Source organism: Pauljensenia sp. 27098_8_83, from assembly GCF_041432695.1.
Classification (GTDB): Bacteria; Actinomycetota; Actinomycetes; order Actinomycetales; family Actinomycetaceae; genus Pauljensenia.
Map to the genome: position 1 here is coordinate 1 of NZ_JAPWAD010000024.1, position 42,926 is coordinate 42,926.

The following is a 42,926-nucleotide window of genomic DNA, read 5'->3' on the forward strand; positions in this document are numbered from 1 at the left end:
CGACGGCAGGGCCTGGCCGAGCTAGTCCAAGCGACACAAGCGCCGCCGGTCTGGAGGGCACCGGAGGGACCGGAAGGCCGGGCTGCGGTGCCGGTGGCCGACGGCAGGGCCTGGCCGAGCTAGTCCAAGCGACACAAGCGCCGCCGGTCTGGAGGGCACCGGAGGGACCGGAAGGCCGGGCTGCGGTGCCGGTGGGCGGCGGCGGGGCCTGGCCGGACAACGAGTCGACGCGCCGAGCGAAGCTCGCAGCGCGGACGGCGGGCGGGCCGCCGCCCACGGGCACACCAAGCAGCCCGGCTCCACACGAGCACACCAAGCAGCCCGGCCCCACAACCGGGTCCTCCACCGCCCGGAACACCAGCGGCGCCATCAACACCGCCGGAACACCAGCGGCGCAACACACCACCGAGGCATAGCAAAGCCGCCCGGCCCCGCAGGGGCCGGGCGGCTCAGCCAGTATCAGAGGATCATCGAAGAACCACGACAATGTCGGGATTACCGAGACCGCTTTCCTGGCGCACGTTCGAGATGCCGAGCTTCGATGCGATGTCCTTGGCGGTACCTTCCATGCGGGGATCCTCATAGAAGACGGTGGAGGCCTGAGTGGTCCAGCCGTCGGCGTTCGCGGCGCTGGTCCCCGCGTATCCGGCTTGGTTCAGGATCTGGGCCTGCTGGCTGGCGTACCCCTGAGTGCCGGTGCCGTTGAGGACCTGAATGACGGCACCGTGGTCAGGCTCTGAGGTAGCCGCCGGGGAGGACGAGCTCGGGGAAGGCGTGGGCTCGTCAGAAGGGGTGGCCTCGACTGTGGGCGCGGCGCTGGGGCTCGCGGACGCGCTGGGCGTCGTCGCGGCAACGGTCGGCGTGGTCGTGGCCGGCGTCGTGGTCTGTTGGCGCGACAGGGCAGTCGCCGCTGCCCATCCGAGGGCGGGAACGATCACGAGGATGGCCAGGAAGGGCCACACGTTCTTCCACTTGGACGGCTTGGGGCGGTGCATGCCGACGGGCATATCTTCGCCGGCGCGGTCAAATTCATCCCTGGGGTACTGAGAACTCACGCGTTCAGACTATCGGATAAGAGGGAGTGCGGCGCAAGTGGCGCGCGGGGAATGTGGCGTGGCTTGTGCGGCATTAGGCTGGAGCTATGAGTGAACACAATCCCCGTCCGCTGGCTGAATTGATCGATCCCGGCTGGGCTCGGGCGCTCGCCCCGGTGGAGGGGCGCGTCCACGAGTTGGGCGCGATGCTGGCGACCGAGGTCGAGGAGGGGCGCGGCTACCTGCCTGCCGGCACGGATGTGCTGCGCGCGTTTACGTACCCGTTCGACAAGGTGAAGGTTCTGATTGTCGGGCAGGACCCGTATCCGACGCCGGGCCATGCGATGGGTTTGTCGTTTTCGGTGCGCCCGGGGGTGGCGCTGCCCAAGTCGCTGATCAACATTTTCCGCGAGCTGAGCGAGGACATGGGCGTTCCCGCTCCGACGTCGGGGGATTTGACGCCGTGGTGCGAGCAGGGCGTGTGTCTGCTCAACCGCGTGTTGACGGTGCGTCCGGGCGCGCCGGCGTCACACCGAGGCCGGGGCTGGGAGGAGGTCACGCAGTGCGCGATCGACGCGCTGGTGGCCCGCAGGAACGCGGATGGTTCGCGCACTCCCCTCGTGGCGATCCTGTGGGGTAAGGATGCGCAGTCGCTCACGCCACGCCTCGGGGAGACGCCGATTATCGCGTCGGCGCACCCGTCGCCGCTCTCGGCGTATCGCGGGTTTTTCGGCTCGCGGCCATTTTCGCGGGCGAATGAGCTGCTGGAAGCACAGGGGACGTCCGGCGTGGACTGGTCGCTGGGCACCTCTCATTGACGAGGCCGGGGCACCTCGCCCGATCGGGCGACGGTGAGGTGCGGCTGCGGTGCCGCGGTGAGGGACTCCGTGGAGCCGGCTATCGGACTCGAACCGATGACCTGCTGTTTACAAGACAGCTGCTCTACCAACTGAGCTAAGCCGGCGGCGGACACTAGTGTGCCACAGGTGGGGGCTTCGGCGCGCGCGGGCGACGGTGCGTGGCCGGTCGCACGGATGCGACGCAGCGATGACTGTGGGGGTGGGGCCGCGCAGCGGCCCCACCCCCACAGTGCCGACAGGCTCAGTTGGAGCTGTTGGTTGTCTCGGAGCTCTGGGTGTCGTCGGCCCCGCTCTGGGAGGGTTCGGTGGCCTCGGGGGCCGTGGTCGAATCGGTGCCCTGGGTGGCGGAGTCGGTGATGCCGAATTCCTGCGCGATGGTTTGGCGCAGCGCGGGCAGCTGGCTGCCGAGCGGGATCACCGTGGAGTGATCCTTGACGAGTTCGGGGGTGCCGAGGCTTCCGTTGCGGCCGCTGTATCCGGCGTTCTGCCAGGCGGTGGTGGAGGCCTTGAGGTAGTCGTCCACCGCGTTCACGGGGAAGGTGTCGATGACGTTGGAGGGGACGCCCACCTCGGTGGCGATGACCTTGACCTGCTTCCAGGAGGCGTCGAGGTTCTGGACGACGGTGCCGTTGGAGGCCTGGAACTGGCTGCGGAAGTAGGCGAGCAGGGCGTGGTGGAAGTCCACCCACTTGTCGGGTGCCTTCTGCGCGACGACCAGGGAGGCGCTGGCGGCGGGCTTCAGGTAGTCCATGTCGACGGTGATGACCGGCTGGAGCTCGATGTTGTAGTGTCCCTCGGCCGCCCACGTGGTGAGGTCGGCACCCATGTACGCGTCGAGGTCGGCGCACGCGTGGCAGGAGTAGTCGAAGTATTCGGTGAGGGTGGGCAGGTTCGGGTCCGCCTCGGCGACCACGCCGTTCGCGTTGACGATGATTGGGCGGCCGTCGGCGTAGGGGCCGAGGACCTGGGATGCGTCGACGTTGTGTGCGGCGTTGACCTGCGCCTGCTGCTTCCAGATGACGCCGCCGACGGCTGCGACAACCGCGAGGACGATGACCGCGACGGCGGAGATGACGATGATGCGGGTGCGGCGGTCGGCGCGCTCCTGCGCTTGGCGCATCTGCGCGGCTTTGGCGCGCACGGGGTCGACGGTCGGCTTCTTCTTCTGAGCCATGAACTCACCCTCCAAAGTAGTTGAATGTTGCAATAGTATCGGGCGCGGTCTTCCCGCGCTTAGTGCGCCAGCCCACCCGTGATGATCAGCCACGCACCTGCAAGGAACCCTCCACAGCCTACCGCGAGGAGCGCGCGCCCCCATGCTGGACGCACGATGACGCGCAGCGATGTCGCCATCCCGACGCGCAGATCCGCGGCAAACGGCATGAGCCACGCCGCCAGGAGAGTGACGCTCGCGAGCGCCCATACGATAATCGTGCCACGCGGGTCGCCAAGCCAGTAATCGTCGCGGTCAAGGCTGGTGGCGGTGGCGATGTCGACCGGCCACGACCACAGGACGCGTTCCTCATGCGCGTAGGACACGAAGGCCCAGATCGCGTAGGGAACGAGCCCTCCTACGACGAGGCCGAGGGCGGTGGTGAGGACCGAGCGCACGAGCAGGATCGGGGACATGGCGATGAGCGCCGCACCGTCCGACGCCTTGGGGCCGCGCAGGATGCGGCGCCTCTCGAGCCACCGACTCATGGCGCCGACCAGGCCGAAGGCGGTCAGGGCGATGCCGACGATGAGGGTGCCGCTCATGCCGAGCAGGAAGGGCAGCGCAGCCAGGAGCGCGAGGAGTGCGGCGCTGGAGATCCAGGCGGTCTTCTTCGCCGGGGACGAGGCCGACTCCCCCTGCGCGCCGACCGCGGTCTGGCCGGGGTCCCACTGCTGTCCCACACCCATCGGCGAGGCCGCGACGCCCGGCTGAGGCGAGGGTTGCTGGCCGTATCCGGGCACTGCGCCGGGATCGGCGCCACCACCCCGCGGATCCACATAGCCGCCCTGGAACCCCTGGTAGTCAGGCTGAGGATAGGGGGCCATCACCTCGGTGGGATCCGCGTCGTCGACGACCTGCCATGTGTCGGTCGCATCGTCGTGCCACGCGACCTCCTCGGCGTCGTCTCCCCAGTCGCCGTAGCCCTCGGCGACGGATGCGGTGTCCACGACGTCGGTGTGGTCGTTCGCCGCGGTGAATTCGGAGGCGTCGCGGCGCGGGTGCTGGGGATAAGAGACGGCCCGCGCGCCCGAGGCACCCGGCCGCTGTCCCGCGTCCTCCCACTCGGGAGGCGCGGCGATCTCCTGCGGGTCGGAGCTGACCATCTGCGTGCGCATGCCGGTGTCGAGGAGCTGCGCCCAGTTGACGGTCACGTAGTCGAGCTCTCCGGGCGCCCACCCGACGGCGCTCATGAGGTCGGCGACGATCAGGGAGGGCGACAGGCGCTCATCCGGATCGGGTGAAAGCCCGCCCGCGAGCGCGTCTGCGACCATGGGGTGCAATCCGGCGAGGTCAGGGTCCCCCTCGAGAACGCGCAGCATCGTCGCGGAGACGTCCCCCTTGCCGAACGGCGGGCGGCCGGTCGCGCAGGACAGCAACGTCGCACACCAGGCCCACCAGTCCGATTCCTTCGTGGCACCGTGTCCCTGGAGCAGTTCGGGCGCAGTGTATCCGGCAGTGCCGGACACGAGGCCCGTGCTGGTCAGGTGCTGATCCGACGTCGCCATCGCAATGCCGAAATCGATGAGAACGGGGCCGCGCGGCGAACAGATGATGTTGGAGGGCTTGATATCGCGGTGAATGATGTTGGCGTGATGGACCGCCGCAATCGTGGAGGCCAGGTGGTAGGACAGGGCCGCAACGCCGCGCAGCGGGACCGGTCCCGAGACGAGGATTTCCGCGAGCGTGGGCCCCTCGACGTATTCGGAGACCACAAAGGGCTGCGTCGCCTCGGTCTCCGCATCGACGATGTGCGCGACGAAGGGGGAGCGCACGGAGTTCACGGTGCGCGTCTCGCGCTCAAGACGCTGGCGCGATGCCTCCGAAGCCGCCATCGCGGGATGCATGGCTTTGAGGGCGACACGCATGCCGCCCCCATCTTCGGCCAGCCACACCGTACCCGCGCCGCCCGTTCCGAGCCTGCGGATCAGCCTGTAGCCGCCCAGTTCCTCGCCTTCTTCCACGCCCTCAGACTACCTGGCCCCTCCCCCATCTGCGGCCATCCGCGCGGGGCGGCCCCGGCCTCGTCCCCGTCATCAGCGGGGACAAGATCACCGAGAATCCACGATCTGAGCCGAACTGTACACCCGCGCGCGAGCGTGCTAACTTCGCTATTAGTCGCGCGCGCGGAATGATCCGCGTTCGCACTCCGTGGGCGAAGACGCCCCACGGTCGCCCCACAACGGATCGTCCGGCACGTACCTGCCGGTGGGAAGGAAAACTCCATGGCAACCGTCACTTTCGACAAGGCCACCCGCATCTACCCGGGTTCCGACAAGCCCGCCGTCGACCAGCTCGACCTCGAAATCAAGGACGGCGAGTTCCTCGTCCTCGTCGGCCCTTCCGGCTGCGGTAAGTCCACCTCGCTGCGTATGCTCGCGGGCCTGGAGGACGTCAACTCCGGTCGCATCCTCATCGGCGACAAGGACGTCACGGACGTTCCGCCGAAGAACCGCGACATCGCGATGGTCTTCCAGAACTACGCCCTCTACCCCCACATGTCGGTGCGCGAGAACATGGGCTTCGCCCTGAAGATCGCCGGCACCCCCAAGGAAGAGATCAACAAGCGCGTCGAAGAGGCCGCTAAGATCCTCGACCTGGAGCCCTACCTGGACCGCAAGCCCAAGGCCCTGTCCGGTGGCCAGCGTCAGCGCGTTGCCATGGGCCGTGCGATCGTCCGCAAGCCCCAGGTGTTCCTCATGGACGAGCCCCTGTCGAACCTGGACGCGAAGCTGCGTGTCCAGACCCGTACGCAGATCGCCTCCCTGCAGCGTGAGCTCGGCGTCACCACCGTGTACGTCACCCACGACCAGACCGAGGCCCTGACCATGGGCGACCGCATCGCGGTTCTCGCCGGCGGCCTCCTCCAGCAGTGCGGCACCCCGCAGGAGATGTACGAGCGTCCCGCCAACGAGTTCGTCGCTGGCTTCATCGGCTCCCCCGCCATGAACCTGGGCACCTTCACGGTCGAGGGCGAGTGGGCCAAGCTCGGTCCCGCACGCGTGCCTGTTTCCGAGGCCGCACGCGCCGCGATGACCGCTGAGGACGGCGGAAAGATCAAAATCGGCTTCCGTCCCGAGGGCCTGGAAGTCGTTTCCGGCGACACCGAGGGCACCATCCCGGTCGAGGTCGACTTCGTTGAGGAGCTCGGCTCGGACGCCTACGTGTACGGCCACCTGGCCGGCGCGGCCGAGGGCGAGGCCCTGGGTTCGGGTGCCGAAGGCACCGGCAAGCAGCTGATCGTGCGTGTCCCCCCGCGCACCGCGCCCGCGCGCGGCGGCGTCCTGCACGTGCGCATCCGCGAGGGCCAGCAGCACAACTTCTCCGCTGCAACGGGCGCTCGCCTGCCCGAGTGACGCTGAAGGCTCACACGCAGCGATAATCGGCCCCGGCCTCGTCCTCTCGTACCTCCTGGATGAGGCCGGGGTTTCGCTGTGCCCGCGTGTGTTCTTGGCCGCGACTAGGTGCAATACCGAGTCAGGGCTATACGTGAGGCGTTCAAGATGCGACAATAGGCCCCATGGCTTTGGACATTACGGCGGCCGCAGTCGACCCCGCCCTTCTGGACCTCCCCTGGGATGTTCCCCTGGAGGAGTGGCCGTCCAGCCTACTCGCGGCACTGCCCCGCGGCATTTCCCGCCACATTGTGCGCTTCGTAAACCTGTCCGGCCGCGTGCTCGCGGTCAAGGAGATCGGGCCGACGGTGGCGCACCACGAGTACGATCAACTGCGAGATCTCTCGCGCCTGGACGCCCCGTCCGTTCAGCCGGTCGCCGTCATCACCGGGCGCAAAACCCCCGAGGGCGAGGAACTCAACGCGGTCCTCATCACCGAACACCTGCAGTTCTCCCTCCCCTATCGCGCGCTCTTCTCCCTGTCGATGCGCGAGGACACGGCGACGCGCCTCATCGACGCACTCGCCCTGCTGCTCGTACGCCTCCATCTTCTGGGCTTCTACTGGGGCGACGTCTCCTTGTCGAACACGCTGTTTCGCCGTGACGCGGGCGAGTTCGCCGCCTACCTGGTCGACGCGGAAACCGGCGAGCTACACCCGGAGCTGACCCCCGGCCAGCGCGAGTACGACGTCGACCTGGCCCGCACGAACATCATCGGCGAGCTCATGGACCTCCAGGCGGGCGGATTCTTCCCCGAGGACTCCGACCCCATCGACGTCGGCGACCGCATCCGCACCCAGTACGACCTGCTGTGGAACGAGGTCACCGCCGAGGAGTCGATCCCCAACGACCAGCGCCAGTACCTCGTCAACGATCGTATTCGCCGTCTCAACGACCTCGGTTTCGACGTCGCCGAGCTGCACATGTCCACTGATGCCTCCGGCGAGCGCCTCGTCATTCAACCCAAGGTGGTCGACGCCGGTCATCACAACCGCAAGTTCATGCGCCTGACCGGCATGGACGTCGGCGAGCACCAGGCCGCGCGACTCCTGGCCGACCTGGACACGTGGCGTGCCACCAACGGCCTCGAAGGCATCCCCCTGGAGGAGGCCGCCCACGAGTGGATCACCAACGTGTTCACGCCCATCGTGCGCGCCATTCCGCGCGAACTGGCAGGCAAACTCGAGCCCGCTCAGCTGTACCACGAGTACTTGGAGCACCGCTGGTATATGGCTCAGCAGGCGGGCCACGATGTCACGCGTGACGAGGCCCTGGCCTCGTACATCGAGACGATCCTGCCGTCCAAGCGCGACGAAGCCGTCCTCATCGAACCCGGTCCGGGACGCTCGTCCATATTCAGCGCGGAGTCGAACCCCGACCTATGGTGATGGGGTACCGTTTTTCGCCTCGCTCCTACTAGGAGGATCCATGTCCGAATTCCCCCGTATCATCGCCCACAGGGGCGCATCCTCGCTCGCGCCGGAAAACACGATCGCCGCGTTCTCTAAGGCCATGGAGGTCGGTGCCCGCTGGTTCGAGTTCGACGTGGACATCACGGGTGACGGCTCCCTCATCGTCATCCACGACGATACCCTCGACCGCACGACGACGGGATCCGGCTCGTACTACCAGCTCGGGTTCTCCGACATCCGCCGCCTCGACGCCGGCCGCTGGTTCTCGGACACCTACCGCTTCGAGCGCATCCCCGAGGCCGCGGACGTCCTGGCCTTCGCCCACGCGCAGCAGATGGGCGCGAACCTGGAGATCAAACCCTGCGCGGGCGGGGATCGCCTGCGCGAGCGCCTCATCGAGGCCCTGGCTGTCACGCTCGCAGGAGACAAGGTTCCGTCGCGTCTCATCGTCTCCTCTTTCGACCACGACCTGCTCGCCGCCTTCCACGAGGCCCGCCCGTCCGTGGCGCTCGGCTGGCTCATCGAGCGCGCCTCCGACGAGTGGTGCGAGGGCGCGGCCGCCCTGGGTGCGACAGCGATTCATCCGGGTGTTGAGGGCCTCACCGAGTCCGACGTGCGGGCGATGCGCGACGCCGGTTTCGACGTCAACGTGTGGACCGTCAACGACGTGGAGCATGCCCGCGAGCTGGCCTCCTGGGGCGTCACCGGCATCTTCACCGATCGCCCGCAGGATTTCCCCGCCGAGGCCCTGAAGGCCTGAGGGGAGTCGGCGCGGTTCATGGCCGCGCTGCCACTCTCACGAGACGGAGGGGGCCGGGAACGCTCACGCGCCCCGGCCCCCTTTCACGTCTGCTTCTGGCGGCTCTTTACGCCTCGCCCGCGCGGCGCGCGAAGCGCTTGGAGACGTGCTTAGCCAGGGACAGCTCGGCGATCGAGTCGACCACCATGAGGCCGCCGACGATACCGGCGAAGCGCATCCAACCGGACCGCGGGGCGGAGGCACGCACGGCGGCAACCAACATGCTGGTGCCGACGATGGCCTCGGCGGCGACGGCGGCGTGGATGATCCACGGGCGCTCGACGGCCACGGACTCGTAGGAGTTCCACAGGGGCTTCACGACCGACTGCGGCTGACCCATCATGATGTCGACACTGCGGCCGATCGCGTTCGAGATGCCGCGCGCCAGGTGCACGGACACGCCCTCGACGTCCTCAATGTCGGTGGTGCCCAGCAGGAAGCCCGCGACGGAGCCGGGCAGGCCGAGGGCGCGCACGACCTTCCACACGGATTCCTCGCCGGTCGTGGCCACGGAAGCCCACAGTGCTTCGGCGTCGGAGCCGGGGACGGCCTCGGCGATCTCCGCCAGATCGAGACGGTCACCCACCAGGTCGATGACCTCGCCGGGCAGCTCGGCAGTGCGGTCGTGTCCACCGGGAACGATCGCGGCGTCCATGCCCCAGTTGTGGGACACGATGTGCTCCAGGTGATCGTCGGTGACCAGGAAGACCTGGAACTCGCCATCCGTCACGGACAGAGTCACGAGCGGCAGGTCGCCGAAGTTCCAGCCCTCCTTCTCGGCGGGCAGCTCGGCGAGGAGCGCGCGGTGTCCCTCAGCAAGCTCGAGGTCGCCCAGGTCCACGCCCTCCAGCGCAGCCAGGAGCGGCACGGACGACGCGGGGGTGCGGCCAATCTCAACGATACGGGTGGGAGTCGGCTCCACGGCCGAGGCGTTCTCCTCGTCAGAGGGCCACACCTTGCCCAGCGGCGAGTCACCCTCGGGCAGGTGGTCGGCGGTCGCATTCCCGATGCGCACCTCAGCATCGAAGAGGATGGCGAGCTCATCTGCCAGTTCGGCGGGCGTCGGGCCGGGGACTACCTCGGTCGACCCGGCGGGCACGGTAGCAACGCGCTCCTCATCAACGGCGACGTTGAGACCCAGCAGCTGCGGCGATGAGGGGAACCACTCGAGCTGCGCGAGGATCGAACGCTCCTTCAGCTCTCCGGCAACCACGCTGGGGTCCAGATCGTGGCCGATAATCATGCCTTCAACACGAGTCCAGTCCTGGGCCATGTCACTACCTTCCTGTCCGTGGTGACGTCGTCTCACCACTCTATGGTTCCATTGTGTCGCGCGGGTCGCTATTTCGCTCGCCCGCGCGGTCAGTTACGAGATTTTGTGTTGCTCGCCCCCGCCCCACTCGACCGCCGTCAAGCCGGTACGCGCCCGAGGCGGCGCGACGGTCTGCGGTTGAACAACGGTGTCAGCATCCGCCTCGCGAATCGTCATGAAAACCCTGATGAACGTGTCCGGCGTGACGCTCGCCCCGGCCTCGTCCGTCAGCGTTCCATCGGGCGCGGCCGTCACGTTCCACGAGGCCTGGGTCCATCGCACATCATTCTTTCAGCATCCAACGCCCGTCATTGGGTGGTCTACGCTGCGGCTCATTCCGCAGTTGCCTCATCATACGGCGCGCAAACAGCCGGTTTCAAGAGGCGTTGCGCTCTGATCGGCCGTGACGGGAGGGGCACGCGGCGTCTCACATCGACTGGTTTGAGTCCTTCGTCATACGCTGCTATCCTGACCCGTTACGCGGCTCCACGGGTAAAAGGGGCCGCATCCCTCACGTGAAAGCAGCTATCATGTCTCTCCTCAGCATCGCAGCGATCGCCGTCGCTGCATTCGTCCTCATCGTCCTCTTCCTGTGGGCAAGCTTCGTCTCCGCCTCGCCGGGCGAAATTAAGGTGATCTCCGGCCCCCGAGGCCAGCGTGTCCTCCACGGTAAAACGGGCTGGAAGGTTCCCCTGCTCGAGCGCGTGGACACCATGACCGCCTCGATGATCTCCGTCGACGCCCAGACCACGGATTTCGTCCCCACGAACGACTACATCAACGTGCGCGTCGACGCGGCCGTCAAGGTCCGTATCGCGACCGAAGACCAGACGCTGTTCCGCGCGGCGACTCGTAACTTCCTCTACAAGACGACCTCCGAAATCTCCGAGGAGGTGCGCGACACCCTGGAGGGCCACCTGCGCGCCATCATCGGCCAGATGCGCCTCACCGACATCATCACCGACCGTGCGGCGTTCTCTGAGCGCGTCCAGGAGAACGCGAAGCAGGACCTCGAGGAGATGGGCCTCGAGATCGTCGCCTTCAACATCCAGAACGTCACCGACCAGAACGGCGTCATCGACAACCTCGGTATCGACAACACCGAGCAGATCCGCAAGACCGCGGCCATCGCGAAGGCGAACGCCCAGAAGGAGGTCGCGCAGGCGACCGCCGTCGCCCAGAAGGAAGCGAACGACGCGCAGGTCGCCTCCCAGCTTGAGATCGCCCAGAAGCAGACGGACCTCGCCAAGCGCCAGGCCGCCCTGAAGGTCGAGGCCGACACCGAGAAGGCGAAGGCAGACGCCGCCTACGAGATCCAGTCGCAGATTCAGCGCCGCGACATCGAGCGTGAGACCGCGCAGGCCGACATCGTCAAGCAGGAGCAGCAGGCGGTCATCAAGGAGAAGGAAGTCGTCGTCACCAAGCAGGCCCTGCAGGCCGAGGTGAACGCGAAGGCCGACGCCGACCGCTACGCCGCCGAGAAGAAGGCCGACGCGGCCCTGTACGCGCGTCAGCGCCAGGCCGAGGCCGAGGCCTTCGAGCGCACCAAGAAGGCCGACGCCGACAAGCAGGCCATGCTCGCCGAGGCGCAGGGTATCGAGGCTCGAGGCCGCGCCGAGGCTTCCGCGATCGGCGCGAAGCTGACGGCCGAGGCCGAGGGTCTCGAGAAGAAGGCCGAGGCCATGACCAAGATGAACCAGGCGGCCGTGCTGGAAATGTACTTCCGTGCCCTGCCCGAGGTGGCGCGCGCCGTGGCCGAGCCGCTGTCCAAGGTCGACACCATCACGATGTACGGCGAGGGCAACAACGCGCAGATGGTCGGCGACATCACGAAGTCGATCAGCCAGATCAACGCCGGCCTGGGCGATTCACTGGGCCTGGACCTGCAGCAGCTGTTCTCGGCTCTCGTGGGTGCCAAGCTCGTGTCCCCCACGATCTCCGAAGCGGTCGAGGAGGGCGTGCGCGACGCCTCCTCCCCGAAGCCTGCGCAGGAGTGAGGCTCATTCTCACGGCGCGTCACGACGCGTGATGCGGGCGCGACGCCACCTCCCCAAAGCCTGCGCAGGAGTCAGGCGCGTCCCCAACGCGGGTAGCCACCTGTGATGCGTGCGCGCGAAGCGCGCCCGAGCGTGAGGTGCGGACACACGCGAGGCGAGCAGCTATTGATAGTGGTCGCTCGCGATACATAGCGCGTGGAAGGCGGGGCGGGATCCTAAGGGGTCCCGCCCCGCTGCTATACCCGGCTTTTCCGCCGCCGTTGCCCACCCCGCCGCTAGGCCTTTTCCTGACTCTCGGTGCCCCATTCCATCATCGGCGCCTCACCACTATTACAACGACGTCCCGCCTCCCCAACAAAAGTCGCACGTAATTTAATCCGGTCACTTTTTGAGATAGCTAGAAAACGTTGCAATTCCAACGACGCTATTTCACATATTTAAGTAGCCTCGGGGGAATTACGTGCGACGTTGGTGGGAAACCATCATGTGTCGCGACCTGGCTTCCCGGCGTTACAAGCACCATGAGAATCTAGCAGAACCTAGCTAGAACATAGAGCAAAAAAGCCACCGAAACCCTCCACACGACGTAGCCACCGCCGTATACTGAAGCATGGAACGCATAGCGAAAGGCTCCCTCCTCGTGAGGGTTGGCACCGCGCTGAGCAGCCTCGTTCTTCTCGGCGTGTCAGGACTCGCCTACCTGTTGGTCGCCGACGTTTATGACACGTATCCGCACCTCGGTTACCGCGCTGTTTTTACTGTCCTCGGCGTGCTCATCCCACTCCCACTCGCATTCTTCTTCGGGTTTGTCGCACTTCGCATCCGCACTCTGTCGCTACAGCAGCTGATGACATGCGCAGCAAGATGCATGTGGAGCTTCTTCGGTCTCTTCCTGCTGACCTGGTTGCTTGAGGGACTCCTCATCGTAGAGGCGCCCGGCCCCTTTATGTACGTGTGCATCGGCACGCTCATACTGTCGGCAACAACCGCACGCCTCCTCACGCTCGGCGCACGCGCCGCGAATCACGCATAGGACCAGGCCGGGCTACACACAAACGACAAGCCCCGACCGATTGGAGGCCGCCGCAGGGCCTGCGGGGCCAGGCCGCCGCCCACCGGCACACACCGCGGCCCGGCCCAACAAAACAGGCCACGCGGCGGCCGGAAATCTGTCGGGGCAGCAAGCAACGCCAGACAATGAATCCGCCAAAGTGCAGACCCATTCAGCCAAAACCGTCGTTTTTGGGCACCTTTCACCCAATGGGTCTGCACTTTGGCAACAACAACGCTCCAGGCCGAGGCCCCGACGCCACCTAGCGGGGGAATTGCACTACACGAGCGTCTTTTCGGCCTGTCGGACCTGTCCTGGCCACCAATCGGGGGGGAATTGCACTACAAGAGGCTCCGACACGCCGGCGACACGCCGCCAACAGGCTTCGTGTAGTGCAAAACCCCCACGGCCAACTAATTGAAGACCACTGCAACGCCCACAACACGAGACCCGGCCAGAACCAACTTCCGTAAAACACAGGGAGTTCACTAACAAGCGCCTACACAGAAGAACTCTCCCGATACGGATAGGTTGCGACGATGCGGATAGGTTATCGCCACGCGGATAGGTTAATAAGCTATCCGCATGCTCATAACCTATCCATATCGCAATAACCTATCCGCGTACGCAGCCGGTTTGGTCGGCCTGGAGGTCAGGGAAGGTTAGGACGGCCCCGCCGCGGGGCCTGGAGGGACTGGCAGCGGTGCCGGTGGGCGGCAAGACCAGCCCTAGGCAAAAGTCGCATGCAATTCGATTGGGTGAAGTTTCAACAACGTCTGGAAACGTTGCAATTCCAACGTTGTGGATTCAAGGTTTGAAACAGTCGTGGGGGAATTGCATGCGAAATTGGGTGTCGGTGCAGGAATGGTATGCGTGATGGCTGGGTGTGGGGCCTGGTCGCGGTGCCGGTGGGCGGTGGCTGGGCCTGGCCGGGCTTCGAGATCGACCACTCCGAGCCGCCAGGCTCGCGTGTGGCGATCTCGCGGGCGGGCCGCCGCCCACCGGCACATACAGCGGCCCGGCCCAACAAAACAGGCCACGCGGCGGCCGGAAATCTGTCAGGGCAACAAGCAACGCCAGACATCAGACGGGGCCGCGACAACACGAAGCCGCCCGGCCCCACAGGGGCCGGGCGGCTCACGCATCAGGCCGCTAGGCGGCCATCAGCGAAGGGTTCAGCGCATCTGGGTGCCGTCGGAGCCCAGGCGCTGGCAGGCCTCGACGACGCGGGCGGCCATGCCGGCCTCGGCCGACTTGCCCCACGTGCGCGGGTCGTACTGCTTCTTCACGCCGACCTCGCCGTCGATCTTGAGGACGCCGTCGTAGTTGCGCATCATGTGGTCCACGACGGGGCGGGTGAACGCGTACTGCGTGTCGGTGTCGACGTTCATCTTGATGACGCCGTTGGCGACAGCGGTGGCGATTTCCTCGGCGGTGGAGCCGGAGCCGCCGTGCATGACCAGGTCGAAGGGACGGTGGTCGAGGCCGAAGTGCTCAGCGACCTCCTTCTGGATGGTGCCGAGCAGCTCGGGACGCAGCTTCACGTGGCCGGGCTTGTAGGCGCCGTGCACGTTGCCGAAGGTCAGAGCGGTGATGTAGCGGCCCTTCTCGCCGAGGCCCAGGGCCTCAACGGTCTTGATGCCGTCTGCGGTGGAGGTGTAGAGCTTCTCGTTGATCTCGCCAACGACGCCGTCTTCCTCGCCACCAACAGCGCCGACCTCGATCTCGAGGATGGTGTTGGCCTTGACGGACATGGCGAGCAGTTCCTTGGCGATCTCGAGGTTCTCGTCGAGCGGAATCGCGGAACCGTCCCACATGTGGGACTGGAAGGTGGGCAGCTTGCCGTCGGCAACCTGGCCGGCCTCGATCTCGAGGAGGGGGCGGACCCAGGAGTCGATGTTCTGCTTGGCGCAGTGGTCGGTGTGCAGGGCCACGGTGATGCCGTAGTTCTTGGCAACCTCGTAGGCGTAGGCCGCGAGGGCCAGCGAGCCGGTGACGCGGTTCTTGATGGTGGAGCCGGAGCCGTACTCGGCGCCGCCGACGGAGATCTGGATGATGCCGTCGGACTCGGCCTCGGCGAAGCCCTGGAGGGCGGCGGTGATGGTCTGGGACGAGGTCACGTTAATCGCGGGGTAGGCGAACTTGCCATCCCGTGCGCGATTCAGCATCTCTGCATAGACCTCAGGGGTTGCGATAGGCACTTGGAGCCTCCTAATCGAGTGACAGTTTTGTCGTGTTCGATTCTCTCACATTTTGCACGAGCGGGGAGGGGATGGAAGTCCCGTTCGGACAGGGACTGTTCATCGCGCCGGGCTGTGTGGTAGGCGTGTCGTGAGGCCGGGGTTGCGCGCGTGCGTGGATGGTGACGAGCTCGTTTGACGAGGCGGGGGTTGGGTCGCCAGGGTCGGAACGATCGGCGGGTGGCGGGTTCAGGAGTCGGCGTTGTCGGCGAGGCGCGACGCGTGCGCCCACATAACGATCGCAGCGGCGTGTCCAACGTTCATGGACCGCGTCGACCCCCGCTGGGTGATGGCGACGACGACCTCGCAGGCGGCGAGCATCTCCATGCTCAGGCCCGAGGCCTCGGAACCGAAGACCAGGCACGCGCGCCTGGGCAGCGCCGCCCCCTCCAGGGCGATGGACCCCTCGACGTTGTCGACGCCGACGAGGAAGAGCCCCTCGCGCGCACAGTGCTCAACGAGCTCGCTGACCTGGGCGCGATGATCCACCGGCAGGTAGCGGTCGGTGACCATCGCGCCGCGGCGATTCCATCGCTTGCGCCCCACCACGTGCACGCGGCGCGCACCCATCGCATTCGCCGTGCGCACGATCGACCCGATGTTGAAGTCGTGATCGAGGTTCTCCACGGCCACCTCGAAAGGCAGCGAGCGGGCGGCGATGTCCGCTCGGATCGCGTCCATCGTCCAGTAGCGGTAGCGGTCCTCGACGTTGCGGCGATCCCCCATCCGCAGGAGTTCCGGGTCGTAGTGCTCCCCGACCGGCCAGGCCCCCTCCCCTCCCGGCCACGGACCGACGCCGACCTGCGCACACGCCTGCGCCCCAGCCTCGTCGTTCCCGCACGCGCCATCACGCGCGATGTCACACCCGTTTTCGAACTCGTTCACGGATCCCACCCTAGCGGCACCGTAGAATGGAGGCATGACTGCCCTGACGCACAAACCCACTCCCCTGACCGATCTGCCACCCGTGAGCGCGTGGCTCTCCGACATGGATGGGGTCCTGGTGAAGGAGAATCGAGCGCTTCCGGGCGCGAACGAGTTCCTCGCCGCTCTTCGCGAGAAGAACATCCCCTTCCTGGTCCTCACCAACAACTCCGTGTTCACGAACCGTGACCTGTCCGCGCGCCTGGCGAACTCGGGCCTCGACATCCCGGAAGAGAACATCTGGACGTCCGCGAACGCCACGGCCGCGTTCCTGCACCAGCAATCCCCCGGCTCGACCGCGTACGTCATCGGCGAGGCCGGCCTGACCACCGCGATCCACTCCGCGGGCTACGTCATGACGGAGATCGATCCTGAGTTCGTGGTGCTCGGCGAGGTGCGCTCCTACGATTTCCATGCGCTGACCCACGCGATTCGCCTCATCGAGGGCGGCGCGAAGTTCATCGCCACCAACCCCGACGTGTCGGGCCCCTCCGACGAGGGCACACTGCCCGCGTGCGGCGCCATCGCGGCGATGATCACGGCGGCGACCGGGAAGAAGCCCTACTTCGTCGGCAAGCCGAACCCCGTCATGATCCGCGCAGGTCTGAACAAGATTGGCGCGCACTCCGAGAGCGCCGCGATGGTCGGCGACCGCATGGACACGGACGTGCGCGCGGGCGTCGAGGCCGGTCTGCGTACCCACCTCGTCCTGTCGGGCTCTACCACCCGCGAGGACGTCAGCACATACCCGTTCCGCCCCTTCGGCATCCACGAGGGCATCGGCGATCTCATTGAGCTCGTCGAGGCGGCGCACTGACCCACACCGATCCGGAAGGAACACCCATGACCAACGATTCCCACAAGGCGCGCCTGGCTGCCCTCGTCCAGGAGCTGTCCGTCATCCACGAGAAGGTCATCCTGGCCTCGGGCCGCGAGTCCGACTTCTACGTCGACATGCGCCGTTCGACCCTGCACCACGAGGCGGCTCCCCTCATCGGCCACGTCATGCTGGATCTCCTGGAGGAGTCCGGTTTCTCGGTGGGCGAGGAGTACGTGGCCGTCGGCGGCCTGACGATGGGCGCGGATCCCGTCGCGACCGCGATGATGCACGCCGCCGCGTCGCGCGGCCTGGACCTGGACGCTTTCGTCGTGCGTAAGGCCGCGAAGGACCACGGCATGAAGCGCCGCATCGAGGGCCCGGACGTCGTGGGTAAGAACGTCGTCGTCCTTGAGGACACGTCCACGACCGGTGGTTCCCCGCTGGAGGCTGCTCTCGCTCTGCGCGAGGCCGGCGCGAACGTCGTCGCCGTCGCCGTGATCGTCGACCGTGCGACGGGCGCGAAGGAACGCATCGAGGCCGAGGGCTTCCCGTACTTCTACGCGCTGGGCCTGGAGGATATCGGCCTGGCCTGATTCTCCGCTTGCACTAACGAGGCCGGGGCTGGGTTCTGTGCGAACCTGGCCCCGGCCTCGTTGTCGTCTGCGCGTCCTCACATGTGGGGAACGGAACGCATGGCGCGCGCGGTCACCCAGCGCGGGGCGAGCTTCATGGCACCCATGGCGACCTTGTAGGGGATCGTCGGGGTGACGTGGACGCGTCCCGCGCGCACGGCGTCGAGGGCCTCCGTGACGACCTGTTCGGGGCTGGCCATCAGCCAGGAGGGGGTCGCGCGCATGTCGACGCCCGCACGCTCGAAGAAGGGGGTGTCGACGGGGCCGGGGCACACGACGGTCGCCGTGATGCCGGAACCCTTAAGCTCGGCGGCGAGGCCCTCGGTGAAGGCGACGACCCAGGCCTTGTGGGCGGAGTAGGTGCCCGCGCCCGTGCGCGAGGCGACGGAGCCGACGTTGAGGATCGCGCCGCGTCCGCGCGAACGCATGGAGATGCCGGCGTGGTGGGTGAGCGTCATGACGGCGCGAACCATGACGTTCAGGCCGTTGATCTCGTTCTCGAGGCTGTTGTCCAGGAAGTCGGTTCCCAGGCCGAATCCGGCGTTGTTGACGAGGAGGTCGACGGGTGCCAGGTCCGGCTTGTCGCGGTCGTCGGGGCCTCCCACGTCCAAGCGCGCGGCGACGCGCGCGCAGCCCTCGTCGGTCGCCAGGTCAGCCGCGATTACCTCGGCGCGCACGCCCGCGACGTTGGCGAGCGAGTCCGCGAGCGCGCGCAGCGCATCCTCACGGCGCGCGATCAGCACCAGGTCGTGGCCCGCGGCGGCCAGCTGCCAACAGAATTCTTCACCAATGCCGGAGGTTGCTCCGGTGACTAGCGCTGTTCCCATGGGGGAAGTCTAGCGCCGCATCGTTTCGGCAGCACGAAGCCGGGGCGGGAACGCTCTCGCGTCCCGCCCCGGCTGGGTGCGTCATCGGGTGCGGATCAGGTATCCGGCACCGCCGCCGGCGAGGGCTGCCGGGATGACGAGGAGGACGAGCCAGTAGGGGCTCCATCCGCCCGAGCGACCGGAGTCCGCAGCCGCGGCGACCGGCAGGGATGCGGCCGCGTTGGCCGTCCCATTGTCGGGCGCGTGTGCGCCACCGCTCTGCGCGGTATCTCCACTCTGCGCGCCGCTCTGGGGTGCGGCTGACGGGCTTGCGGACGGGCTTGCGGACGGCGCGGGCACCGCCTTCGGTGCGCTCACGGGCGCCGAGCTGGTCGCGCCGGTTGTCCCACTTGCCGCTCCGTTACTGCGAGCAGCGGGAGCGCCAGTCGCGCTGCCACCCGTGGCTGCGGGGCCCGACGTGCGAGTCGCGCCGGACGAGGCCGGGGTCCCAGCATTGTTTGACGGCGCGGGCACTGCGGGCACCCGTAGCGGACCACCGGAGGGGGCTGGTGCCGGGAAGGGCGTCGGCATGGGTGCCGGTGCGGGAGCCGGATCGGCACTCGGTGCGGGTGCAGGTGCCGGGTCTGCGGTCGGTTCGGGCGCCGGTGCGGGCGCGGGAGCCGGTGCAGGCGCAGGGTCGACGCTCGGCACCGGAGCGGGATCCACAGTCAGCGCGGGTGTGGGATCAACGCTGGGAGACGGCGCCGGGGTCGGCTCCGGCGTGGGCGCAGGTCCGGGTGACGGCGTCGGGACGGGCTCCTCGTCCACCGGCGCGGGCCGCTCGCCGCGATGGCCGGAGCGCACGATCACGGTGAAGGACTGGGGCTCGACGAGGCTGCGCTCGCCGCTGCGCGCGCCGACCTCGATGCGGTAGGTGCCCGGCGCACTGAAAACCCAGTTACCGTGCATGTGCGTCGCTTCGGTCGTGTGGACGACGCCATCGCCCTTGGACGAGTCGAAGTGGACCTTGGCGCCCGCACCGAAGGTACCCCCTTGGAAGAACGCAACGCGCGCGCCCTCGGGGGCCTGCGCGAGGTGCAGCGTCAGGTCGGCGCCGTCGGGCAGGGCCGCGTAGTCGATGCCCTCGGTGGACAGGCCGGGCCACACGATGTCGCTGTTCTGAGTCTCCGGCAGCACGTAGGTAGCGGTTCCCACCGGTCCGAGCACGTCGTAGCTTGGATCCGACAGGGACGCGGGGCGCACGAAGCGCGCGTTGGGGGCCACCGCGAGGGTCGTGGAGCCGACGGTACGCAGCACGGAAGTGCGCGCGTTGGTCAGGGAGTCATCCTTGACGGCCAGGCCGTAGGTCAGACCGTTCTCGCCGCTCGCCTGGGTGAGGCGCACGTCCAGGTGTCCGCGCGCGATCTCCACGGGATCGCTCAGCAGGGACGAGGCCGGGTCCGGGGTCGCGTCGTTTCCCCCGTTATCGGGGGCGGGGGTGGGGTCGGGGGTCGGGTTCGGAGCGGGTTCCGGCTCGTCGGGGGCCGCCACACCGTCGCGCATTGTGAGCATCGCGGTCAGGCCGACATGGGAGCCGACGGTGACGTCCGAGGCATCCGCGACGGTCATGACCGCATCGGAGAGCGGGTGGGGGCGCAGGGTGACGCGCATGTACATCGGGTCGGTCTGGCACACGCCGAGATCCTGCGGCTTCGTGTCCATGCCGCCCGCGCCGAGCGTTCCCTCCATGGAGCACCAGGGGCTGAAATCGTACTTGGACTCGAGGAACTCGATCTTGTAGGTGGCGCGCAGGGTCGGGTCGTTGGCGCGCACGGTGGCCGTGTACTGGTCGGTCGATCCGGGGATGAGGTCGTATGAGACGTCGACGCGGCGCGAGGAGATCGGCAGGCGGTCGGGGTTCCACACGGGGGCCGGATCCGGGTTGGAGGGGCCGAGGATTGTGTCGGTGGCGCCGACGGTGACGGGCTCGGTGTCCTTCTGGGAGTACTGGACGGTCTGCGAGATCCAGCGGGCCGAGGCGGAGTCGCCGGGGATGTAGACGGCCTGGACGGCCGCAGCGTCTGCGCCGAGCAGCTCGGAGACGCTTCCGCGGCCACCCTCGACGGCGACCTCGGTGAGGAAGTAGCCGTTGACGGTGATCCATGCGCGTCCCGTATCGGTGGAAACGCCCGTGTCGATCGTGATATCGGTGAGGTGGTTGTCACCGGGGTGATCACGCTCGGTGTGATGAGAGACGGTCAGCGTCGGGGTGGCGGCGCTGCCATCAGTGCGCTGGGCGCGCGCCTCGTTGTACGCCGACTCGATGTCCTTAATGGTGCCGTCGGCGGGGTTTGCGCCGCCAACCTGCCAGACCAGCGGCGTGATCGGCGAGGAGTAGATAGCCGTGCCGTCGGCGCTGCGCGCGGTCATCTTGTAGTTCGCGACGTAGCGGCCGGGCTGCGTGAAGGTCGTGTACAGGTGCGTGTGGCGCGGGTTGTAGACGCTGCGGTAGGCGATGTCGTGGCTAGAGAGGAAGCGGTTCACGCTGTCGCCGTTGTCGATGAACATCTCCATGCGACCCGGACCGTCGACGCTGATGAGGTCGAGCGTGTAGGTCTCGCCCTCGAATTTGTCGGTGTCGCCGATCTCGCCCGCGCCGAGGCCCGCCCAGATGGGCGTATTACCGGGTCCGGGATTCTGGGGAGCGGCGTTCAGGACGGTGCCCTCAGCTCCGAGGAAGGCCAGGTCGGGACGCTTCGCGGGAACGACGAGCTGAGACTTCGCCTCGTCTTTCTCCCCGGTGCCGGTCCACGCCTTGGGGATCCACAGCGCGGTCTTTTCCATCGGCATGTTGATGGTGTTGAGCGAGAAGCTGTTGGTGTCGTCGTGCCAGACGGGGATGGGTGCATCGACGTGTTGTCCGGTGACGATCCATTCCTTGTCCTGGTCGGGACCGGCCCACGCGGCGGCCGGTGTGAGCGCCAGGAAGAGGGCGAGCGCAGCGGTGCTGATGCGTCGCAGATGTGACATTCGGGTGCCTTTTCTAGCTATGTTGTTGATGAGAATCATTATCACTCTAAATAAGGCCTCACACAACTCACATCCACAGCGCATGTTTCACGCGTGTTTCACACAGCCGCTCCCCCGCCCCACCGATAGGCTCAACCCCATGAGATTCGCGACCTGGAACGTCAACTCCATCCGCACGCGCGTCGACCGCGTCATCGCTTTCCTCCAGCGCTCGGGCACGGACGTTCTCGCCATGCAGGAGATCAAGTGCCGCCCCGACCAATTCCCCATCGAGCCGTTCGAAGAGGCGGGCTACCACGTCGCAATCCACGGTCTCAACCAGTGGAACGGTGTCGCCGTGGCCTCGCGCCTGCCGATTCTCGAGGTTCGCGACCACTTCCCCACCCAGCCCACCTTCGGTGAGCCGCCCGTCGTCGAAGCCCGCGCGCTCGGAGTCACCGTCGACACGACCGGCGTTCTCCCCGCCGAGGACGGGCAGGCCTCGTCGATGACGATCTGGAGCCTGTACGTGCCCAACGGCCGCGAGCTCACCCACCCGCACTACGCCTACAAGCTGACGTGGCTGGCGAACCTCGCCGAGCAGGGCCACTGCTGGCTGGAGGACCCCGCGGCCCGCATCGCCCTCGTCGGCGACTGGAACGTGGCGCCCCTGGACGAGGACGTGTGGGACATGAGCGCTTTCGAGGGCGCCACGCACGTGTCAGCCCCCGAGCGCGAGGCCTTCGCCGCCTTCGCCGCGGACGGCTGGGTCGAGGTCACGCGAGGCCACGTCACGAACTACACCTACTGGGACTACCAGAAGCTGCGCTTCCCCAAGAACGAGGGCATGCGCATCGACTTCGCATACTGCTCGCCGGCACTGGCCGCGCGCGTCAGCGGCGCGCAGATCGACCGCGACGAACGCAAGGGAAAGGGCGCCTCGGACCACGTGCCCGTCATCGTCGACGTCGACTAAGAGACAACGAGGCCGGGGGACAGTCCCGGCGCGAGTCGAGGCCTGGGTCGGTGCCCAGGCCTCGTCGCGTATTGGCTTAAGCGTGCTCGCGCGCGAGGCGCAGCAGCTGCGAGTTAAGCACCGACCAGTTGTCGTGGTGCCAGGGCCCGAAAGGCTCCGCGCCAACGAAGGCCGCACTGGCGCCCAGGTCACGGTCCGCCCACACGAAGGAGCCGGACTGCCCGAAGTGCCCTATCGTGCGCGGAGAGGCGTCGGGAGCAGTCCAGTGCGGCGACTTCTCGCCGCGAATTTCGAGGCCGAGACCCCACGGGCAGGGAGTGAAGCGCCCGTAGCCGGGCACGACACCGGCGAGCGCGGGGAACTGCGACAACCCCGCGAGGGCCGCCAAGGGGCCGCTCACCAGGGTCGGGCGGGCAAGCTCGGCGCCAAAGAGGCTGACATCTGCCGCACTCGCAACGCCGGCATGGGCGGGACTGCCGGGAATATCCGCCGTCGTCATGTGAAGCGGCTCGAAGACCGTGCGGCGCACCCACTCACAGACGCCGACGCCGGTGGCCGCTTCGACCACCTCGCCGAGAATGTCGAAGCCCTCGTTCGAGTAGATGCGGCGCTTCTCGGGAGCCGCAACGGGGCGGCGCCCCTCAAAGGGCAGGCCCGAGGCATGGGCCAGGAGGTGGCGAACCGTCGCCCCCTCGGGACCCGCGGGATCGTCGAGGGAGATCAGGCCACGATCAACCGCGACCAGCACCGACCACGCGACGATCGGCTTCGTCACCGACGCAAGCGGGAACACACGATCAACGTCGCCGTGCGAATAGACGACGTCGCCCCCGACACGAAGGACGAGGGCGACATCGAAAGACGGCAGTGTGCCGATCACGCGGTGGCCTCCGGGGCCGCAACCTCGGCGGCCGCAGTGGTCTTTTCGCTGATCTTACGCAGCGTGCGCGCGTAGACCTCAGCAACCTCCTCGGGCACCGAAGCGCCGAGCTTGAGGACGTAGTGCGCCGGCAGGTGCAGGAGCTGCACGCACACGGCCAGGAAGTCCGCGACGAACTCGCGAGCATCGATCGGCTCATCGTTGTAACGAGCCGAGACGACCGAGCCGTACCAGTAGCGGATGAGGATCTTCGCCAGGGTGCGAGGCGTGGTACCGATGTCGGCACCCTCCTCCTCGACGAAGTTCTGGATCATCGCAGTGAGGGCTTCCTCCATCTGCTGCGTGCGGTACTTGTAGTGGGCGTGCGCCGGGTGCGTCTCCGAAGAGGACTCGGCCCACAGGACACAGTCCAGAGCGATGGCCGCGTCAGCGCCGGGCTTCATGGCGAAGCGCATCTCGCCGACCGCCCAGTCAACAAACGAGCCGGCGGTGATGCCGCCCTCGTCGAAGCCACCTTCCGATTCCTCGTTAATGGTGACGTCGAAGAGAGCGTTCATCTCCTCGTGACGCTGGATCGCACTGCGCAGGATCGCTTCCTTGGACGGGAAGTGATAGACGACGGCGGGGTGCGAAATACCGACTCGACGGCCGAGGTCGCGCAGAGAGAAGCCGTTGTAGCCTCGCTCTGCGATCAAAACCATCGCTGCCGAGAGGATGGATTCACGCGTCGCCTGTCCTACGGAGTAGGCGCCACGGGCCTTCCTCTGGGTTGTCATATCATCTCCTGCTGTTGCAGACGCCACATACCGCGCGTCCGAAATACACACTGGTAGTCAGTGTACCGCGTAATCTCAGGGTTTATCAACATTCATGACAAGCCCGTCGATGGAGTCGTTAATGTCAACTGTCACATTCTGACCATCTTGAACGTCTCCCCCGAGCAGCAGAACAGCCAGTCGATCACCGATCTCCCGCTGAATCAGGCGACGCAGCGGACGGGCACCGAATGCCGGATCATAGCCCACGCGAGCGAGCCATCCGCGGGCCGGTTCGGTTACTGTCAAACCGATGCGACGCTCACGGAGACGAGACTCCAGCGACGCAACGAGCAGATCGACGATCTCACCCAGATTTTCGCGGGTAAGCGCGTCAAACATGACCGTCTCATCCAGCCTATTGAGGAACTCCGGACGGAACGCCGAGCGAACAACAGACATGACAGACTCCCGCTTTCCTTCGGGTGTCAAGTCGGGGTCCGACAGGAACTGCGATCCGAGGTTCGATGTGAGGATCAGGATGGTGTTTCGGAAGTCCACCGTCCGCCCCTGCCCGTCCGTGAGACGTCCATCATCCAACACCTGCAGAAGAATGTCGAAAATCTCAGGATCAGCCTTCTCAACTTCGTCCAGAAGGACGACAGAATACGGACGCCGACGCACAGCCTCGGTCAGCTGACCGCCCTGCTCGTAGCCCACGTACCCCGGAGGGGCACCGACGAGGCGCGCAACCGAATGCTTCTCGGAGTACTCCGACATGTCAATGCGCACCATGGCACGCTCGTCATCGAAGAGGAACTCCGCGAGCGCCTTCGCCAGTTCAGTCTTGCCCACACCCGTCGGGCCGAGGAACAGGAACGAACCGGTCGGACGGTTGGGATCGGACAGCCCCGCGCGCGAACGACGGACCGCGTCCGACACCGCTCGCACGGCGTCTTTCTGACCAATGAGGCGCTTTCCGAGCTCGTCCTCCATGTGCAGAAGCTTGTCGGTCTCAGTTTGCAGGAGCTTACCCGTCGGAATTCCGGTCCACGCTTCGATCACCTCGGCGATTTCTGCGGGGCCGACCTTCTCGGCGATCATCGGCTCCTCATCGCCACGAGCATCCTGGGCCTCAGCCTGCGCTTCGGCCTCGGCGATCTGGCGCTCAACCGCGGGAATCTCGCCGTTCTGGAGGCGGCCAGCCTCTTCCCAGCGTCCCTCGCGCACGGCCAGATCGAGCTGAGTGCGCAGCGTATCGAGCTGAACACGCAGGTCACCGACGCGGTTGTGACCGGCCTTCTCGGCCTCCCAGCGCGCAGTGAGCGCACGCAGCGTCTCTTCACGGTCGGCCAGGTCAGCGCGCAGCTTGCTCAGACGATCCTGGGTGGCCTCGTCGAGACCCTCCGGATCGGACTCGGTCAGGTAGGACTCCTCCATACGAAGGCGATCCACGCTACGGCGCAGCTCGTCGATCTCGACCGGCGAGGAGTCCAGCTCCATGCGCAGGCGAGAGGCGGCCTCGTCGATCAGGTCAATGGCCTTGTCGGGCAGCTGTCGGCCCGTGATGTAGCGGTTCGACAGGGTGGCAGCGGCGACGAGAGCACCGTCGGAGATCGTCACCTTGTGGTGCGCCTCGTACTTCGGGGCGATGCCACGCAGGATGGCGACGGTATCCTCGACCGAGGGCTCACCGACGAACACCTGCTGGAAGCGACGCTCCAGCGCGGGGTCCTTCTCGATGTTCTCGCGGTACTCGTCGAGCGTGGTCGCGCCGACCATGCGCAGTTCACCGCGGGCAAGCATGGGCTTGAGCATGTTGCCGGCATCCATTGCGCCCTCGGAGCCACCACCCGCGCCGACGACCGTGTGCAGCTCGTCGATGAAGGTGATGATCTGACCGTCGGAACGCTGAATTTCAGCGAGAACGGCCTTGAGGCGCTCCTCGAACTCACCGCGGTACTTCGCGCCGGCGACCATCGACGAGACGTCGAGGGAGACCAGGCGCTTGTCGCGCAGGGACTCGGGGACATCGCCAGCGACAATGCGCTGGGCGAGGCCTTCGACGACGGCCGTCTTACCGACGCCAGGCTCACCGATCAGAACAGGGTTGTTCTTGGTGCGCCGGGACAGCACCTGGATGACGCGACGAATCTCGTTATCTCGCCCGATGACCGGGTCGAGCTTGCCTTCGCGGGCAACCTCCGTGAGGTCGCGGCCGTACTTGGACAGGGCCTCGAAGGATCCCTCGGGGTCCGCCGAGGTAATCGGGTCGGGGCGCAGCTGCGCGAGAGCCTGCGTCAGCGCGTCGGCGCTTGCCCCACCCTGGGTAAGGATTCGACCGGCCTCGGTCTGCGAGGCAGCCAGCGCGATGAGCAGGTGCTCGGTCGAGATGTACTGGTCACCGCCGGCCTCGGCGCGCTCTCCAGCGTCGCGAACGATCGCGAGCAGCGCGTTCGAGGGCTGCGCGTTTCCCGTGGACGCGCCCTGCGCGCTCGGCAGCGCCACGAGGGCGTTGCGGGTGCGCGCACCGATTGCGCGCACGTCGGCGCCAACAGCCTCGAGAAGGGAGAGCGCGATGCCTTCACGCTGCTCAATCAGAGCTTCGAGCAGGTGGATGGGCTCCACCTGCGGGTTACCGGCCGCACCTGCAGCCGCGAGCGCAGAGGAGACGGCCTCCTGCGCCTTTGTTGTCATTTCACGTGCCATGAAATTACTCCTCCAAATGGTTTGTCTGGTGGCGCCGATCCACTCGACGCCTTCTGACAGACACAACGAAGCCAAAGTTGAGTCTATTCCACTCAACTTCGAATCTCAGGAGGATGTGACTCAGTTCTCTGGAAGCCAGGCGGGGCCATCAAAGCCGCGCTGATGCCCACCGGATGGACCAGGCCCCTCGTCCCCATCGAGACCGTAGCGCTCCTCAAGCGCACGGAATAGCTGCAGGGTCGTCGCGAGCGCGCACATCACCTGCTGAACGAGCTGCGCATCCGTCGCACCATACTCGTAGTCAGCATTCACCTCGGCGACGACACGGTCACCCTCGTCCTGGTCAGCGACGTACGCCTTCGGCCAGAGGAACTCGCCGTGCCAGGCCTGCAGGAAGTCACGCAGATCCTCACCGAATTCAATCGGCACAAGGCTCTTCATGAACGCAACGATCGACAGCACCTCGCGAGAGTCACCGAGGAAGCGGAAGCAGAACAGATGCCCTTCCCACAAACCGCAGAGATCCCCGTCGTTATCGATACGCCACGTCCATCCCTCAGAGTCGAACAGGAGGCCCAAGCGCTCCTGCGTGATGGGGCGAACCATATCGAAACGATTGGCTTCAAACTCCGAATTACCCGTGACAATTCCTTCCGGAGGTGCTGCTTTGCTACCTCCCCATTGTTCCATATCAGAGGCGGTATCGTCCGGCAGATTGCGGCGGCGAGGCGTCTCCTCACCGTCGGCTCCTCCGTCGGCATCCGCCCGCCATAGCCAGCCCATGATGTTCCCCTATTCGTGCCGATGTTCATTGACGCGCCACTGCGTCGCTACAGACGGGGCGAGAGTGCGCCGACCGCCCCCCACGATGGTCTGCACATGCATTTCCATTGGCGCCTCCTCCGCTCACCTCATCGTGTTACCAGCACGTGTCTTGGTGCTTTCACAGTAGCGTAGAAACCGCGAAAAACCAATGCCCCCAAGGCTTTTGCGTTGCCGCCGAACGCCACCACTGCGACATCGCCGCACCATCGTCGCAGCTCACCCGGGGGGCATGGCGCAACTATTTTTCATTTGTATTCTTGATCACATTTGCAATTAGCTCTTGCAGAATGCAAAGGTTTCTACTAAATAGACCAATTTGTATTGATTGAGCCCGGAGAATCCTCGGAAATCCCTTCAGTACACGGCAGGCGGCATGAGAGACGCCAAACAGGGTCAGTCCCGGCACTGCCCCTCGGCTCCTACCGGAGCCACAGGGAATGCGAGAGCCAGGGCGGGCAGCGGCAGAGGCCTCGCCGTCTTGGCAACCAGCCAACGCAGCGCCCACTCCGCGGGACCGCGCGAGGATCCCGCGACCTCGGCAAGCACGCAACCGAACCCAATCAGCGCCCAGACCCCCAGAGCGATCAGGCCGGACACCGCCACACCCAGGACACGTACGCCGAACGCGCCAAGCACGCCGCACATAAAAATAAAGAGCAGCGTCTGTGACAGGTAGGCGGTCATCGAGCGTCGGCCGATCGCGCTCAGGAACGCGCACACCGAGCCGAGATTCTCGCGTGGCCCGCCTCCTACGAGCGCGAGCAGCGCCAGCCAGCCGCAGGCTCCCGCGACGCCGGAGGCATGGAAGAGCGGATACGACCAGGACGCCGACCCGGCAAAAGCCCAGTCCAGCTGCATGAGGGCGAAGGGAACGGCCCCCAGCGCGCCGATCAACAGGCCACCACACGCGATCCCTGCCAAGAGCGCACCACGCCCACGCGGATCCTGCAGGAGGCCCCAGCGCGCAACTCCCACGCCAATCATGACGCAGGGGACCACGAGCGCCGTCAGGACAGTCATCGGCGTCGCGATAAGCCAGGAGGCAAGCGATACCAGCGGATACCCCGCATCCAGCTGTACGGGATCGTGGAACTCAAACACCATCGGCTCGCGCCCCGCCATCGCCGCCATCGACCAAATCCCGAGCATGCTCAAGGAGGCGATGATCGCGCCGATCAGTACGCGCAGCCACGCGCGCCTCATAACGATAACCTCGGCGAAAATGACCGCCACGAGACCGTACGCGCCGATAATGTCACCCGCGAAGAAGATCCCATGCACCAGGCCGAACGCCAGCATCCACCAGCCACGGCGGCGAATCAGGCGCGCGGCCGCGCGGCGCGCACGACGCTCAACAGCGTCACGGACAATCTCCCGCTGGAGAGGATTCCACCCGGCGCTCAACTCGGGGAGAATCGCATCCATCGCGACGCGGCGCTCGCGCTCGATCGTGCGCGAGGCCATGATCGCCATACCAAAGCCGAACAGAATCGAAAACAGCGGATACGCGCGACGGTCCACGAACAGGGTTCGCACCAGGTACCACCACTGATCGGCGTCGTTCATGGCCGCCAGCGCCGCCTCGCCCGCGTGCGGCGCGTCCGGAAAATAGCGCAGCCAGAAGGGCACATTTGCCAGCGCAATGAGCGCGAGCATGAAGCCGCGCGCGACGTCGGGGGCGGGGAAACGCACCTGACGTTCGCCCGTGAAAGACAGGGTGTGCATGACATCCTTCCTCGTGGTGGTGTCGGTGCAGCAAAGGGGCGAGGCCGGAGATCCTCCGGGGCCTCGCCCCCTCACGCGCGAACTGCTGTCATCCGATAGCCGACATCATCGCCTGCTGTTGAATCTCTCGGCGCCTGCCGTTGGCTTTCACCACGAGCACGATGCCGATGATCATGATGACCGTGCCGCCGACGCCGACGACCGTGGACCAAATGAGGCCGTTCGTCCCCGACTTGGTGACGTCACCGGCGCTGACATCCATGCCCGCAATGTCGGCCCCCGCAGGCAGACCCTCACAGTCGATGCGGTAGGTACCCGCGGGCAGATCCGTGGCCGTGTAGTAGTTGTTGACCCCTGCGAACGTATGCATATCGTAGACGTCGCCATCCGTGTCCGTCATCGTGCACGACGTTGCCTCGGCGTCACCGAGGAGGATCGTGTACTGTCCGTTGGCGCCAACCTCGACGGTCCCGCCATTGGTAATGCTGACAGCGTTCACATTCTCGGGCGTTTCCGTGTTGACGCCTGAGAAAGCGACCACAGCGAAGATGACCGGGGCGATGATCAGCATCATCAGCAGGCCGAGGACGATCATGATCGTGCCGGGAGCCCGACTGGGCAGCTTCATGATGGGCATGACCGCGGGGCCGCCGTAACCGGCACCCGGATAGGCACCCTGAGGAGGCATCGCGCCGTTCGCACCATCTTGTCCGTACTGCGGCCAGGGGGTGCCCTGCTCGCCGGAAGCTCCGTAAGGCCTGGGGTTCGACATGAGGAAATCCTTCCTAGGAATTCGTTTGTGCCAGCATAGCAACGCAGGGGCTCAGCGCGGGCCCCGACGGCGTCATCGGGCCTCGTGAACGATGCGCAGGCGCTCGGCGCGCAGCTGGGCAACACCGGGGACCTCGAGAGGTTCTAGCGCAGACCCCGTGGCGCGCTGCAGCAGCAGGTCCGCCAGCTCCGGATTACGCGCGAGAGCAGGGCCGTGCATATAGGTCGCGATGATGGACCCCTGGACGGCGCCGTCGTAGCGCACCTCGGGTGGGGTCGTGCCGCGAGGCGTGCCGTTGCCGACGCCGGACAGGACGCGTCCCAGCGGGGCCGCATCGGGGCCGAGGACGGTACCGCCCCCGTGATTTTCAAAGCCCGTCAGAGTCTGCGTGAGGCCGTCGAGAACGGGCTCACAGACGAGCTCGCCGATGGCCCGGTGCCCCTGAGGCTCGGTCGTGATGTCGAGGACGCCCATGCCCGGCACGCGAGCGCCGCGCGCATCCTCGTACCAGTGGCCGAGGACCTGCAGGGATGCGCAGATCGCTAGGAGCGGGCGGCCCGCATCGAGGGCGCGGGCGAGGCCCGAGGTGCGGCGGAACTTGTCGGCAGCGAGCGCCTGAGCGGTGTCCTCGCCGCCGCCGAGCGTGTAGATGTCGAGGCTGTCAGGGATCTCCTCGGTGAGCCCAACGTGGACGACCTCGGCGTCGATGCCGCGCCTGCGGGCGCGTTCGGCGAGAATCAGCGCATTGCCGCTGTCACCGTAGGTACCCAGCACCTCGGGCATGAGGACGCCGATTCGCAGCGTGGAGGCGCTCATCGCGTGCCTTCCTTTCGATCGAGCAGGACCTTGAAGTCGCGCATGGCCGTGTAGTTGAGGAGTATCTCGACGCGGCCCGGCTCGCAGAGCGCCAAGGCATCCATGGGCAGCGGGACGAGGTCGCAGTGCACGCCCGCGTATTCGAGGCGCACAGCAAGGTCGGCACCGCGCTCACCGCAGGCGACAACGCGACGCCCCTCGCGCTTCACGGCGGAGAAGTCGACGTCCCACAGCCAGGAGAGGTCCTGGCCGTCGGGAACCTGGCCGTTGACGCCGATGACGACCTGATCGACGCGCGGGTCGATCATCGTCATGGCTTCCTGCCATCCTGCCGGGTTCTTCGCCAGCATCAGACGGGCACGGCGCCCGTTGACGTCGTGCACGGAGTAGCGCCCGGCGACCTCGGTGACGCCGCTGACGGCGGCTGCCGCGACAGCCGGGTCGATACCCATGGCGACCGCTGCGGCGACCGCCTGCGCTGCGTTGCCGAGGTTCGCGCGCCCGGGAAGCAACAGGTTAAGGGGGACGCTGATGCCGTCCGGTCCGCGCAGCGTCGCACGCGGCCCTTCGGGGGAGAGCTCAACCTCCTCGAGCCACCACTCGGGCTGCGGACGGCTCGTCAGTTCCGGCAGTTCCTCCCCCTCGAATGCGGGGATCAGATGCCAGTCGTCACCGGAGCGGACAACACGCCCACCGCGCGGATACGCGGCAGAGTCACCACCCCATCCTCCACCGGCTGCGACCCACACGACGTTCGGATTGTCGGCGGCGGCCGAGGCGATGAGGGGGTCATCGCAGTTCGCGACGACGACGGCGTCCGGATGAGCCGAGGCCCCCTCGCGCAGGCGACGCTCCACCGCTCCGATCTCCCCCACACGATCAAGCTGGTCGCGCGAGAGGTTGAGGTAGACGAAGACGGCCGGATCCACGTCGGCCGCAACGGCGGGGACGTGCATCTCGTCGACTTCGAGGGCGGCACGCGTCGCACCCTTGCCCTGCATGAGAGCCGTGAGGACGCCCGACGTCATGTTGTCGCCGTTGATGTTCGAGGCGACACGACCAGCGCTTTCGAGCGCCGCACGCACCATGCGCGTTGTCGTCGACTTGCCGTTCGTGCCGGTGACGATCACGGATGAACAAGGGGCGGCCAACTCCTTGAGGAGCTTCGGGGAGATACGCAGCGCGACCTCGCCGCCAATCATGCCGCCAGAACCGCGCCCAAGGGCCCGGGACGCGAAGCGGGCAGCCCCGCCTGCAGCCATAGCCAGGCGAGAGCGCACCGACAGGTGATGCGAAGAATTCGTCATGTATCCACGTTAACGCATGCGGGGTGCTGGCCGCGTCGCCGACGCATATCGGCCTCCCCCACCAGGACGAGGCCGGGGACCACCGAGAGGGTGGCTGTCCTCGCGCGACACGCGGATGTGTCCCCGACCTGCGCAGATAGTTACGCATTGCATACTGACGTTACATACGCCATTTCTGTGTGATGGCATCGATATTGCTCGGCGGTTTATTTCGACCGCTCAGCCGCCCGACAACACCGCCCGAGCAGCCCAAGATCTCAGCATTTTCAAGGAAAACACCTCATCGTCGATAAACTTGCAGGTCAGAGGGTATTTCAGAAAAAGAGTTACGAATCAGACGCACATTTTTCCTACGCCCCCTGCACGTTTGCCCCAAGCGACGAACACCCCAAAAATCGACTACCGAAACCCACCGTGACCTGGTAAAACTATGTTCAGCGGGCGCAAGCCTGCCGCCTGTTCCAGGCTTCGGTCGGGAATCCTGTGTGCCCCCGGATTCTCGATCGAATATGCTGCGGGACCCATCCACTGGATGGGTCCCGCAGTCCTTTATGTCTCAGTGTCGTGCCACTGAGGACCAATGCGCCTCTCTCAGCGTCGTGCCGCTGAGAACCGATGCAGCCTTCTCAGCGTCGTGCCACTGAGAACCGATGCAGCCTTCTCAGCGCCCTACTGACAAGAGCGATGCGGGTTACCGCTGGGGGACGAGCGTCCCCTCGATGACGTTGCGCGCCTTCGAAGGCGGCGGCGCCGGAAGCTCCGAGCGCGCCGACGTCTGGGCGGCCGCGAGCGCAGCAAGAGCGCGCACAGGGCTCCACACGGTGAGGGAGCCACCGGAGCCATTCGTTCGCCGTGACGTGCGATCCCACGGCCGCTGGCCTCGCTGTAGTGGCATGACCTGACCGTCCGCGGACGCAGCAAACACTCGATTGCGCCTGGCTTCAGCGGCCGTGACCGCGTCGCGCAGGGCGTCCCGTTCCTCTTCCAGGGCCTCGACGCGGCGCTCGAGCTCGAGGATGCGTCGGATTCCTGCGAGGTTGATGCCCTCTTCCTGGCTCATCCGCTGCACGTCGCGCAGGCGCTGCACGTCGCGTTTCGTGTAGCGGCGACCCCGCCCTTTGGTGCGGGCGGGGATCACCAGGCCGAGTCGGTCGTACTGGCGCAGGGTCTGCGGGTGCATGCCCGCCAGCTCGGCCGCAACCGAGATGACGAACGTCACCGCGTCGTCCGTTCCAGTGCTCGCCATCGCTTACTCCTCCGAGGCCTCGGCGAGGGAAGCGCGCACGTCGAGGTCGCCCTCGGCCGCCGCCAGCTCCTTCGCGAGCTTCTTCAGCTCGCGGCTCGGCTTCTCGGGGACGCGGATGGCCACGCGGGCAATGAGATCGCCGGTCGCCTTGGAGGTCTTCACTCCCCCGCCGCGCACGCGAATCTCAGTGCCCGAGGAGGACCCTGCGGGCACCTTCACCGTGGCCGTGTTGCCGTCGATCATGGGCACGTCGACGACGGTGCCGAGGATTGCCTCGGAGACGGTCACCGGCAGTGTCACAACCAGGTCGTTTCCTTCGCGCGTGTACACGGGGTGCGGCTTGACGGTCACGGCGACCTCGAGGTCACCAGCGGGACCGCCGTTGACGCCGGGCTTGCCGTGGCCCTTCACGCGAACCTTCTGCCCGTCCTTGATGCCCGCGGGAATGCGGACCTTGATCGGGGAGCCGCCAACCTTGATGGTCAGCGTCGCACCGTTGAGGGCCTGACGGAAGGAGATGGACAGCTTCGCGCGCACCGTTCCACCCTTTTCGGGGGCCGGGGCCGCCTGCTGGGCGTGACCGCCCGCACCGAAGGACGAACCGAAGGGGTCACCCCCAAATCGGGCGCCTGCACCGCCGCCACCACCGAAGAGGCCGGAGAGGATGTCCTCGAAACCAGCGCCGCCGCCGGGCATGCCGGAGGTCTGGAAGCGCACGTTGTGGCCGCCGCCCCCAAAACCGCCACCGCTGAAGCCGCCGAAGAGGTCCTCGAAGCCACCGGTGCCGCCGGATCCGGCGGAGAATCGAGCTCCACCGCCGGCCATCGCGCGAATCGCGTCGTAGCGCTTGCGATCCTCATCGTTAGACAGGACCGCGTATGCCTCGCCAATTTCCTTGAACTTGGCTTCGGCCGCCTTGTCGCCCGGGTTCTGATCCGGGTGCCACTGCCGCGCCAGCTTGCGGTAGGCCTTCGTAATGGCCTTCTTATCCGCCTTCTTATCGACTCCCAGGACCTTGTAGAAGTCCTTCGAGAACCATTCTTGTTCACTCACGCGCGTTTCACCTCACTTTCAGTCACGAGCGTGTTGTTGCTGTTATTCAGGGTTGTTCACCAGCACCTTCGCGGCGCGCACCACGCGGTCTCCGCGGCGATAGCCACTGGTGAGCACCTGCCCGATGACGGGATGATCGACGTCCGCGCTGGTCGTCGCCATCAGGGCGTCATGCAGGGCCGGATCGAAGTCGTCGCCCTCGGCGCCGTAGCGCTCCAGCTCGAAGCGCGTCTTGAGCGTCTCCTCGAGCTTCGTGGCGATCGACGCAAAGGGACCGTCCTCCAGGTCGCCGTGCGCACGGGCGGCGGCGATGTCGTCGAGAACGCTGATGAGCGACTCGATGACCTCGTCCTGGCCGGCGGTCTTGTGACCGGGGATGGCCTCCTTGGAGCGACGCACGTAGTTGGCGTACTCCTGGCCCTGGTTGTACAGCTCCGCGTTGGCGCGGGCCAGCTGATCCTCGACGGCCGCGATGCGCTCGAGGGCCTTGGCGAGGTCAGAGTCCTCAATCTGTTCCTCGAAGGCACTCATGTCGTCGACCGAAGCCTCGGACGAGGCCTGGGCTACGTCATCCGCACCGGGTGCGGCGTCGTTGTTCTCGGCCGCCTGGCCGGCCGGGGCCGACTCGACAGAGTCGGCCCCGGCGACGTTGGCGTCTTCGTTGGGCGCCGAGAAACCGTTGGTTTCTTCGGTGCTCACTTGTCATCCTCGTCAACGATCTCGGCGTCCACGACATCGTCCTGGGCAGGAGCGGACTGCGCCGCGGCCTCGTCGGCCTGCTGCTTGGCATAGATCTCCTGACCGATCTTCATGCCGGACTCGGACAGGGTCGCCATCGCGGTCTTCACGGCCTCGATGTCGTCACCCTTGAGGGCTTCCTTGACGGCGTCGACATCCTTCTGGACGGCCTCGCGGGTCTCCTCGGAGATCTTGTCGGCCTCGTCCTTGAGCAGCTTCTCCGTCGAGTAGACGGCCTGCTCAGCCTGGTTGCGAACATCGGCCTCTTCGCGGCGCTTCTTGTCCTCGGCGGCGTGCTCCTCGGCCTCGCGCACCATGCGGTCGATGTCCTCCTTGGGCAGGGAGGAACCACCGGTGATCGTCACCGACTGCTCCTTGCCGGTGCCGCGGTCCTTCGCGGAGACGTGAACGATACCGTTCGCGTCGATGTCGAAGGTGACCTCAATCTGCGGGACACCACGGGGAGCCGGCGCGATGCCGGACAGCTCGAAGGTGCCGAGCAGCTTGTTGTCGCGGGCGAACTCACGCTCGCCCTGGTAGACCTGGATGAGCACGGAGGGCTGGCCATCCTCGGCGGTGGAGAAGATCTCCGAGGCCTTGGTCGGGATCGCGGTGTTGCGATCGATGAGCTTCGTCATGACGCCACCCTTGGTCTCGATGCCGAGCGACAGGGGGGTCACGTCGATGAGCAGGACGTCCTTGCGGTCACCCTGGATGACGCCGGCCTGCAGGGCAGCGCCCACGGCGACGACCTCATCGGGGTTGACGCCCTTGTTGGGCTCGCGACCGCCGGTGAGCTCCTTGACGACCTCGGTAACGGCGGGCATACGGGTGGAACCACCAACGAGAACGACGTGGTCGATCTCGGAGACGGTCACGCCGGCCTCGGCCATGACGTCACGGAAGGGCTTCTTGGTGCGCTCGAGCAGGTCCGCGGTCAGTTCCTCGAACTTGGCGCGCGTGAGGGTCTCATCCAGGTGGATGGGGCCATCGGCAGTCATGGACAGGTACTGCAGCGAGATGTTCGTGGAGGTCGCGGAGGACAGCTCCTTCTTCGCCTGCTCGGCAGCTTCCTTCAGGCGCTGGAGGGCGACCGCGTCCTTGGACAGGTCGGCGCCGGTCTTGGCCTTGACCTGGTCGATCAGCCAGTTGACGATGCGCTGATCCCAGTCGTCGCCGCCCAGATGGTTGTCACCGGAGGTGGCGCGCACCTGAATGGTGGAGAAGCCGTCGTCATCCTTGCCCACCTCGAGGAGGGACACGTCGAACGTGCCGCCACCGAGGTCGAAGACCAGGATGAGCTCGTCTTCCTTGCCCTTTTCGAGGCCGTAGGCCAGAGCCGCGGCGGTGGGCTCGTTGACGATGCGCTCGACCTTGAGGCCGGCGATCTGTCCGGCGTCCTTGGTGGCCTGACGCTGCGCGTCGTTGAAGTAGGCGGGAACCGTAATGACGGCCTCGGTGACGGGCTCACCCAGGTAGGCCTCGGCGTCCCTCTTCAGCTTCTGGAGGATACGCGCGGAGATTTCCTGCGCGGTGTACTTCTTGCCGTCGATCTCCGTGGTCCAGTCGGTGCCCATGTGGCGCTTGACGGAGGAGATGGTGCGGTCAACGTTGGTGACCGCCTGACGCTTGGCGATCTCGCCAACCAGGACCTCGCCGGTCTTGGAGAAGGCGACGACCGAGGGGGTCGTACGAGCGCCTTCAGCGTTCGGGATGATGGTGGGCTCGCCGCCTTCGAGGACGGCGATAGCGGAGTTGGTGGTGCCGAGGTCGATACCGACTGCACGTGCCATGGTTGTTGTCCTTTCATTCGCTAGGCCGTCTCCGCTTCCGGAGCGGCTTGCGTTGGTCTGTGTGGTCTATGTGGTGCCGGGAGCTCCCGACACATCCTTGAGTCTGATGTACTCAACTTTAGGAGCCGGGTTTTTATTCCGCAACCCGTAGCTCTCAAACCTGAGTCTGATGTACTCAACCTTGGAGGCTTGGATTTTATTCCCTACCAAAACCTCCTCGGTATGAGCCACTCAAAACTTGAGTCTGATGTACTCAACTATCTTTTCAGACTTTTATTCCATCCCGACATGACAAGGCACAACACAGCCCGCTGGCACCAAAACATGCACAGCGTCAACCATTCGTAAGCCAAGCAAAAGCCCATCGTAAGTTTTTGCGAAACCTGAAAGTGGCACACCACACCCCTCCTCTGGCAAACTAGAAACGCTCTCAACGACTGAGAGCCCCGTCAATCAATGGAGACTTGATGCGCATCACGAAACGACTGGCTGGCAGCCTCCTCGCCGGCCTACTGACACTAGGAATGGCAGGTCCCGCTTTGGCCGACACGCCAGCAGCCGACGGCACCCAGTCGGGCACCACCGCCCCCCAGACCACCTACGACGCGCGCTACGCGATCCCCGCAGCCGTGCCCGCCTCCAGCGAGGCGAAGGTCGCGCAGTGGCAGGACATGAAGTACGCCATGTTCATCCACTGGGGCGTCTACTCCTCCTACGCAGGCTGGTACAAGGGCCAGAAGCAGGAAGTCGGCTACCCCGAGCAGATCAAGGCGTGGGGCCACCAGCAGACCTGGGACCAGCGAATCCCGCTGCAAGGCATCCCCCGCGAGGAATACCTGGCCACCGCCCAGACTTTCGAGGCCCCCAACTTCGACGCGACCGCGTGGTGCCAGCAGGCCAAGGACAGCGGCATGAAGATGCTGCTCATCACCTCCAAGCACCACGACGGCTTCGCCATGTGGGACACGGCCACGACCGACTACAGCTTCACGAAGCAGTCACCCTCCCACCGCGACCCGATCCTCGAACTGTCGCAGGCCTGCCAGAAGGTCGGCATCAAGTTCGGCCTCTACTTCTCCAACATCGACTGGGAGAAGCAGCCCGAGGACCCCTGGACGAACGCCAACACCCTGGATGAAGCGGGCTACATGGACTACATCCATGCCCAGCTCAAGGAGCTCCTCGGCGGCAAGTACGGCGAAATCTCCGAGCTCTGGTACGACATGGGCAAGCCCAACAAAGAGCAGTCCGACCAGCTGCGTACATGGGCCCACGAGCTCCAGCCGAACATCATGATCAACTCGCGCGTGGGTAACGACCGCGCGGACTTCGAGGTCGGCTGGGACAACGAGATGCAGTCCGAGCAGACCCAGGGCCCCTGGGAGTCAGCCGTCTCGATCTTCCACAAGACCTGGGGCTACGCCAACTGGGACGACGCCGCCCCCACCTACAAGGACACCGGCTACCCGGACTACACCGAGGAAGAATGGGACCACATCCAGCAGGTCGACAACACGACGGCCCTGCGTAAGGCCCCCGGCGGCGCCCACATCAAGACCACCGAGATCGTGGGCAACATGTTCTCGACCGTGGCCCTGGGCGGCCAGTTCCTCTTCAACGTCGGCCCGAAGTTCGACGGCTCCTACGACCCGTGGGACGCCTCCGTCCTCAAGGGCATCGGCGACTGGAACCGCGCACACCCCGGTATCCTTGGCAACTCGCGCCCGACCCACTACCCCATCGAGACCTGGGGCAAGACCATGGTCGATGACTCCCACATCTACCTGGGCATCGAGAAGTGGCCGGCCGACGGCACGATCACGCTTCGCGGCGCCGGTGCCAACGACATCGCCTCGGTGAAGCTCGACGGCTCCGACGCGGCTCTGACCTACAAGGTCGAGGGCAACGACCTCGTCATCACCCTGCCCGCACAGCCCGACGAGATCCTCCCCGTCGTCACGGTCACCACGAACGGCACCCCCAACTACGTGCCCACCGGCCTGACCACCATCGGCGAGCAGGCGACCACGATCCCCGCCTCCAGCCTCGAAAAGTTCAAGGCACCCACCCCCAAGACCGGCGAGACCAGCTTCACGGCATCCATCACCTCGGGCGACAAGGTCGCCTCGGGCGTGACCGTCTCCTTCGATACCGAGGGCTTCACGGACTCCTACGCGAAGTACAAGGTCACCGTCGCGGGCCAGACCATCAAGGGCCTGACCGTCGCCGACCTGAAGGCGGGCGTCGGGCCCTTCACGATCGGCCCGAACCAGACCGCTCGCGCCACCCTCGAGTACGACAACCCGGCATACGTGCTGAAGGGCTTCGGCAAGGACACGACCGTCAAGTCGGTCACCGTCAAGGCCGAGAAGTTCTCGACCCCCGCGCTCTCCGTCGAGCCGTCGACCGTCGAGGCTGGCAAGCCCGTCACCGTGAAGGGCACGGGCTTCGCGCCCGAGTCCACCGTGACGCTCACGCTGCACTCTGAGCCCGTCGAGGTCGGCACGGCCACCACGGACGCCAGCGGCAACTTCACCGCCGAGGTGACGGTCCCCGCCGCCACCGAGGCCGGCGACCACACGGTCGTCGCCGAGTCCGCCTCGCCGGCCGTCTCCGCGACCGCGCCGCTGACGGTCACCGCGCCCACCGCGCCGGCCCCGTCCGGTGATCCGAGCGCCGCTCCGAGCTCCCAGCCCTCCGCGGCCCCGGCCCCCGCCCCCGAACAGGGCGGCAAGGGCGGCCTGGCCCGCACCGGCACCAACGCGCTGCTCTTCGCAGCAGCCGCGCTGATCGCCGCGGGAGCAGGCACGGCGTTCATCCGCCGCTCACGCGCTGCCAAGGCCTAATCACCGCGTGGGCATAACCACCACAGGTGGGGGCGGGGCGCAGCTGACGACGCGCCCCGCCCCCACTTACACTTGAGGGATGCGCTGCGACCACTTCGATGCCGGAACCTGCCGGTCCTGCACCCTCCTCGACCAGCCCTACGAGCGTCAGCTCGCGGATAAGGCCGAGGCCGTCGCAGCCACCCTCTCCCCCGTCCCGGGAGCCGGCGAAATCTCCTGGCTGGCCCCGGCCTCGTCCCCCGAGAAGGGCTTCCGCACGAGCGCAAAGCTCGTCGTCGGAGGAAGCCGACGCCGCCCCACCCTCGGCATCCTCGGACCCGACCGCCGCGGCGTCGACCTGCCCGGCTGCCCCATCCAGCACCCGGCGATCAACCGCGCGACCCCCGGCCTCAAGCGCTTCATCCGATCCCTGAACCTCACCCCCTACGACGTTCCCACCAAGCGCGGGGAACTCAAGAACATCCTCATCACCGTGGGCGAGGGCGAGCGGCTGATGATCCGCTTCGTCCTGCGCACGCGCGACCGCGTCTCCGACATCCGCTCGGCGCTGCCGCTGCTGCGCGACCTCGTGCCGGCCGCCCACGTCGTCACCGCGAACATCCACCCCACGCACGAGGCCATCGTGGAAGGCCCCGACGAGATCATCCTGACGCGCGCACGCACACTGCCGCTGTCCGTGGAGGGGCTCGAGCTGGGGCCTCGTTCTTTCGCGCAGACCAACGCACACGTCGCCTCCGCGCTGTACGAGCAGGCCTCAGTGTGGGCGTCGCGTCCCTTCGCCGACGGACGTCTGCCCGAGAGCCTGTGGGACCTGTACTGCGGCGTCGGAGGCTTCGCCCTCGCTGCCGCGCGCGCCGGATTCCCGCGCGTCACCGGCGTCGAGGTGTCCTCCGGGGCGATCTCCTCGGCGATCAGCGCCGCACGCCACGCGGGCCTGTCGCGCTCGCGCGCGACCTTCATCGCGGACGACGCGACCTCGTGGGCGCGCGCCCAAGCACCCGAGGACGTACCCGACGTCATCGTCGTGAACCCGCCGCGCCGAGGCATCGGAGCCGACCTGGCCGCCTACCTGAACGAGTGCGACGCGCCCCGCGTCATCTACTCCTCGTGCAACCCCGCATCGCTGGCCACGGACCTGGCGGCCATGCCCACGCTGCGCCCCATCGAGGGCCGCATCTTCGACATGTTCCCACACACGACCCACGCCGAGGTCGCCCTCCTCCTCGAGCGCGCGTAGGCCGGGCACCGCCCGGGCCTCGTACTCAACCAGATGCGGTGCCAGCACAGACGAAGGCACCCCTCGCACACGACCACAGTCGCCCTCATCTATCGCTCATCACCGGCGGTCACACATCCCGTATATCAGCCAATCACGCTGGTTCACTGCCCCGTACCGTTACAATTGGACCTAACGTTAGGAGAAACATGACCGTCGAACTCATCACCGCCGCCACGCCCGAAATCCACGAGGCCATGGGGCGCCTGATCCCCCAGCTCTCCCGCTCAGCCGCCCCCATGAGCGAGGCCGACGTGGAGCGCTTCCTCGCCCAGTCCGGCGTACACCTCTTCGTGTTCCGCCCCGACACCGCTGACGCGGAAGGCAACCACCCGATCCTCGGCATGCTGTCGCTGGCCACCTTCGAAATCCCCACGGGCGTGCGCGCGTGGGTCGAGGACGTCGTCGTCGACGAGGGCGCCCGCGGCCAGGGAGCCGGCCAGTCCCTCGTCGTCGCCGCGATTGAGCACGCCCAGAAGATCGGCGCCCGCACCGTCGACCTCACCTCGCGCCCCTCGCGCGAGGCCGCGAACCGCCTCTACCAGCGCGCCGGCTTCCAGCTGCGCGAGACCAACGTGTACCGAGTGACGCTCGAGAAGAAGTGAGTCTGCGACGGTTGCACTGTTTGCGGCCTTAAGTCGTTTGCACTGCTTGCGTTGCTTGCTGATGCTTGCGTTGCCGCCCGCCCGCGCATGACGCGTGGGCGGGCGGTTTGCGTGGGGCAACGAACGCATAACCGACGGATCCGGGATGCGGTTCCCGCTGGCCGGTTGGGCATGGCCACCGGGCCCACGCGTATCGGCAGCGCATAACAGCGGCGTCGATGGGCGGGGCGATGGGCGCGAGAAAGGCCCTATGCAAGCCGCATCTGGCTTTCAGCGAGACAAAACTCGCCCTGCTACCCGGCTCGGCGGCCCACCCGGTACAAAACTCTCCCAGCAAGCCCCAAAACGCCGATTTCGGCCCACTTTTCGCATGCAGGGAGAACTTTGTACCGCTTCCGCCACCAACAACCCGAGCAGGGAGAACTTTATCCCGCATGCGGTGCCACTTCCGGTACAAAACTCTCCCAGCAAGCGGCCTTGGCAGGCCCACCCGGTACAAAACTCTCCCAGCACGCCCGGCTCGGCGGCCCACCCGGTACAAAACTCTCCCAGCAAGCGGCCTTGGCAGGCCCACCCGGTACAAAACTCTCCCAGCGAGCCCCAAAACGCCGATTTTGGCCCATTTTTCGCATGCAGGGAGAACTTTGTACCGCTTCCGCCACCAACACGACGAGCAGGGCGAACAATTTCGCGCACCAACACCCCACCGCACCCCAACAACGTGCCCCTCTCCAAATTTCGCATGCAATTCGATTGAATGAACTTTCAACAAAGCCCAGAAACGTTGCAATTCCGCCGATATGAATTCAAACTTTGAAATAGCGAAAAGGGAATTGCATGCGAAATTGGCGAAGCAGGATTGGAGGGCGGCGGGGCCAGGGCGGGCTCCAAGACGACGCACCGAGCCACACATCAGCGACACAGCGCCGCCGGTGCGAAGGGGGCCGGAGTGCCCGAAGGGCCTTGCCGCGGAGCCGACGAGCAGTGACAGGGGCAAGCCAGGCAAAACTCACACATTATTTCCCACGGTCACTTTTGGAGACCGCCCACAAACGTTGCAATTGCAACGACGCCAATTCATGATTTGAAGTAGCTGCAAG

33 protein-coding genes and 1 tRNA gene are annotated in these 42,926 nt (G+C 66.3%); 12 read left to right on the forward strand and 22 right to left on the reverse strand.

Annotation, left to right across the window (positions count from 1 at the left end):
* Positions 1 to 467: 467 nt before the first annotated feature.
* Positions 468 to 1,007, reverse strand: coding sequence for a LytR C-terminal domain-containing protein (locus tag O3656_RS08635; RefSeq protein ID WP_500063624.1), 540 nt, complete (start codon positions 1,005 to 1,007; stop codon positions 468 to 470).
* Between the two features lie 134 nt (positions 1,008 to 1,141).
* On the opposite strand from O3656_RS08635, the gene O3656_RS08640 reads away from it, so the two are divergent.
* Positions 1,142 to 1,852 carry a uracil-DNA glycosylase gene (locus O3656_RS08640; RefSeq protein ID WP_500063589.1) on the forward strand — a complete coding sequence of 237 codons (711 nt, stop codon included), beginning with the start codon at positions 1,142 to 1,144 and terminating at the stop codon, positions 1,850 to 1,852.
* 70 nt (positions 1,853 to 1,922) lie between these two features.
* Here the strand turns inward: O3656_RS08640 and O3656_RS08645 are convergent.
* The 3 genes from O3656_RS08645 to O3656_RS08655 form a co-directional block, all read right to left on the reverse strand.
* Positions 1,923 to 1,998 (reverse strand) — tRNA-Thr (locus tag O3656_RS08645).
* 137 nt (positions 1,999 to 2,135) lie between these two features.
* Positions 2,136 to 3,068, reverse strand: a complete 933-nt coding sequence (locus O3656_RS08650) for a DsbA family protein (protein WP_500063590.1) — start codon at positions 3,066 to 3,068, stop codon at positions 2,136 to 2,138.
* 59 nt (positions 3,069 to 3,127) lie between these two features.
* Positions 3,128 to 5,071 carry a serine/threonine-protein kinase gene (locus O3656_RS08655; RefSeq protein ID WP_500063592.1) on the reverse strand — a complete coding sequence of 648 codons (1,944 nt, stop codon included), beginning with the start codon at positions 5,069 to 5,071 and terminating at the stop codon, positions 3,128 to 3,130.
* Between the two features lie 261 nt (positions 5,072 to 5,332).
* Here O3656_RS08655 and O3656_RS08660 point away from each other — a divergent pair, with 261 nt between their 5' ends.
* The 3 genes from O3656_RS08660 (at position 5,333) to O3656_RS08670 (ending at position 8,674) form a co-directional block, all read left to right on the forward strand.
* A complete protein-coding gene (locus O3656_RS08660) occupies positions 5,333 to 6,463 on the forward strand; it encodes an ABC transporter ATP-binding protein (RefSeq protein ID WP_500063593.1) in 1,131 nt (376 codons plus the stop codon).
* A gap of 164 nt (positions 6,464 to 6,627) precedes the next feature.
* Positions 6,628 to 7,890: a DUF4032 domain-containing protein gene (locus tag O3656_RS08665; protein ID WP_500063594.1), complete on the forward strand. Its 1,263-nt coding sequence runs from the start codon at positions 6,628 to 6,630 to the stop codon at positions 7,888 to 7,890.
* A 40-nt stretch (positions 7,891 to 7,930) separates the two neighbouring features.
* Complete coding sequence (locus O3656_RS08670; RefSeq protein WP_500063595.1) at positions 7,931 to 8,674, forward strand: glycerophosphoryl diester phosphodiesterase; 744 nt, start codon at positions 7,931 to 7,933, stop codon at positions 8,672 to 8,674.
* Positions 8,675 to 8,780: 106 nt separating this feature from the next.
* On the opposite strand, the gene O3656_RS08675 is transcribed toward O3656_RS08670, so the two are convergent.
* Positions 8,781 to 9,986, reverse strand: coding sequence for a hypothetical protein (locus O3656_RS08675; RefSeq protein ID WP_500063625.1), 1,206 nt, complete (start codon positions 9,984 to 9,986; stop codon positions 8,781 to 8,783).
* Positions 9,987 to 10,079: 93 nt separating this feature from the next.
* Entirely contained in the window at positions 10,080 to 10,307 is a 228-nt protein-coding gene (locus tag O3656_RS08680) for a hypothetical protein (protein WP_500063596.1), read from the reverse strand.
* Positions 10,308 to 10,555: 248 nt separating this feature from the next.
* Between O3656_RS08680 and O3656_RS08685 the strand changes: the two genes are divergently transcribed.
* Entirely contained in the window at positions 10,556 to 12,022 is a 1,467-nt protein-coding gene (locus O3656_RS08685; protein ID WP_500063597.1) for a flotillin family protein, read from the forward strand.
* Positions 12,023 to 12,632: 610 nt separating this feature from the next.
* Positions 12,633 to 13,055, forward strand: coding sequence for a hypothetical protein (locus O3656_RS08690; protein ID WP_500063598.1), 423 nt, complete (start codon positions 12,633 to 12,635; stop codon positions 13,053 to 13,055).
* A 1,193-nt stretch (positions 13,056 to 14,248) separates the two neighbouring features.
* Here the strand turns inward: O3656_RS08690 and fbaA are convergent.
* The gene (gene fbaA / locus O3656_RS08695; protein ID WP_048675036.1) at positions 14,249 to 15,274 is read right to left on the reverse strand and encodes a class II fructose-bisphosphate aldolase; all 1,026 of its coding nucleotides are present in this window, start codon (positions 15,272 to 15,274) and stop codon (positions 14,249 to 14,251) included.
* 228 nt (positions 15,275 to 15,502) lie between these two features.
* Complete coding sequence (locus O3656_RS08700; RefSeq protein WP_500063599.1) at positions 15,503 to 16,234, reverse strand: TrmH family RNA methyltransferase; 732 nt, start codon at positions 16,232 to 16,234, stop codon at positions 15,503 to 15,505.
* On the opposite strand from O3656_RS08700, the gene O3656_RS08705 reads away from it, so the two are divergent.
* Both O3656_RS08705 and pyrE read left to right on the forward strand, forming a co-directional pair.
* Positions 16,233 to 17,054: an HAD-IIA family hydrolase gene (locus tag O3656_RS08705; RefSeq protein ID WP_500063600.1), complete on the forward strand. Its 822-nt coding sequence runs from the start codon at positions 16,233 to 16,235 to the stop codon at positions 17,052 to 17,054. The two genes, O3656_RS08700 and O3656_RS08705, sit on opposite strands and share 2 nt — an antisense overlap.
* Before the next feature lie 26 nt (positions 17,055 to 17,080).
* A complete protein-coding gene (pyrE, locus tag O3656_RS08710; RefSeq protein WP_500063601.1) occupies positions 17,081 to 17,650 on the forward strand; it encodes an orotate phosphoribosyltransferase in 570 nt (189 codons plus the stop codon).
* A 77-nt stretch (positions 17,651 to 17,727) separates the two neighbouring features.
* Here the strand turns inward: pyrE and O3656_RS08715 are convergent, their stop codons facing one another.
* Both O3656_RS08715 and O3656_RS08720 read right to left on the reverse strand, forming a co-directional pair.
* Positions 17,728 to 18,516, reverse strand: a complete 789-nt coding sequence (locus tag O3656_RS08715) for an SDR family NAD(P)-dependent oxidoreductase (protein WP_500063603.1) — start codon at positions 18,514 to 18,516, stop codon at positions 17,728 to 17,730.
* A gap of 81 nt (positions 18,517 to 18,597) precedes the next feature.
* Entirely contained in the window at positions 18,598 to 21,525 is a 2,928-nt protein-coding gene (locus O3656_RS08720) for a choice-of-anchor M domain-containing protein (RefSeq protein ID WP_500063604.1), read from the reverse strand.
* A 139-nt stretch (positions 21,526 to 21,664) separates the two neighbouring features.
* On the opposite strand from O3656_RS08720, the gene O3656_RS08725 reads away from it, so the two are divergent.
* Complete coding sequence (locus O3656_RS08725) at positions 21,665 to 22,480, forward strand: exodeoxyribonuclease III (protein ID WP_500063605.1); 816 nt, start codon at positions 21,665 to 21,667, stop codon at positions 22,478 to 22,480.
* Positions 22,481 to 22,556: 76 nt separating this feature from the next.
* Here the strand turns inward: O3656_RS08725 and O3656_RS08730 are convergent, their stop codons facing one another.
* The 12 genes from O3656_RS08730 to dnaK form a co-directional block, all read right to left on the reverse strand.
* A complete protein-coding gene (locus O3656_RS08730; protein WP_500063607.1) occupies positions 22,557 to 23,360 on the reverse strand; it encodes a serine hydrolase domain-containing protein in 804 nt (267 codons plus the stop codon).
* The gene (locus O3656_RS08735; protein ID WP_500063609.1) at positions 23,357 to 24,136 is read right to left on the reverse strand and encodes a TetR family transcriptional regulator; all 780 of its coding nucleotides are present in this window, start codon (positions 24,134 to 24,136) and stop codon (positions 23,357 to 23,359) included. The genes O3656_RS08730 and O3656_RS08735 overlap by 4 nt, the downstream gene beginning before the upstream one ends.
* Before the next feature lie 75 nt (positions 24,137 to 24,211).
* Positions 24,212 to 26,824, reverse strand: a complete 2,613-nt coding sequence (gene clpB / locus O3656_RS08740; RefSeq protein ID WP_500063610.1) for an ATP-dependent chaperone ClpB — start codon at positions 26,822 to 26,824, stop codon at positions 24,212 to 24,214.
* A 120-nt stretch (positions 26,825 to 26,944) separates the two neighbouring features.
* Positions 26,945 to 27,607: a type III secretion system chaperone family protein gene (locus O3656_RS08745; protein WP_500063612.1), complete on the reverse strand. Its 663-nt coding sequence runs from the start codon at positions 27,605 to 27,607 to the stop codon at positions 26,945 to 26,947.
* Positions 27,608 to 28,042: 435 nt separating this feature from the next.
* The gene (locus tag O3656_RS08750; protein WP_500063613.1) at positions 28,043 to 29,374 is read right to left on the reverse strand and encodes a DUF418 domain-containing protein; all 1,332 of its coding nucleotides are present in this window, start codon (positions 29,372 to 29,374) and stop codon (positions 28,043 to 28,045) included.
* An 88-nt stretch (positions 29,375 to 29,462) separates the two neighbouring features.
* Positions 29,463 to 30,146 (reverse strand): hypothetical protein, encoded by a 684-nt coding sequence (locus O3656_RS08755; protein ID WP_500063614.1) that lies wholly within the window; start codon positions 30,144 to 30,146, stop codon positions 29,463 to 29,465.
* A 72-nt stretch (positions 30,147 to 30,218) separates the two neighbouring features.
* A complete protein-coding gene (locus O3656_RS08760) occupies positions 30,219 to 30,962 on the reverse strand; it encodes a type 1 glutamine amidotransferase (protein WP_500063615.1) in 744 nt (247 codons plus the stop codon).
* Positions 30,959 to 32,269 carry a Mur ligase family protein gene (locus O3656_RS08765; RefSeq protein ID WP_500063616.1) on the reverse strand — a complete coding sequence of 437 codons (1,311 nt, stop codon included), beginning with the start codon at positions 32,267 to 32,269 and terminating at the stop codon, positions 30,959 to 30,961. The genes O3656_RS08760 and O3656_RS08765 overlap by 4 nt, the downstream gene beginning before the upstream one ends.
* 691 nt (positions 32,270 to 32,960) lie before the next feature.
* Positions 32,961 to 33,515, reverse strand: a complete 555-nt coding sequence (locus O3656_RS08770; RefSeq protein WP_500063617.1) for a heat shock protein transcriptional repressor HspR — start codon at positions 33,513 to 33,515, stop codon at positions 32,961 to 32,963.
* A 3-nt stretch (positions 33,516 to 33,518) separates the two neighbouring features.
* Entirely contained in the window at positions 33,519 to 34,568 is a 1,050-nt protein-coding gene (locus tag O3656_RS08775) for a DnaJ C-terminal domain-containing protein (protein ID WP_500063618.1), read from the reverse strand.
* A 42-nt stretch (positions 34,569 to 34,610) separates the two neighbouring features.
* Positions 34,611 to 35,267, reverse strand: coding sequence for a nucleotide exchange factor GrpE (locus O3656_RS08780; RefSeq protein WP_500063619.1), 657 nt, complete (start codon positions 35,265 to 35,267; stop codon positions 34,611 to 34,613).
* Positions 35,264 to 37,099, reverse strand: a complete 1,836-nt coding sequence (gene dnaK / locus O3656_RS08785; protein ID WP_016460437.1) for a molecular chaperone DnaK — start codon at positions 37,097 to 37,099, stop codon at positions 35,264 to 35,266. The genes O3656_RS08780 and dnaK overlap by 4 nt, the downstream gene beginning before the upstream one ends.
* 467 nt (positions 37,100 to 37,566) lie before the next feature.
* Between dnaK and O3656_RS08790 the strand changes: the two genes are divergently transcribed.
* The 3 genes from O3656_RS08790 (at position 37,567) to O3656_RS08800 (ending at position 41,826) form a co-directional block, all read left to right on the forward strand.
* On the forward strand, positions 37,567 to 39,945 hold the full coding sequence (locus O3656_RS08790; RefSeq protein ID WP_500063620.1) for an alpha-L-fucosidase: 2,379 nt from the start codon (positions 37,567 to 37,569) through the stop codon (positions 39,943 to 39,945).
* 79 nt (positions 39,946 to 40,024) lie between these two features.
* On the forward strand, positions 40,025 to 41,182 hold the full coding sequence (locus O3656_RS08795) for a class I SAM-dependent methyltransferase (RefSeq protein WP_500063622.1): 1,158 nt from the start codon (positions 40,025 to 40,027) through the stop codon (positions 41,180 to 41,182).
* A gap of 188 nt (positions 41,183 to 41,370) precedes the next feature.
* On the forward strand, positions 41,371 to 41,826 hold the full coding sequence (locus tag O3656_RS08800; protein ID WP_500063623.1) for a GNAT family N-acetyltransferase: 456 nt from the start codon (positions 41,371 to 41,373) through the stop codon (positions 41,824 to 41,826).
* Positions 41,827 to 42,926: the final 1,100 nt, after the last annotated feature.

Coding starts and splice junctions, on each gene's coding strand:
- O3656_RS08795 (WP_500063622.1), top strand. CDS start 40,025: ATGCGCTGCGACCACTTCGATGCCGGAACCTGCCGGTCCTGCACCCTC.
- O3656_RS08745 (WP_500063612.1), bottom strand. CDS start 27,607: ATGGGCTGGCTATGGCGGGCGGATGCCGACGGAGGAGCCGACGGTGAG.
- O3656_RS08800 (WP_500063623.1), top strand. CDS start 41,371: ATGACCGTCGAACTCATCACCGCCGCCACGCCCGAAATCCACGAGGCC.
- O3656_RS08755 (WP_500063614.1), bottom strand. CDS start 30,146: ATGTCGAACCCCAGGCCTTACGGAGCTTCCGGCGAGCAGGGCACCCCC.
- O3656_RS08700 (WP_500063599.1), bottom strand. CDS start 16,234: ATGCCTCCATTCTACGGTGCCGCTAGGGTGGGATCCGTGAACGAGTTC.
- O3656_RS08715 (WP_500063603.1), bottom strand. CDS start 18,516: ATGGGAACAGCGCTAGTCACCGGAGCAACCTCCGGCATTGGTGAAGAA.
- O3656_RS08690 (WP_500063598.1), top strand. CDS start 12,633: ATGGAACGCATAGCGAAAGGCTCCCTCCTCGTGAGGGTTGGCACCGCG.
- pyrE (WP_500063601.1), top strand. CDS start 17,081: ATGACCAACGATTCCCACAAGGCGCGCCTGGCTGCCCTCGTCCAGGAG.
- O3656_RS08640 (WP_500063589.1), top strand. CDS start 1,142: ATGAGTGAACACAATCCCCGTCCGCTGGCTGAATTGATCGATCCCGGC.
- O3656_RS08770 (WP_500063617.1), bottom strand. CDS start 33,515: ATGGCGAGCACTGGAACGGACGACGCGGTGACGTTCGTCATCTCGGTT.
- O3656_RS08760 (WP_500063615.1), bottom strand. CDS start 30,962: ATGAGCGCCTCCACGCTGCGAATCGGCGTCCTCATGCCCGAGGTGCTG.
- O3656_RS08765 (WP_500063616.1), bottom strand. CDS start 32,269: ATGACGAATTCTTCGCATCACCTGTCGGTGCGCTCTCGCCTGGCTATG.
- O3656_RS08790 (WP_500063620.1), top strand. CDS start 37,567: ATGCGCATCACGAAACGACTGGCTGGCAGCCTCCTCGCCGGCCTACTG.
- O3656_RS08675 (WP_500063625.1), bottom strand. CDS start 9,986: ATGGCCCAGGACTGGACTCGTGTTGAAGGCATGATTATCGGCCACGAT.
- O3656_RS08665 (WP_500063594.1), top strand. CDS start 6,628: ATGGCTTTGGACATTACGGCGGCCGCAGTCGACCCCGCCCTTCTGGAC.
- O3656_RS08750 (WP_500063613.1), bottom strand. CDS start 29,374: ATGCACACCCTGTCTTTCACGGGCGAACGTCAGGTGCGTTTCCCCGCC.
- O3656_RS08735 (WP_500063609.1), bottom strand. CDS start 24,136: ATGACAACCCAGAGGAAGGCCCGTGGCGCCTACTCCGTAGGACAGGCG.
- O3656_RS08720 (WP_500063604.1), bottom strand. CDS start 21,525: ATGTCACATCTGCGACGCATCAGCACCGCTGCGCTCGCCCTCTTCCTG.
- O3656_RS08635 (WP_500063624.1), bottom strand. CDS start 1,007: ATGCCCGTCGGCATGCACCGCCCCAAGCCGTCCAAGTGGAAGAACGTG.
- O3656_RS08650 (WP_500063590.1), bottom strand. CDS start 3,068: ATGGCTCAGAAGAAGAAGCCGACCGTCGACCCCGTGCGCGCCAAAGCC.
- clpB (WP_500063610.1), bottom strand. CDS start 26,824: ATGGCACGTGAAATGACAACAAAGGCGCAGGAGGCCGTCTCCTCTGCG.
- O3656_RS08660 (WP_500063593.1), top strand. CDS start 5,333: ATGGCAACCGTCACTTTCGACAAGGCCACCCGCATCTACCCGGGTTCC.
- O3656_RS08670 (WP_500063595.1), top strand. CDS start 7,931: ATGTCCGAATTCCCCCGTATCATCGCCCACAGGGGCGCATCCTCGCTC.
- dnaK (WP_016460437.1), bottom strand. CDS start 37,099: ATGGCACGTGCAGTCGGTATCGACCTCGGCACCACCAACTCCGCTATC.
- O3656_RS08685 (WP_500063597.1), top strand. CDS start 10,556: ATGTCTCTCCTCAGCATCGCAGCGATCGCCGTCGCTGCATTCGTCCTC.
- O3656_RS08725 (WP_500063605.1), top strand. CDS start 21,665: ATGAGATTCGCGACCTGGAACGTCAACTCCATCCGCACGCGCGTCGAC.
- O3656_RS08705 (WP_500063600.1), top strand. CDS start 16,233: ATGACTGCCCTGACGCACAAACCCACTCCCCTGACCGATCTGCCACCC.